Origin of the sequence: Solemya velesiana gill symbiont (assembly GCF_002020805.1) — a bacterium.
GTDB lineage: Bacteria > Pseudomonadota > Gammaproteobacteria > Chromatiales > Chromatiaceae > Sedimenticola_A.
This window is the reverse complement of the sequence record NZ_MPRJ01000005.1, coordinates 7,501-60,052: the sequence shown is the minus strand read 5'-3', so window position 1 is coordinate 60,052 and position 52,552 is coordinate 7,501. Positions and strand designations below refer to the sequence as shown.

48 protein-coding genes, 2 pseudogenes and 1 riboswitch (1 of these 51 cut by a window edge) are annotated in these 52,552 nt (G+C 55.6%); of the genes and pseudogenes, 28 read left to right on the top strand and 22 right to left on the bottom strand.

From position 1 onward, the window contains the following. The 5 genes and pseudogenes from BOW53_RS13005 to msbA form a co-directional block, all read right to left on the bottom strand. Positions 1-126 (bottom strand): annotated as a pseudogene (locus BOW53_RS13005) (IS3 family transposase); the annotation flags it as partial. A gap of 48 nt (positions 127-174) precedes the next feature. Next, positions 175-546 (bottom strand): FkbM family methyltransferase, encoded by a 372-nt coding sequence (locus BOW53_RS01475; RefSeq protein ID WP_078485749.1) that lies wholly within the window; start codon positions 544-546, stop codon positions 175-177. A 273-nt stretch (positions 547-819) separates the two neighbouring features. Next, a complete protein-coding gene (locus tag BOW53_RS01470; protein ID WP_078485748.1) occupies positions 820-1,596 on the bottom strand; it encodes a glycosyltransferase family 2 protein in 777 nt (258 codons plus the stop codon). 48 nt (positions 1,597-1,644) lie between these two features. Further along, positions 1,645-2,562: an LpxL/LpxP family Kdo(2)-lipid IV(A) lauroyl/palmitoleoyl acyltransferase gene (gene lpxL / locus BOW53_RS01465; protein WP_078485747.1), complete on the bottom strand. Its 918-nt coding sequence runs from the start codon at positions 2,560-2,562 to the stop codon at positions 1,645-1,647. An 18-nt stretch (positions 2,563-2,580) separates the two neighbouring features. Beyond that, positions 2,581-4,311, bottom strand: coding sequence for a lipid A export permease/ATP-binding protein MsbA (gene msbA / locus BOW53_RS01460; protein ID WP_078485746.1), 1,731 nt, complete (start codon positions 4,309-4,311; stop codon positions 2,581-2,583). A 324-nt stretch (positions 4,312-4,635) separates the two neighbouring features. Here msbA and BOW53_RS01455 point away from each other — a divergent pair, with 324 nt between their 5' ends. The 5 genes from BOW53_RS01455 to waaA all read left to right on the top strand — a co-directional run bounded on the left by BOW53_RS01455 (position 4,636) and on the right by waaA (position 10,442). After that, positions 4,636-6,021, top strand: a complete 1,386-nt coding sequence (locus BOW53_RS01455; protein WP_078485745.1) for a nucleotide sugar dehydrogenase — start codon at positions 4,636-4,638, stop codon at positions 6,019-6,021. A gap of 57 nt (positions 6,022-6,078) precedes the next feature. Beyond that, a complete protein-coding gene (locus BOW53_RS01450) occupies positions 6,079-6,249 on the top strand; it encodes a sugar phosphate nucleotidyltransferase (protein WP_135606947.1) in 171 nt (56 codons plus the stop codon). A 7-nt stretch (positions 6,250-6,256) separates the two neighbouring features. Continuing rightward, positions 6,257-6,817, top strand: coding sequence for a sugar transferase (locus BOW53_RS01445; protein ID WP_078485752.1), 561 nt, complete (start codon positions 6,257-6,259; stop codon positions 6,815-6,817). Between the two features lie 40 nt (positions 6,818-6,857). Beyond that, positions 6,858-8,735 (top strand): polysaccharide biosynthesis protein, encoded by a 1,878-nt coding sequence (locus tag BOW53_RS01440; RefSeq protein WP_078485744.1) that lies wholly within the window; start codon positions 6,858-6,860, stop codon positions 8,733-8,735. A gap of 432 nt (positions 8,736-9,167) precedes the next feature. Next, entirely contained in the window at positions 9,168-10,442 is a 1,275-nt protein-coding gene (gene waaA, locus BOW53_RS01435) for a lipid IV(A) 3-deoxy-D-manno-octulosonic acid transferase (protein WP_078485743.1), read from the top strand. A 190-nt stretch (positions 10,443-10,632) separates the two neighbouring features. Here waaA and BOW53_RS01430 read toward each other — a convergent pair whose 3' ends face one another. Beyond that, entirely contained in the window at positions 10,633-11,298 is a 666-nt protein-coding gene (locus tag BOW53_RS01430; protein ID WP_078485742.1) for a protein-L-isoaspartate O-methyltransferase family protein, read from the bottom strand. A gap of 179 nt (positions 11,299-11,477) precedes the next feature. Further along, positions 11,478-11,569: riboswitch (TPP riboswitch) on the top strand. Positions 11,570-11,616: 47 nt separating this feature from the next. Between BOW53_RS01430 and thiC the strand changes: the two genes are divergently transcribed. From thiC to BOW53_RS01410, 4 genes are all read left to right on the top strand, one after another. Further along, a complete protein-coding gene (gene thiC, locus BOW53_RS01425; RefSeq protein WP_078485741.1) occupies positions 11,617-13,509 on the top strand; it encodes a phosphomethylpyrimidine synthase ThiC in 1,893 nt (630 codons plus the stop codon). A 103-nt stretch (positions 13,510-13,612) separates the two neighbouring features. Further along, complete coding sequence (locus BOW53_RS13460; protein WP_078485740.1) at positions 13,613-14,059, top strand: transporter substrate-binding domain-containing protein; 447 nt, start codon at positions 13,613-13,615, stop codon at positions 14,057-14,059. After that, positions 14,056-14,514, top strand: coding sequence for a type 2 periplasmic-binding domain-containing protein (locus BOW53_RS13455; RefSeq protein WP_078485739.1), 459 nt, complete (start codon positions 14,056-14,058; stop codon positions 14,512-14,514). Before BOW53_RS13460 ends, BOW53_RS13455 begins: the two co-directional genes overlap by 4 nt. A 15-nt stretch (positions 14,515-14,529) precedes the next feature. After that, positions 14,530-15,204, top strand: a complete 675-nt coding sequence (locus tag BOW53_RS01410; protein WP_078485738.1) for a GGDEF domain-containing protein — start codon at positions 14,530-14,532, stop codon at positions 15,202-15,204. Here the strand turns inward: BOW53_RS01410 and BOW53_RS01405 are convergent. After that, positions 15,201-16,523 (bottom strand): redoxin domain-containing protein, encoded by a 1,323-nt coding sequence (locus tag BOW53_RS01405; RefSeq protein ID WP_078485737.1) that lies wholly within the window; start codon positions 16,521-16,523, stop codon positions 15,201-15,203. The genes BOW53_RS01410 and BOW53_RS01405 overlap by 4 nt on opposite strands. Before the next feature lie 178 nt (positions 16,524-16,701). Between BOW53_RS01405 and cysC the strand changes: the two genes are divergently transcribed. Next, positions 16,702-17,334 carry an adenylyl-sulfate kinase gene (gene cysC / locus BOW53_RS01400; RefSeq protein ID WP_078485736.1) on the top strand — a complete coding sequence of 211 codons (633 nt, stop codon included), beginning with the start codon at positions 16,702-16,704 and terminating at the stop codon, positions 17,332-17,334. 12 nt (positions 17,335-17,346) lie between these two features. Here the strand turns inward: cysC and BOW53_RS01395 are convergent, their stop codons facing one another. Further along, positions 17,347-18,084 carry an HAD family hydrolase gene (locus BOW53_RS01395; RefSeq protein ID WP_078485735.1) on the bottom strand — a complete coding sequence of 246 codons (738 nt, stop codon included), beginning with the start codon at positions 18,082-18,084 and terminating at the stop codon, positions 17,347-17,349. Between the two features lie 85 nt (positions 18,085-18,169). On the opposite strand from BOW53_RS01395, the gene cysK reads away from it, so the two are divergent. The 3 genes from cysK (at position 18,170) to BOW53_RS01380 (ending at position 20,281) form a co-directional block, all read left to right on the top strand. Then, the gene (cysK, locus tag BOW53_RS01390; protein WP_078485734.1) at positions 18,170-19,081 is read left to right on the top strand and encodes a cysteine synthase A; all 912 of its coding nucleotides are present in this window, start codon (positions 18,170-18,172) and stop codon (positions 19,079-19,081) included. 352 nt (positions 19,082-19,433) lie between these two features. Beyond that, positions 19,434-19,847 (top strand): alternative ribosome rescue aminoacyl-tRNA hydrolase ArfB, encoded by a 414-nt coding sequence (arfB, locus tag BOW53_RS01385; RefSeq protein WP_078485733.1) that lies wholly within the window; start codon positions 19,434-19,436, stop codon positions 19,845-19,847. Further along, positions 19,847-20,281: a DUF4124 domain-containing protein gene (locus tag BOW53_RS01380; RefSeq protein WP_078485732.1), complete on the top strand. Its 435-nt coding sequence runs from the start codon at positions 19,847-19,849 to the stop codon at positions 20,279-20,281. The genes arfB and BOW53_RS01380 overlap by 1 nt, the downstream gene beginning before the upstream one ends. A gap of 17 nt (positions 20,282-20,298) precedes the next feature. Here BOW53_RS01380 and BOW53_RS01375 read toward each other — a convergent pair whose 3' ends face one another. The 3 genes from BOW53_RS01375 to uvrA all read right to left on the bottom strand — a co-directional run bounded on the left by BOW53_RS01375 (position 20,299) and on the right by uvrA (position 28,344). Continuing rightward, positions 20,299-22,056, bottom strand: a complete 1,758-nt coding sequence (locus BOW53_RS01375; RefSeq protein WP_078485731.1) for a DEAD/DEAH box helicase — start codon at positions 22,054-22,056, stop codon at positions 20,299-20,301. A 231-nt stretch (positions 22,057-22,287) separates the two neighbouring features. Beyond that, positions 22,288-22,677 (bottom strand): hypothetical protein, encoded by a 390-nt coding sequence (locus BOW53_RS01370; RefSeq protein WP_078485730.1) that lies wholly within the window; start codon positions 22,675-22,677, stop codon positions 22,288-22,290. A gap of 135 nt (positions 22,678-22,812) precedes the next feature. Next, positions 22,813-28,344, bottom strand: coding sequence for an excinuclease ABC subunit UvrA (gene uvrA, locus BOW53_RS01365; RefSeq protein WP_078485729.1), 5,532 nt, complete (start codon positions 28,342-28,344; stop codon positions 22,813-22,815). A 158-nt stretch (positions 28,345-28,502) separates the two neighbouring features. Between uvrA and BOW53_RS01360 the strand changes: the two genes are divergently transcribed. Beyond that, on the top strand, positions 28,503-29,864 hold the full coding sequence (locus BOW53_RS01360) for a deoxyguanosinetriphosphate triphosphohydrolase (RefSeq protein WP_245831937.1): 1,362 nt from the start codon (positions 28,503-28,505) through the stop codon (positions 29,862-29,864). Positions 29,865-29,928: 64 nt separating this feature from the next. Here BOW53_RS01360 and BOW53_RS01355 read toward each other — a convergent pair whose 3' ends face one another. Both BOW53_RS01355 and rapA read right to left on the bottom strand, forming a co-directional pair. Continuing rightward, positions 29,929-30,321 (bottom strand): hypothetical protein, encoded by a 393-nt coding sequence (locus BOW53_RS01355; RefSeq protein ID WP_078485727.1) that lies wholly within the window; start codon positions 30,319-30,321, stop codon positions 29,929-29,931. Between the two features lie 16 nt (positions 30,322-30,337). Next, positions 30,338-33,211, bottom strand: a complete 2,874-nt coding sequence (rapA, locus tag BOW53_RS01350; RefSeq protein ID WP_172838724.1) for an RNA polymerase-associated protein RapA — start codon at positions 33,209-33,211, stop codon at positions 30,338-30,340. A gap of 168 nt (positions 33,212-33,379) precedes the next feature. Between rapA and BOW53_RS01345 the strand changes: the two genes are divergently transcribed. From BOW53_RS01345 to BOW53_RS01320, 6 genes are all read left to right on the top strand, one after another. Next, complete coding sequence (locus BOW53_RS01345) at positions 33,380-33,901, top strand: YqhA family protein (RefSeq protein ID WP_172838723.1); 522 nt, start codon at positions 33,380-33,382, stop codon at positions 33,899-33,901. Between the two features lie 23 nt (positions 33,902-33,924). Further along, positions 33,925-34,407 (top strand): GIY-YIG nuclease family protein, encoded by a 483-nt coding sequence (locus BOW53_RS01340; protein ID WP_078485724.1) that lies wholly within the window; start codon positions 33,925-33,927, stop codon positions 34,405-34,407. A 131-nt stretch (positions 34,408-34,538) separates the two neighbouring features. Continuing rightward, positions 34,539-34,856, top strand: a complete 318-nt coding sequence (locus tag BOW53_RS01335) for a c-type cytochrome (RefSeq protein ID WP_078485723.1) — start codon at positions 34,539-34,541, stop codon at positions 34,854-34,856. Between the two features lie 277 nt (positions 34,857-35,133). After that, positions 35,134-35,622, top strand: coding sequence for a hypothetical protein (locus tag BOW53_RS01330; protein WP_245831935.1), 489 nt, complete (start codon positions 35,134-35,136; stop codon positions 35,620-35,622). A gap of 18 nt (positions 35,623-35,640) precedes the next feature. Beyond that, positions 35,641-36,234: an SCO family protein gene (locus BOW53_RS01325; protein ID WP_078485722.1), complete on the top strand. Its 594-nt coding sequence runs from the start codon at positions 35,641-35,643 to the stop codon at positions 36,232-36,234. Between the two features lie 62 nt (positions 36,235-36,296). Further along, positions 36,297-36,773 carry a copper chaperone PCu(A)C gene (locus BOW53_RS01320; RefSeq protein WP_078485721.1) on the top strand — a complete coding sequence of 159 codons (477 nt, stop codon included), beginning with the start codon at positions 36,297-36,299 and terminating at the stop codon, positions 36,771-36,773. Positions 36,774-36,850: 77 nt separating this feature from the next. On the opposite strand, the gene hemL is transcribed toward BOW53_RS01320, so the two are convergent. From hemL to thiD, 3 genes are read right to left on the bottom strand one after another with little or no spacing between them, the layout of a single operon-like run. Further along, positions 36,851-38,134 (bottom strand): glutamate-1-semialdehyde 2,1-aminomutase, encoded by a 1,284-nt coding sequence (hemL, locus tag BOW53_RS01315; protein ID WP_078485720.1) that lies wholly within the window; start codon positions 38,132-38,134, stop codon positions 36,851-36,853. Then, the gene (gene thiE / locus BOW53_RS01310) at positions 38,131-38,772 is read right to left on the bottom strand and encodes a thiamine phosphate synthase (RefSeq protein ID WP_245831939.1); all 642 of its coding nucleotides are present in this window, start codon (positions 38,770-38,772) and stop codon (positions 38,131-38,133) included. Before thiE ends, hemL begins: the two co-directional genes overlap by 4 nt. Before the next feature lie 20 nt (positions 38,773-38,792). Next, the gene (gene thiD / locus BOW53_RS01305; protein ID WP_078485718.1) at positions 38,793-39,569 is read right to left on the bottom strand and encodes a bifunctional hydroxymethylpyrimidine kinase/phosphomethylpyrimidine kinase; all 777 of its coding nucleotides are present in this window, start codon (positions 39,567-39,569) and stop codon (positions 38,793-38,795) included. Between the two features lie 187 nt (positions 39,570-39,756). Between thiD and BOW53_RS01300 the strand changes: the two genes are divergently transcribed. The 3 genes from BOW53_RS01300 (at position 39,757) to BOW53_RS01290 (ending at position 41,199) form a co-directional block, all read left to right on the top strand. Further along, on the top strand, positions 39,757-40,227 hold the full coding sequence (locus BOW53_RS01300; protein ID WP_078485717.1) for a DUF5063 domain-containing protein: 471 nt from the start codon (positions 39,757-39,759) through the stop codon (positions 40,225-40,227). Positions 40,228-40,352: 125 nt separating this feature from the next. Continuing rightward, positions 40,353-40,721 (top strand): HesB/IscA family protein, encoded by a 369-nt coding sequence (locus BOW53_RS01295; RefSeq protein ID WP_078485716.1) that lies wholly within the window; start codon positions 40,353-40,355, stop codon positions 40,719-40,721. A gap of 100 nt (positions 40,722-40,821) precedes the next feature. After that, positions 40,822-41,199, top strand: coding sequence for a hypothetical protein (locus tag BOW53_RS01290; protein ID WP_342748385.1), 378 nt, complete (start codon positions 40,822-40,824; stop codon positions 41,197-41,199). Here the strand turns inward: BOW53_RS01290 and BOW53_RS01285 are convergent. From BOW53_RS01285 to BOW53_RS01275, 3 genes are read right to left on the bottom strand one after another with little or no spacing between them, the layout of a single operon-like run. Next, entirely contained in the window at positions 41,196-41,519 is a 324-nt protein-coding gene (locus BOW53_RS01285) for a hypothetical protein (RefSeq protein WP_078485714.1), read from the bottom strand. The two genes, BOW53_RS01290 and BOW53_RS01285, sit on opposite strands and share 4 nt — an antisense overlap. 2 nt (positions 41,520-41,521) lie before the next feature. Further along, positions 41,522-41,944 carry a CopD family protein gene (locus BOW53_RS01280; RefSeq protein ID WP_078485713.1) on the bottom strand — a complete coding sequence of 141 codons (423 nt, stop codon included), beginning with the start codon at positions 41,942-41,944 and terminating at the stop codon, positions 41,522-41,524. An 18-nt stretch (positions 41,945-41,962) separates the two neighbouring features. Continuing rightward, positions 41,963-42,664, bottom strand: a complete 702-nt coding sequence (locus tag BOW53_RS01275; RefSeq protein WP_078485712.1) for a DUF4126 domain-containing protein — start codon at positions 42,662-42,664, stop codon at positions 41,963-41,965. A gap of 439 nt (positions 42,665-43,103) precedes the next feature. On the opposite strand from BOW53_RS01275, the gene argC reads away from it, so the two are divergent. The 4 genes from argC to erpA all read left to right on the top strand — a co-directional run bounded on the left by argC (position 43,104) and on the right by erpA (position 45,833). Continuing rightward, on the top strand, positions 43,104-44,132 hold the full coding sequence (gene argC / locus BOW53_RS01270; protein ID WP_078485711.1) for an N-acetyl-gamma-glutamyl-phosphate reductase: 1,029 nt from the start codon (positions 43,104-43,106) through the stop codon (positions 44,130-44,132). Positions 44,133-44,142: 10 nt separating this feature from the next. Then, on the top strand, positions 44,143-44,862 hold the full coding sequence (locus tag BOW53_RS01265) for a DUF6776 family protein (protein ID WP_135606946.1): 720 nt from the start codon (positions 44,143-44,145) through the stop codon (positions 44,860-44,862). Positions 44,863-44,873: 11 nt separating this feature from the next. After that, positions 44,874-45,362 (top strand): bactofilin family protein, encoded by a 489-nt coding sequence (locus BOW53_RS01260; RefSeq protein WP_245831933.1) that lies wholly within the window; start codon positions 44,874-44,876, stop codon positions 45,360-45,362. A gap of 117 nt (positions 45,363-45,479) precedes the next feature. Further along, complete coding sequence (gene erpA, locus BOW53_RS01255) at positions 45,480-45,833, top strand: iron-sulfur cluster insertion protein ErpA (RefSeq protein ID WP_078485708.1); 354 nt, start codon at positions 45,480-45,482, stop codon at positions 45,831-45,833. A 122-nt stretch (positions 45,834-45,955) separates the two neighbouring features. Here the strand turns inward: erpA and BOW53_RS01250 are convergent, their stop codons facing one another. After that, a complete protein-coding gene (locus tag BOW53_RS01250) occupies positions 45,956-47,386 on the bottom strand; it encodes an EAL domain-containing protein (protein WP_078485707.1) in 1,431 nt (476 codons plus the stop codon). 391 nt (positions 47,387-47,777) lie between these two features. On the opposite strand from BOW53_RS01250, the pseudogene BOW53_RS13780 reads away from it, so the two are divergent. Then, positions 47,778-50,174 (top strand): annotated as a pseudogene (locus BOW53_RS13780) (ATP-dependent Clp protease ATP-binding subunit); the annotation flags it as partial. A 3-nt stretch (positions 50,175-50,177) separates the two neighbouring features. On the opposite strand, the gene BOW53_RS01240 reads toward BOW53_RS13780, so the two are convergent. After that, positions 50,178-51,290 (bottom strand): anhydro-N-acetylmuramic acid kinase, encoded by a 1,113-nt coding sequence (locus tag BOW53_RS01240; RefSeq protein WP_078485706.1) that lies wholly within the window; start codon positions 51,288-51,290, stop codon positions 50,178-50,180. Positions 51,291-51,303: 13 nt separating this feature from the next. Beyond that, positions 51,304-52,552, bottom strand: partial view of an OapA family protein gene (locus tag BOW53_RS01235; protein ID WP_245831931.1) — the 3' portion only. The gene runs 284 nt beyond the window's last position; 1,249 of the gene's 1,533 nt are visible here — the last part of the coding sequence; its start codon lies beyond the right edge, outside the window; its stop codon occupies positions 51,304-51,306.

Below are 52,552 nucleotides of genomic sequence, written 5' to 3'. Positions count from 1 at the left end.
ACAGCCTACCTTGGCAGAAATCGATTGAATCGCTGCCCATTGTGAACTGTGCTGATCCTGCTGTTCCTGTAACATGCGGACCGCTCTTTCCCGGTACTCTGGGGAATATCTTCTTCCTCTAGTCATAAGGCCTATCCTCTCAAGCAGTAGACCCTCCGACAAACCCGGGGCGATTCAGCCTTCAACATCGAGTTTGAAGACGATGCATGAGGTGTTGATGTCATTGTCGGTAACGAGATTGTCAATCCTGATGGACTTTGTGCCTACGCGTTCTGTATTTGATGAGTCGTCCTGCGCGATTGATTCTATTGCGGTTGAGCCGCCACTCCAATCATTATTTATAAAGAATTCAGTATGTTCTTGAGGAGTGTCGGTAGCAAGCGCATTGATAACTGACATTTGGTTTCTGGATGGGTGAGCATGAATGCTCTTGTTTAAGTAAGGTACGAGATAAGGGTTGGCCTCTATGGCAAGGATTTTGGTCTCTGGGCTATAGATGGTAGAGAGGAAGCATTCCCCGTAGTTGACGCCTATGTCCAGTGCCAAGCTCGGTTTATTATTGTCAACGAAGTCGATCCAGAAGCGGCGGTTCCTTGCGTGTCGATTTCTCAGGAAGTCGAATAAAATCTTTTTTCTGGCACGGTAATCTCTGGGGTTTATGCATATTTCAATGCCCCCCTCTGGAATTGTTACAGTTTCAGGGAAAAAGATCCGTATTTGAGTAGTAATCTTGGAGAGAGCTTTATTTCCCTGATCACTTTTTCAAGCTGTTTTCCGAATGTCTTCAGTGCGGTCATATGTTTATATCGTTACTTGTTTTCAGGCAGTATTTTCAGTCTGTTTCTCTTTGGCAAAACGCTCCCACGTTTTTGCTAATCGCAAGAATCGCTGGTATGCGTATACAACGGATAATACCAAGCCATCCATTCCGCAAAGGAAATATCGTCTGAATATATATGCTTTGAAAAAAGTCATTGGAAAAACCGTCAAGAGCTCAAGCGTAGTTGGTGGCTTTGCCCGAATGCTTGAGGTCATATCCGTGTAACTGTTTATTTTTTCGGTAGCATGGCTCAAAGATGCAAAAGGATAGTGAATGACAAAGCCGTCCAGCTTTTTCACAAGTGCCTTGTCCACTACTACGGAATCATGGGAAGGGTGGTCTCTGAATCTGACCTTGGTGCGATCGTACAGGCGTACCCTACGCTTTGCTCTCTGCTTGCTGTGGCCCATCCTCGTGAACCAGAAGTCTCTCCAGCGCATGTTGAATGCGATGTCGTCGTTATGCAATGAGAGGTTTTTGATTTCATGCTGGAGTTCTTTCGAAAGAACTTCATCACCATCAAGATTCAGAACCCATGGGTTAGAGCATTGGTCTTCGGCAAAACGCTTTTGACGGCCATAACCTTCCCATTCATGATGTATCACTTTTGCGCCACACTGCTCAGCTATTTGAACAGATCTATCGGTACTTCCGGAATCAACGATCACGATCTCATCTGCCCATGAAACACTTTTAAGTGATTCTTCGAGTTTGTAATCTGCATTCTTTACAATATAAAACACAGAGAGTGGAACATGTTTATCGTCACTATGCATTTATCTGCCAATACTTGATAGAGGATGACTGTTTACAATAGTTGAAAATCAGTAGACGGGCATTTCGCCTTCCGGCCTTGTCTTGAAGCGTCTGTGTATCCAGAGATACTGCTCGGGCGCTTTGAGTATTGCTGATTCAAGTATCTCGTTCAGGCGCCGGTTATCGGCTTCGATACTTTCTCCTGGGAAATTATACAATGGTTGCAGTATATCGACACGATACCTGCCGGATTCAAGTTGATATGGGAAATAGGGTACAACAATAGCGCCTGTTGCCTTGGCAAAGCGTGTAGTTGCGGTTATTGTTGCCGCATCTACCCCGAAGAAGGGTGTGAATATACTATGCTTGGCGCCGTAATCCTGGTCAAATCCATAAAACACTGCCTTGCCCTGCTTGAGTGCCCTGATCATTGCGCGTGTATCGTTTCTTGGGAATACTGAATCCGAATGCTTCTCTCTGGATTCTCTTATCAGCTTGTCCATAACCGGATTCTTGAGTGGTCGGTACATGATGGCCATGCCGAATTCCAGCCCTATCGCATGGGCCCCGAGTTCAAGAGATGTCATGTGGGCAGAGAGTAGAATGACGCCTCTGCCGGTATCGAGTGCCTGTCTGAGGTGTTGGCTACCTTGAAATTCAACATGTGCCAATATTTCCTTGGGTGAACTCCACCAACTCATCGCCCCTTCAACCAGGCTAATGCCGAGATACTCATAATTTTTTGAAACCATTTTTTCGCGTTCCAGCTCAGTTTTTAACGGGAAGCAGAGTTCAATGTTCCGGCGCGCAATCTTCAGTCTGCGTCTTTGAAGCAATTTTATGATGCGGCCCAGCAGGCGTCCGGACCACAGTCTCGCGGGATGGGGAAGAAGGTGGATGAATTTTAACAGTGCCAATCCCGCCCATGTGGGCCAGAATTGGGGGCCGAGGAAGGATTTTTTTCCGCCAGTATTTTGGGTAGTCATTTTTGGATATAACCAGATTTATTCCTGCTCAGCAAACTGGATTTGGTAAAGCTTGCTATAGAGTCCATCTTGTTTAAGCAGTTCCAGGTGGGTTCCGCTCTCCACAATGGCGCCCTTGTCCAGGACTATGATCTTGTCTGCATGCTCAATGGTGGACAGACGATGGGCGATAATAATCGTGGTGCGGCCTTTTCTGAGCCGGTCCATGGCTTCCTGAATGAGCTGTTCAGATTCGGTATCCAGGGCAGATGTCGCTTCGTCCAGGATGAGTACTGGTGCGTCTTTAAGTAGCGCCCTGGCGATTGCAATCCGCTGTCGCTGTCCTCCAGAAAGTCGTACACCGTTGTCACCGATGATCGTATCCATTCCCTCCGGCATCTGCTCAATGAATTCAAGTGCATTTGCTGCGCGAGCAGCATCTACAATGTTGCTCTCATTAGCGCTTGCCGCTGCGCCATATGCAATGTTCGCTCGAATACTGTCGTTGAAAAGAACGACATCCTGGGAAACAAGGGAGATATGGGAGCGCAACTCGTTCAGGGGCAGTTTCTGGATATCAGTGCCTTCCAGGAGTATCTCGCCCTGAGACGGTGTATAGAACCTGGGTAGCAGGTTCGTGAGAGATGTCTTTCCACTCCCTGATGGGCCAACCAGGGCGATATTTTCTCCTGGATGAATGGCTATGGAAATGTCGCTGAGAACAGTTTCATCATGATTCGGGTAGGAGAATCCAACACTGCGGATAGAGAGGTGCCCGGCGATTTTCTCGGCTGACAGCCTTTTCTGACCCGCATCGTGTTCTGGTGGCTGGTCAAGCAGGGCGAAAACAGTGTCTGCAGCCGCGAGTCCCCTCTGAAGGTCGGAGTTAATGGCCGTAAGGCGCTTAAGGGGTGAAAGAGTGAGCGCGATTGCCGTGAAAAATGACATGAATTCACCGACCGTGAAATCCATTTTTGCTGCCAGGTAAGCCATCAGTGCGAGGCCTGTGACTGCAAATATCTGGATGACCTGGACATTGGCGGTGCTGACCGTAAGGTTTTTAACCCTGTATTGCCTGACCTTGTTGGCGGAGTTTTGTAGACGCTTTTTTTCGTACTCCTGGCCACCAAACAGTTTTACGATTCGATTGCCCTTGATGACCTCTTCAAGGACATGGGTCATCTCCCCCATGTATTGTTGCAGGGTACGGCTGATGCGGCGAAGCCGCGTGCTGATTAACCTCACCAGCAGAACAACGATCGGAACCAGGGCTAGAGCAATGGGGGCCAGTTTCCAGTTCAGGTAGATGGCCCATCCCAGGAGACCGGCGATTGCGATGGTGTCTCTTACCAGGACGACGAGTACTTTTGTGGCGGCGCCTGTCAGTTGTTCCACGTCAAATGTGATCTTGGACAAAGTAACGCCTGCGCTGTTGTTGTCATAGTAACTCGAAGGCAGAGTCAGCAGGCGATCGATCATTTGGCGGCGCAGATCGTAGACCACGTGAGTTGCAACACGCTCCATGGCCGTGCCGCTGATAAAGCCGGCTATGCCCCTGACTACGAAAAGAGTCACCAGCAGGAGTGGCATGAGGACTATCATCGTGGGGTCCTTGTCCACGAAGCTTCCATCAAGAAGTGGTTTCATCAGTGCCGCAACTACGGGCTCCGTGGTCGCTAAAACCACGGTTGCGATGATGGATACAGCGAAGATGATCTTGTGGGGCTTCACATAGTGAAGCAGGCGTCGGTATTGGTTGTATGATTCCATATATGCTGGCTAGGGCTGTAGGGGTGCTTGTTGTCAGGGTGTTTGAAGCGATTGGCGAGCCGTTTAGACCGGTTATCGTACTAAGACCATAGTAGGTTGCCAAGTTGGTGTTTATGGGTTGGCGTGACCCGGTGATGTTGCTATAGAAATTATTAATAGATCCTGGTTGGTTTGGATGGCCGCATGATGGTTTGCAGGGGGAGATTTGTGAAAACGTAGCGCGCACAGCGCTCCTGTGGCTGGTAAAATCCCGGTGCAGGGTGCTGACGCCTCGCGCAGGCGACAACAGCTTCTATTATCCATTCAATAAAGACGAAATTGGATATGAAAAAAATTGCGGTTATCGGGTTGGGCTATGTGGGCTTGCCACTTGCGGCACTGTGCGCGAAAAAAGGCTTTTCCGTTGTCGGGCTGGAATCCCGGCGTGAAGTTGTCGATGTTCTAGCTTCCGGGGATAGCCACATCAAGGATGCTGCCGTGGAAAGGCTCCTGGCCGAAGCCAATAGCTCAGGTAACTTTTATCCGACAGCTGTTATTGAAGAAATAGCCGGTTGCGAGATATTTCTTATATGTGTATCGACCCCGGTGGATGGTGATCGGGAGCCGAACCTTCAGCCTTTGATCGGTGCTCTTGAAAGTATTTCCCCTTATGTCAAAAGGGGGGATTTGATTGTCATTGAATCGACGGTTTTCCCGGGTACCTGCGAGCAGATTGTGCTCCCGATTCTCGAGCAGGGTACAGGTATGAAGGCTGGAACAGATTTCCAGCTTGCCCATTGCCCTGAGCGTGTCAATCTGGGCGATCTGTTTTGGACGACGGAGAACATTCCGAGAGTGGTCGGCGCTATAACTGAAAGCGGCGCAAGGCAGGCAGCCGAGTTTTATGCCTCGATATTGGGTGGCCAGTTATTCGATGTCCGCGAGATAAGAAAGAACCTCAGGCCGAAATTCGCCCTTGTGCCGGATGGCTATTCAGTTAAGCAGATTCCACTTGGGAGCGTGACCATGATGCGCTCGATCCGGGATGCCGAAGCAGTTAAGGCAATGGAGAATACCGTCCGGGATGTGAATATTGCATTCGTGAATGAATTGGCGAAAATCAGTGATGTTCTGGACCTGGATGTGGTGGATATCATTGATGGCATGGCAACCAAACCTTTCGGTAAAGGTCCTTTCTTCCCCGGTGTTGGTGTTGGGGGTCACTGCATCGCTGTGGACCCGGAATGGCTAAAAACGGCCTCTAAGAAAGCTGGTTATATGCCCGAGATAATACAACTGTCGAGGATGACCAATAATGGCATGCCGGGTTACACGGTCTCTCTTCTTCAGGATGCACTGAATGACCGAGGATATCCTGTCAAAGGCACCAGGGTCGCCTTGCTGGGAGTGGCTTATAAACGAAACGTGGACGACCTGCGCGAGTCTCCATTTTATGGAGTACGCGAGTTGCTGGAGAAGAAAGGCGCAGTCCTTGCTGTCTATGACAGTTGGGTTGAGAGTGAAAACACGGTCTCCTCGCTAGTATCAGCCCTTTCGGGTGCAAAGGCGATTTTAATTGTTACTGATCACGATGATGTGGTTTCCGAACTGCATGAGCAAGATTTACGGAAGCACGGAATCGAGGTGGTAATAGATGGTCGTAACTGTCTTGATGCTGAGAGGGTAATCAATCAGGGTGTCTTATATCGGGGTATTGGTAGAAGATCATGATTCCCGCATTAGGGATATGCCATAGTTTATCCGGCAGCCTGGGTGAGGGAAGAGAAAATGACGGGCACAGATATAGGACGAGTGACCAATCCGGGGAAAGCGGTGATTCTTGCCGGTGGTAGCGGGATGCGCCTTTGGTCTATCACCCGTTTGCATTTGCCAAGGCAGTTTCTCAGGCTGGAGGGAAACAAGACATTACCGGGGCATTTCATGTCCAAGGCGGAATGAGTTGATTTTGAAGCGGCTGTTCGACCTGTTATTGGCGATAAGTGTGGGGGCTCTCTTCATCGTTCCCATGATCATTCTGGCGCTGCTTGTGCGGCTGACATCCAAAGGCCCCGCCCTTTACTGGTCGGATAGGGTTGGTCGACACAATAATATCTTCAGTATGCCTAAGTTCAGAACCATGCATGTTGATACGCCTGCTTTCGCAACTCATCTATTGGAGGATGCGGATGCTTATGTAACGCCAGTCGGCTCTTTTCTGCGACGAACAAGCCTCGATGAATTGCCGCAGATATGGAGTATCATGCATGGAGATATGAGTTTTGTTGGTCCAAGGCCTGCACTGTACAATCAGGACGATCTAATCGCTTTGCGAACTGAATATGGTGTACATGAACTCGTGCCTGGGCTTACCGGGTGGGCCCAGGTGAACGGACGAGATGAATTGCCCATTCCTGAGAAGGTGAAACTGGATGTAGAGTATCTACGCCGTAGGTCTTTTCGGTTCGATCTGTATATACTTTGGCTGACAGCATTAAAGGTGCTTCATCGAGAGGGAGTATCACACTGATATCACTTCCTGCCATTTATTCGAAATGAACGCTTAAGATATGGTGAAAATCCGCTCAAGGGAGGCCGCACTTATCCATGACCTGCTCATGGTCCCGGTCGCATGGGCCTTGGCGTACTGGTTCAGGTTTAATCTCGAGTCGCCGACCCTCGAAGGGTATCGTGATGGTGCCGAGGCCCTGCTGGTGGTTTTGCCTGTTCAGCTGACTGCTTTTGTCCTTTTTGGCTTATACCGGGGGATTTGGCGCTTTGCCTCGCTGCCAGATATTTTCCGCATAATAAAGGCAGTGATTTTTGGGGTTCTCGTTAGTACAACGCTGCTGTTCCTTTTGAGCAGAGGAGACGGTCTGCCCAGGGCTGTGCCGGTCTTATATGCTCTTTTTCTTCTAGTGCTCCTGGGGGGGGCGCGTCTTTTGTACCGATGGCTGAAAGACCGCCATATCTACCTTCGTGCAGGCAAGCGGGTCCTTATAGTAGGTGCAGGTGTGGCCGGGGAGATGCTGGTCCGGGATCTGCTCAAAAACACCAAAGGAGAGTCCTATCTTCCGATTGCCTTTGTCGACGACAAGCCGAGGATCCTGGGAAGAGATATTCATGGTGTGCCGGTTGTGGGCAAGAGCTCAGAAATTCCAGTGATTGTCGACAGGTTTGAAATTGACTTGATTATGCTCGCGGTCCCATCTGCAGATTCCAGGCAGATGCAGCAAATTGTGGAGCAGTGTGAGAATTCAGGGGTGCCTTTCAGATCAGTGCCCGAGTTGAGGGACCTGGTGTCCGGAAGTGTCAGAATCAATGAGCTACGGGAGGTCTGTATCGATGATCTACTCGGACGGAAGCAGGTCGCGTTAGACTGGCCTGTCATTCACGCAAACCTCTCGGGCAAGAGTGTTCTGGTAACTGGAAGTGGTGGATCAATCGGCTCCGAGCTGTGCAGGCAAATCTCAAAACTTGAGCCAAGCAGGCTGATCCTGGTGGACGCCAGTGAATTCAATCTTTATTTGATCGAAATGGATCTGAAGCGGCAGTATCCACATCTCGATGTTTGTTATCAACTGGGAGATGTGACAGATAGGTCGTTCATAAATAAGGTTTTTGAGACATATAAGCCCCAGGTTGTTTTTCATGCGGCTGCCTACAAGCATGTACCGATGCTTGAGTCACAAATTCGTCAAGCTTTAAAAAACAATGTATTGGGAACCCAGTATGTTGCAGAGGCCTCAGATAGGTTTGGAGTGGACCAATTTGTCCTGATGTCGACGGACAAGGCGGTCAACCCGGCCAATATTATGGGTGCGAGTAAGCGTGCAGCGGAAATTTTTTGCCAAAACCTGAATGTCAGATCTGAAACGAATTACATTACAGTTCGCTTTGGTAATGTTCTTGGTTCCGCCGGAAGCGTGATCCCGCTTTTTCACAAGCAGATAGCTGCAGGCGGTCCCGTTACCGTGACTGATCCGCGAATGGAAAGGTTTTTTATGACAATTTCCGAAGCGTGTCAGTTGATTCTGCAGACTGTTGTAATAGGTAAGGGTGGTGAGATATTCGTTCTGGATATGGGGGAGCCAGTTAAAATCAACTATCTTGCTGAGCAGATGATACGACTTTCCGGAAAGGAGCCTGGGCGGGACATAGATATTGTTTACACGGGTTTAAGGGCTGGAGAGAAGTTGTTTGAAGAGCTTTTTCATGAAAAGGAGGAATTGGAGAGGACGATTCATGAAAAGGTTTTTCTTGCCAAGTTCAGGCATGTGGACTGGGATTGGCTGGGCCAGAAAATTGATGACTTAAACACGGCGTGCGACTCGATGGACAATGAAAAACTGGCTGATCTGTTGGGTCAGCTTGTCCCGGAATATGAAGTAGAGACCGAAACCAAGGCTGAGGTAAAAGGCGCGGATATCGTCTACCTGAAAACATAGATATTGATTTCTCACATCTTCTCAACCATCTGCTCCGCTTGTTGCATGTACCTTGATATGAACCGGGCATCTTTCTTCCGCATTGAGGCGTAATAGCGGTTCTGTAATTTGGCGCGGGCCTCGTGGCGCCAGTTCCTGCATTCCATGCTGATGCTGCCGGTGTGATCTGTATTCAACGCGTTGTTGGTAGAATCGCTTTCAGTTCATGAAGGCATCCTGTCCGTATCGGATACCGTATAATCCATCTTCCCGCCGGAAGGGTATTTCTTCATGCCTGCGTCAGCAGGTTCGGAAACTGTTTTTTTTGCTCGAATGCATTAAAACCACGGCGAGCGGTTGATGTGACCTGGTTAATCTAAATATTCAGATGCTTGCTGGAAGCTGGTAATCTACCGTGACTAGTGAGCTTTCCCTTTTGCATTGTTGAGCAATATGCATTTTATCTACTCCTTCATTCTTCTGATAAGTCTGCCGTTTTTTCTTTTACGCCTGTTGTTGCGTGGCGTGCGCTCGCCAGCTTATCTGAAGAGGTGGAAAGAGCGCCTGGGATATTACGATGCAATTGACGTGAAGAATAGTATTTGGATTCACTCGGTTTCGGTGGGCGAGGCCCAGGCAGCCGAACCAATGGTGCGCCAACTGCAGGAGCGATATCCGGATGTGCCGATTGTAATCACTACAACCACACCAACGGGCTCTGACAGGGTCAAAAAGCTGTTTGGCGAATCGGTTTACCACGCCTATTTTCCCTACGATCTCCCATTTTCCATTAATGTTTTTCTAAGAAGAACCAATCCTTGTCTGCTGGTCATGATGGAGACGGAGATTTGGCCAAATCTTTTGGCTATCTGTGAAAAAAAACAGATCCCAACGATACTTGCCAATGCAAGGCTTTCCGAAAAATCAGCCAGGGGTTATTCGCGGTTTGGGACTTTCGCGAGAAAGACATTCGGGCGTATCGGTACTGTTGCTGCACAGGCGCCCGCCGATGCGGAGCGTTTCCTTGGGCTGGGCGTACCGACAGATGCCGTTCGGGTGACAGGAAGCGTCAAGTTCGATATTCGAATGCCTGCCAGTCTATATGAACAGGCTGATGTGCTGCGCAGGTGGTGGGGAGAGCGGCCCATATGGGTGGCAGCCAGTACACATAATGGAGAAGATGAACTGGTACTCGAGGCCCATAGACAGGTTTGTGAGGTATGCCAGGATGCCCTGCTGGTTCTTGTGCCTCGTCATCCAGAGCGTTTTGACCGTGTGGCGGATCTCAGCAGAAAGAGTGGATTCAACGTCAGCAGGCGCTCTTTGAATGAACCGTGTGAGAGCAGCGTGGATGTTTTCCTCGGGGATACCATGGGGGAACTGCCGCTCTTTCTTGCGGCTTCCGATGCGGCTTTTGTGGGGGGCAGCCTGGTGCCGACAGGGGGGCATAACGTACTGGAACCGGCTGCACTGGGGGTGCCGGTGGCTTTTGGTCCCTCTATGTACAACTTCTCTATAATCAGCCAGCAGCTGTTATTGGAAAAGGCCGCGGTTCAAGTTGCCGATGAAATCGAATTGGCAGAGATTATGACTGAATGGCTGAGTGATGCCAGTGAGCGGGCGCGCATTGGTGAAAAAGGCCGGGCTGTTGTTGAGGCTAACAGGGGCGCGCTTGACAGGCTGATGGTTGTTATAGAGGAGCAGCTGACAGAGGGCGCATGTGGCTAAGGCTAAGGCTGCCGGAGCATGCGGGCTTCAGGCAACACTCAGAGAGCACTGGCTGCCACCGGTGCTTTAATGTCCTTGCGTATCTGAAACCCTGGGGTAGAGGTTTCCCCAGCCGGGGATGCTGCTAGCCGATTATTGGTGCATCAGCGGTAAGCAAGCCTCTGGGCGGGCAAGCCTGGGTGCATCTGTATCAGAAGGTGAACTTCTCACGCTGGGGAGCATTTTTCAGAGGCGCAAGTTCAGTTTCGAACAGGGCCTCGGTGCGCCAGGCATCTTTACTGATGCGGGTGACCAGGTTGGCCTCCATGGGGTCGGCATCGCCGGTTACGACGAACATGCGGCCACCGACTTTCTGAAGCTGTTTCAGGTAGTCGTCCAGCACCGGTAGTGAGCCGGTTATGGCGATCACATCAAAGGGAGCACCTTGGATACTTGGTTGTTGCAAGCCATCATCGTTGCGTAAATCCACGTTTTTTATATTTTGCTCGGATAGGCGTTTGGAGGCTTGTTCATACAGTGTTTCATCGATTTCAAAACTGATGACACTGGCGGCCAGTTTGCTGAGACAGGCGGTGAGAAAACCGCTGCCGGTTCCAATTTCCAGGACCTTGTCACTCTCCTTGATGTTCAGTGCCTGGAGTAGTCGTGCCTCGATTTTCGGGGCCATCATCTGCTGGTCCGAACTGATGGGAATTTCCGTATCGGTGTAAGCCAGGTTCTTGTACTCCTCGGGCACGAAAGCGTCTCTCGGCAGTACTTCAAGCGTATCGATAACCCGCTGATCGACGACTTCCCAGGGGCGGATCTGTTGCTGGACCATGTTGAATCGGGCTTTTTCGAGGTTTGCTGCAACCATTGTTCTTACCTGAATCGCTTCAATCTGACTTAAAAGAGCGGATTAGCGTACGCAGTTTGGGTCTTTCAGGCAAGTATTCTGTATTTATTGTGGAATTAATTCTGGCGTATTTTGATCTTTATGGTTGATTTACCTGACTAATTTGGTTAGTTTTAGTCCATTCCCAAGATGCGTGAGCATCTGCGAGCTAGGGGTGACCATTTTGGGCTGAGATACACCCTTTGCACCTGATCCGGTTAATGCTGGCGGAGGAAAGCTGCGGGAGCCGTAACTCTTTGATCGGACTGTCTTTTCCTTCCTGAATAGAGGGCCCAAGGCATGAGTGCCATCCCAGAAGATTTTATCAACAAGACCTCCCGTCTCTCGGAAGAGGTCACCCAGCCCTTTCCCAACTCCCGTAAAATCTACGTGGAGGGATCGCGTCCGGACATTCGTGTGCCGATGCGGGAGATTCAACAATCACCAACCTTGATCAATGATGGCCAGGAGGAGAACCCGCCGGTTGTGGTCTACGACACCTCGGGGCTATTCTCCGACCCGGCAGTTGAGGTTGATCTGCTCAAGGGTATGCCCGATGTGCGCAGCGCATGGATCATGGAGCGGGATGACACTGCCCAGCTGGAAGGCCCCAGTTCCGAATACGGTGCTCAGCGCCAGGGGGACCCTGATCTGGCTCATCTGCGTTTTGAGCATATCCATCGCCCACGCAAGGCGAAACCCGGAAAAAATGTCACCCAGATGCACTACGCACGCCAGGGCATCATTACCCCCGAAATGGAGTACGTTGCAATTCGCGAGAACTGCCGTCTCCAGGAGTTGCGCCAGGATCCCCGCTACTGCAAGCTGCTGCGTCAGCACCCCGGAGAGAGCTTCGGTGCCAACATTCCTGATGAGATAACCCCTGAATTCGTACGTTCAGAGATAGCGGCCGGACGCGCGATCATCCCTGCAAACATCAATCACCCTGAAGTGGAGCCAATGATTATCGGCCGCAACTTCCGGGTGAAGATCAACACCAATATCGGCAACTCCGCGGTCACTTCCTCCATTGCCGAAGAGGTGGAGAAGATGGCCTGGTCCGCCCGCTGGGGCGGAGACACCCTGATGGACCTGTCCACGGGCAAGAACATCCACGAGACACGTGAGTGGATTCTGCGTAACGCTCCCATGCCCATCGGCACCGTACCTATCTACCAGGCGCTGGAGAAGGTCAACGGCAAGGCGGAAGACCTTACCTGGGAAATCATGCGCGACACCCTGATCGAACAGGCCGAGCAGGGCGTGGACTACTTCACGATCCATGCCGGTGTATTGCTGCGCTATGTGCCCCTGACTGCGGAGCGGGTCACCGGTATCGTTTCACGCGGCGGTTCCATACTGGCCAAGTGGTGCCTGGCACACCACCAGGAGAATTTCCTTTACACCCATTTCGAGGAGATCTGCGAGATCATGAAGGCCTATGACGTGGCCTTCTCCCTTGGTGACGGTCTGCGCCCGGGCTCTCTTGCCGACGCCAACGATGCTGCCCAGTTCGGGGAACTGGAGACCCTTGGTGAATTGACCAAAATCGCCTGGGAGCACGATGTCCAGGTGATGATCGAGGGGCCGGGACACGTGCCCATGCAGATGATCAAGGAGAACATGGAGAAAGAGCTGACCGACTGTTTCGAGGCGCCTTTCTACACCCTGGGCCCCATCGTCACAGACTTCGCTCCGGGCTATGACCATATCACCTCCGCCATTGGTGCTGCCCAGATCGGCTGGTACGGCACCTCGATGCTCTGCTACGTAACGCCCAAGGAGCACCTCGGCCTGCCCAACAAGGAGGATGTGCGCGAGGGCATCATCGCCTACAAGATTGCGGCCCAGGCATCGGACCTGGCAAAGGGTTTTCCGGGGGCGCAGCTGCGTGACAACGCCATGTCCAAGGCGCGCTTCGAGTTTCGCTGGGAGGACCAGTTCAACCTGGCGTTCGATCCCCAGCGTGCCCGTGAATATCACGATGAGACCATGCCGGCCCAGGCCCACAAGGTGGCCCACTTCTGTTCCATGTGCGGCCCCAACTTCTGCTCCATGAAGATCACCCAGGAAGTGCGGGATTATGCCGAGCAGAAAGGTATCGGCAACGTGGATGTCGCCGTTGAGGAAGGACTGAAAGAGAAAGCCGAACAGTTCAAGCGTACAGGTGCTGAAATCAACAAGGAGATCTGAGCACCTTTGAGCGCAGGTTCGACACACGAGGCCCGCTGGATTTCCCGGCGGGCTTTTTTGTTTCGGTAGAAAGAATTTGTATGTATTACGCTTAAGATAAAAGATGGGCTATTGGCAATGTTCGTCTGTATGGTCTTTTGGTTTCATGAGAACTACAATAAAAACAATGGATTGCGTTTATATTTCTAAAAGGGAATTCCGGCTCCGGCTCCGGCTCTGGCTGTTGTTTGCGGGGTTGTGCCTGTTCCTGCAATCCCCTCCGGTTTTTGCCGATATCCTCTCCCCTGCTGAGCGCCAGTGGCTTGAAAATGCGCCTGAAATCCGTTTCGCCCCTGCCCCCAATTACCCGCCTGTGGAGTTTTTTGATGAGAACGATATCTATCGCGGCACCACGGCGGATTTTGTGCGCTACATGCGCGAGCAGGTCGGTATCAATCTGAAAATTGTCCAGCTTAAAGACTGGAACCAGGTGATAGAGAAGAGCAAGGCGCGGGAAGTGGATGTTTGGGGGGGGGCGCTGCCTGGACGGAGGAGCGCGCAACCTACATGAATTTTACCGAGCCCTATATCCGGCTCCCGGCGGTCATCATCGTGCGCAAGGAGATCGGTGGTGAGCTGGCGATACCGGACCTTGCAGGGCAGCGCCTGGTAACCATAAAGAACTATGCATCAGAGAAGTACGTGGCAGAGAGCTACCCTGACCTGGAACGAGTCTCTGTACCTGATATCGAGACTGGACTGCGCATGGTTTCGTTTGGGCTTGCTGATGCCATCGTCGCCGCCAATGCCTCGGCTATCTACTACATCGAAAAGGAGGGATTGACCAACCTGCGTGTGGCAGGCGAGTCTGGGTTCGAGTGGCGTCTGCGGTTTGCAGCGCGAAACGACTGGCCGGAGTTGACAGGTATCCTGCCGAAGGGGCTGAACAGTATCAGCGAGGACAAGAAAAGAGAAATCTATCGCCGGTGGATCAGCCTGGGCGGTACCGGTTGGGTCCTGACCTAGGAGTTCATAGCCAAGTTGGCGGTAGTCGTTGCGATCATATTGCTGGTTGGGGTGCTGCTGTGGAACCGGATGTTGCGTCAGCGGGTGGACAGACGCACCCGGGCGCTCAACCAGGAGCTCCAGGAACGTGAGGTTCTGGAGGGTGAATTGCGTCGTCTTGCAACCACAGATGAATTGACCGGTGCATTGAATCGCCGACGGATACTTGAGTTGGCGGCGGAGGAGATGAAGCGGGTCAAGCGGTATGACACCGATTTCTCGATTGCCCTGCTGGATCTCGATCACTTCAAGAAGATCAATGACACCTACGGTCATGCCGTGGGTGACATGGTGTTGAAATCGGTTGTGCGCACCAGTATGGACCAGCTCAGGGATTGTGACCTGCTGGGACGTGTGGGTGGAGAAGAGTTCGTAATTCTGTTGCCTGAATCTGATGAAGGTGCCGCAAGGCAGGCCATGGAGAGAGTGCGGGTAGGAACAGAATCGTTATCGCTGAAGGCGCCCGATCAAAGACATATCTCACTTACAGTAAGCGCAGGTATCTCCAGTTTCGGTGGAGAGGGGGATGGTGTCGAGCGTATGCTGGTGCGGTGCGACAAGGCGCTCTACATGGCCAAGGAGCGTGGGCGTAATCAACTGGTCGTTTGTACCACGGATTGTGAAAATTGGGATGAGTGCGGAAAGCGTTAGCGCTCATCAAGCATGTTTTTCACCAACCGGATAACTTCCGGGGCATCCCACTCCAATCCTCCAAAGTAGGCGTAACGGATCAAACCGCGCTGATCGATGAGAAAAGTGGTGGGAAAAGCCCTGATGTTCCACTGCTGTACCGTGGAGCCCTCAGGGTCCAATAGCACTGGAAACGCCGCCGGGATCTTCTTCAGAAAAGCCTCGACTCTCTCGATACTCTCCCCGACATCAACACTCAGCACAACAGCATTCTTCCCATGCAGCTTCTGCTTCAAGCGGCCCAGGGACGGGGTCTCCTCGACACAGGGCGGACACCAGGTGGCCCAGAAGTTGATCAGTACAATTTTGCCATTGTAATCAGCCAAATCGTATTGTTTGTTTTCGAGGTCTTTCAATGACAGCCTGGGAGGGGTTGGGTCTCCTTCGTAAGGCTGGAGCAAGCCGCTGAATGCGCTTGCATCCCACTCTTTTGAATCCCCGGGTGATTTCTGTTCAACGGGCGTCTTGACTGTTTTATTGAACGCCTTGAGCAGCGGAGTCACTGAGGCCAGGATAGTGGGCAGTTTACCGCTCTGCTCCAGTTCTTTATCGGATGCATTGGTGCGAAGATGAAACCCATCGGAAACATCGCGTATGACCCGGGTGAAGACCGTCGATCCGCCGCTACGCAGCTGATTCAGCATCTCATCGAGATACCATCGCTTGGCGGAGTCCGCAGGCTGTATGAGCAGGATCGGTTGATTGGTCAGGCTGGCAACCTGGAGATACTCAGGGGAGGCTCCCGGCTTGGGTGCCTTGGTCAGCAGGTTTGGGTGAAACAGGATCACGCCGCCCAGGGGTTGTCGTTCAGAAAAAACCTGTTGCCATCGACGTATCGCCATCAGAGAGAGCGCTGCGCCACGGCCAGTGCTCATAACATACAGCCGGCCATTGTCAGGTTGGCTGCGCTGGATAAGCTCTGCCACATCGTCGACTGATATTTCTCGCAGGCTATTACGGCCCGGTGGCAGAAAGTAACCCTCGTGCAGGTCGGCAAGCCAGACATCAAAACCGGTTTCAGCCAGGTCACTGGCCAAAGTCAGTTCCCGGTTGCCACGAAAACCGAACTCAGAGGGTAACCAGAGGATATGGTCCCCCTCGCCCTGATAACGGTCAACCGGTATTTCATTGTCGGATGCGAGGGGGATCGTCAGCTCTTCGCTGTCCGTAGCGTAAGCCGGTAACGCAAGGAGAGAGAAAAGCAGGGCAAAAGGCGCCAGGAGGCGATGGAACTGCGGGTATGGCCCCAGTGACTTTTGGAAAACCCTGTTTTTTTTCATAGGCGTTCGGCTGATTGGTAATTCACCAAAAGTCTATCCGACCCCACTGAAAGGGAATATTATTGAAAACCGCTACTCGGGAAGTATTTTCGGCTGGACAGTGTGCAGGCAACTCCCCTTGAAGGGACTGAACGGATATAATGCCTACTTTCCCGAACACATTTACTGAGAGCAACTAATGGATTCAACTGCGACTAATGTCGTCTGGCATGAGCCTACCGTAACCAGGCAGCGCAGAGCTGAAAAAAATGGGCACAGGAGTGCAATTCTCTGGTTCACCGGCCTCTCTGGTGCCGGAAAGTCAACCATTGCACATGCAGTTGAAGAGAGTCTTTACCAACTCGGTTGCGATACCTATGTATTGGATGGCGACAATGTGCGTCACGGTCTGTGTGGCGACCTGGGGTTTTCGGATGAAGACAGGAACGAAAACATCCGGCGCATCGGGGAAATGGCAAAACTGTTCCTGGATGCAGGTGTGATCACCATATCGGCGTTTATCTCCCCTTTCCGTGCAGACCGGAATCGTGCCCGTGAACTCGTTGCAGAGGGGGATTTTCTCGAGGTTCACTGCCATTGTCCTCTCGAGGTGTGCGAGACCAGGGATCCAAAGGGGCTTTACAAGAAGGCGCGTGCGGGGCTGATCAAGGGGTATACTGGTATCTCTTCCTCCTACGAAGAGCCGGAAAATCCGGAATTGAAACTGGATACCAGCATCATGTCCATTGACCAGTGCGTGGAGTCAGTCATCTCTCTGCTGGCGCAGAGGGGTGTCATCGAGAATGCTGCAGGAGTCCAGTCCACTGGTTGATAGGCGTGGGTTTTATCGCCCAGGGGATTTTATGCCCGGAGGATGCTGGGCACCTGCCAAATCAAGCAGTTCTGACATATTTCGCACCTCTGCATCGGGTGGCGAGTCCATTTGCCACTCTATACCACCCCTGTTCATCCAAATGGCCGTGATCCCGGCGCTTTGTGCGCCTTCAATATCCGTTGTTGGTTCATCTCCCACGTGGACCATTTCACGGGTGCTGACTCCCGAGCGCTGGCATGCGAGTTCGAACATTCGGGGATCGGGTTTTGCCGCGCCAGCCTCCTCTGCGGTCACTGAGAAGTCGAACAGGTGGTCGATGCCCAGTCGCTGGATGCTGGCGTTGCCATTGGTCAAGGCGCCGAGCAGATAGCCCCTTTTTCTCAGGTTCTCGAGTGTTGGTAGCACATCATCAAATAGCGTTATACGGTGCCGGGCCTCGATAAATACCTCAAAGGCCGGCTCTACAAGCGAGTCGTCATAGCCGGTCGTATCCGCAATCTGTCGAAGCAACTCCTTTCTCAGGCGTGTCATGTCGTGGCGAAGATCAGGGCGGGCCTTGGCCAGTGCATGACGCATGGTATGGACGGATTCGTAGTCGTAGGTTTCACCTATCCGCGAGTAGTTGGATGTGAGCCAGTCGAAAACAATCTGTTCTGCCGCCATCAGCACCGGTCGGTTGTCCCACAGGGTATCATCGAGGTCGAAGCTTATGGCGCGTATGTTTTGCTGAATAAATGGATTGCTCATCGTGGCTACAATTTACACGATAGCCTCAAAAAGATCTCCCAAGTGCGTTAAGATCTCGTCCTTACACTCTTTATCTCCCATAGCGATGAAATACGACAACATACTCCAGACAGTCGGTAACACACCGATCATCCGCCTTAATAAAGTGACCGATAGCCTGGCAAGAGAGCTGTGGGTCAAGGTAGAGAGCTTCAATCCAGCCGGCTCGGTCAAGGACCGGCCTGCGCTCAACATGATCGAAGAGGCTGAAAGGCGGGGTCTGATCAAGCCGGGTGATGTGATCATCGAACCCACTTCCGGAAACACCGGCATCGGTATCGCCATGGTGGCAGCAGTCAAAGGCTACCCTGCAGTGATGGTGATGGCCGAGGATATGAGCGACGAGCGTAAAAAGATTCTTCGGGCCTATGGTGCAGAACTGGTGCTGACCCCTGCAGAGAAAGGTACCAAGGGTGCGATCGAAGAGGCAAAGCGACTGGCTGATGAGAAGGGTTGGTTTTTTATCGGACAACACTTCAATCCGGATAATCCAGGTGCACACAAACAGACTGCCCGCGAAATTATCGCTGACTTCGGCGATGATCTGGACGCCATTGTGTGCACTACAGGAACCGGTGGCACCATCAGCGGCCTGGGGCGCAACCTGCGGGAATACAACCCGGATCTCAAGGTGATTGCCACTGAGCCGGCAGACTCGCCGATCCTGACCCAGGGTATTGCGCGCAAGCACAAGATCATGGGCACGGCGCCGGGTTTCATACCCGAAATCCTGGATACCGAAGTGTGGGATGAGGTGGTGCAGATCACCACTGAAGAAGCTTATGAGTCCACGCGTTATCTTGCCCGGGAGGAGGGTATATTCGCCGGAATATCCTCAGGTGCTGCAGTTGCCGGGATGATCAAAGTGGCAAGCCCGGAGTCTTTCCGGGATAAAGTCCTGTTGGCCATTCTGCCAGATACCGGGGAGCGCTATCTCAGTACCGATGTTTGGGATTAAGTTTGCGGATGTCCCAAATACCCCTGCATGCAGCTTAGCTGTCATGCACGCCCATCAAGGTGAAAAATCTTCTTGCCGTGCTAAAGTAAGCTGATAGCCATCGATTCGGGGGGGCGATAACAATGAGCAATACAACAAACAGGTGTCTTGTCTGCGATTAAAGTTCAGACCAGGCACCGTTAGTGGCCATTGAATGCCAGGGTGCCCGGTACTGGATATGCTCCCAGCATCTGCCGATTCTTATACATAAACCAGAACAGTTGGTCGGGAAGCTCCAGGGGATGGAAGACCTCATTCCAATGAAACCGGCCGGTGCCTGAACTTTCGGTCGTCTCTTTCCCTGGCCATTGATGTGCTTCAGATTTCCCAAAAGGTTTCCATTCCAGGTACCGAGATCGAGATTTCTGCTATCCGAGCCCAGGGAGCCGGAGGGCAGAACGTCAACAAGGTCTCATCAGCGGTTCATTTGCGTTTTGATATCACGGCTTCTTCACTGCCCGACTTTTACAAGCATCGGCTCCTTCGCTTGAAAGACAATCGCATTACCAAGGACGGTGTCATCGTGCTCAAGGCTCAGCGGTTTCGTACCCAGGAGAAAAACCGGGAAGATGCGCTGGAGCGATTACGTGATCTTGTCAGAAAGGTGGCGGTGAGTCAGAAGAAGCGGATCCCGACCAAGCCCAGCAAGGCATCGAAAAAGAGGCGCCTGGACAGCAAGACCCGTCACGGACAGCAAAAGGCACTGAGGCGGAAGGTGGATTACTGATGAAGGGTGCCTTGGGGTTCGGCTTCCTGCTTTTACTTGCTTCCAGTTCCGCTACCGCAGAAATCTACAAGTGGGTGGATGAGCATGGCAAAATCCACTTTGGAGACCGTCCGTCTCGGCAACTTGATGTCGAAGAGGTGGAACTGCGACTCAATACCTTCAGTGGCTACCAGGTCACGGACCGGGATGACGATATAGCCACCGGCGGTAAGGTGGTCATCTACAGTACAACCTGGTGCGGTGTCTGCGACAGGGCCAAGGATTACTTCAAGGCCAACAACATCCCTTTTACAGAGTGCGATGTCGAGAAGAGCGAAACGGGGACACGCGACTTCAAGCGTATGAATGGTCGCAGTGTTCCAATCATCCTGGCCGGAAGCAAGCGCATGGATGGTTTCTCCTCTGAAGCGCGTTTCAAATCCATCTACAGGTAACCCGTCTTATGGCAGGTTCACCTGTCAGCTGATTTGCTTTTCTTCCGCTTCGGTTTGTTCTTGGTTTTACCTTTTGTCTTCTTCTTTTTCGTGTTCTTCTTCTGTGACTCGGCTACACGGGATATGTTGAGTTTCTGCCCGCAGACCCAGGTCTTTTTCAGGTCGCTGAAGATATCGTTGGGCATGCCCTCGGGCAGATCCACGAGACTGTAGTCGTCGAAGATCTTGATATGACCGATGTACTGACTCTCAAGGCCAGCCTCGTTGGCGATAGCACCGACGATATTTCCGGGTTTGACTTCGTGGTTGTGCCCCACCTCGATGCGAAACCGTTCCATACCCTCTTCTACAGGATGCTCCTGTACTTTCGGGGATCTTTCCCGCCTCTTCTCTTGTCTCTCATCCTGCGAGCGGTTTTCTTTCTCTCTGCGCCTGGGTTTCTCCGATTTATTGGAAAGCAGCATCGGCTGATCGCCTTGTACGAGCTTGGCCAGTGCAGCGGCGATCTCCAGGGCTGAGATGTTGTGCTCCTGCTGGTACTGCTCCATCAGCTGGTAGAAGAAGCCGAGCTCTTCGGTGGCCAGGGTGTCGGTGATCTGGTCCTTGAAACGGGCGATTCGCTTGTCGTTGATGATCTCGGCCGAGGGGAGTTCCATCAACTCGATCTGCTTGCGGGTCGCTTTCTCGATAGCCCGCAGTAGACGTCGTTCCCGGGGGGCTACGAACAGGATGGCGTCGCCACTGCGTCCAGCGCGGCCGGTACGCCCGATGCGGTGGACGTAGGCCTCGGTGTCGTAGGGGATGTCGTAGTTGATGACATGGCTGATACGCTCCACGTCCAGGCCGCGGGCGGCAACGTCGGTTGCCACCAGGATGTCCAGCTTGCCCGCCTTCAGTTTTTCCACCGTGCGTTCGCGGTCCTTCTGGGCAATGTCACCGTTCAGTGGAGCCGTGGCATAGCCTCTCGCCTGGAGTTTCTCCGCCAGTTCGATGGTGGCGGTCTTGGTGCGCACGAAAGTGATGATGCCGTCGAAGGGCTCAGCTTCCAGGATGCGCGTCAGAGCGTCCAGCTTGTGGAGGCCGCTCACCAGCCAATAGCGTTGGCGGATGGTCTCTGCCGTGGTGGTCTTCACCTTGATGGTGATCTCTTCGGGGTCGTTCAGGTGCTTCTGAGCGATACGCCGGATCACGCTGGGCATGGTGGCGGAGAAGAGGGCGATCTGTCGCTGCTTCGGGGTCTGCTCCAGGATCCACTCCACGTCGTCGATAAATCCCATGCGCAGCATCTCGTCGGCCTCGTCCAGCACCAGGGTGCTGAGACCGTCGAGCTTTAGTGAGCCTTTTCGCATGTGGTCCATGACGCGACCGGGGGTGCCCACCACCACGTGCACGCCCCGCTTGAGTGGACGCAGCTGAACGCGGTAGTCCTGGCCGCCGTAGATCGGCAGTACATGAAATCCTTTCATGTGGGCCGCGTAGCGTTGGAATGCCTCCGCAACCTGGATGGCCAGTTCGCGGGTGGGTGCCAGTACCAGTACCTGGGGTTCTGCCCGGCTGAGATCGATACGGGACAGCAGGGGCAGGGCGAAAGCAGCGGTTTTACCGGTGCCGGTTTGTGCCTGTCCAAGCAGATCACTGCCGCTCAGGATATGCGGAATGGTCTGGGCCTGGATGGGTGAGGGGGTTTCGTAACCCACGTCATCGAGGGCTTTGAGCACAGGCTCAGTTAGCGCCAGGTCGCGAAAACCGGGGGCGGGTGTGTCAGCGGAGGACATTGAACGGGTTCCTTGCGGATAAGCAGGGCCGGGCCCTGATGTAACAGTTCAACCGGGATCTTCAGCGAGATATCGGTTGGAAAATCGGTCTGATCAGTGAGTGAGTATAGGCACCCAGTAGCGCAGGGGAGGGGATACTACAGGTTTTGGTTTGAAAAAGATAGCTAAAACAGGAAATTAGAATACAGGCTCCGGAACCTCCCTGTGCCGGAGCCTGGATTTTGGAGCCGCTTATCGTCTCGGGGGCTGCTGGCGCTTTATACCCGCTGCTTCCATGCAGCTGCTCATCTGCGCATTGTTGCTGCTGGATTCAAGACAGCCTTTCGCAGCCGTGGTGTTTTTGATCGACTGGCTGAGGTCGGCGAGGATCCGCTCTTTCAGCTCGGCGCTCCACTTCATCCTGGGAGACTGGGTATTGTGCTCGGGTACATTGGCAGGGCCTGCTGCACCACCCATCATCTTCTTCTGGAATGCCATCATGATGTCTACGCAGCCGTTGAGATCCTCGGAGTTCTTGCTGGCGTTGACGCAGGATTTTATCTTCTCCAGGTTTGGCAATGATGCGGTTATCGCCGGCAGTATCTTCGCTTTCATTTGGGCAAAGGTGTGAGGGTCCTGCATCGGATTCTGGTTCTGTTGGGGGGCATGGCGATAACGGGGGCCAGAAGGAGTGCGGCGGTAATCAACTTCATCAATCTATCTCTCCGGGTGGTGGTATTTGTGTTCAGTCTACAGACAGGCCGGCCAATGACAAGTTCATTGGCCGGATAGGAATTCTGCCAACGCCTTGCCGGTCTGGGAGCGCTTGGTGGCGCGGGCGATCTTCTCCGGCCTGCCTTCGGCGACGACTTCGCCACCGGCAGCACCTCCCTCGGGGCCCATATCGATAATCCAGTCCGCCTCGGCAATCACGTCCAGGTTGTGCTCGATCACCACCACCGAGTGGCCGCTCTCAACAAGACGGTGGAGTACGCGTATCAGTTTCACCACGTCAGCCATGTGCAATCCAACGGTGGGTTCATCCAATACATAGAGCGTGGGGGCGGGTTTGCGTCGCAGGCTGGGTTTGGCCTTGGCCAGTTCAGTAACCAGCTTGATGCGCTGAGCCTCTCCGCCGGAGAGGGTGGGGCTCTGCTGGCCAAAGGTGATGTAGCCCAGGCCCACATCCTGCAGCAGGGTCAGGGCATGGTGAATGGCGGGATGTGCCTCGAAATGCTCGACCGCTTCGTCCGCGCTCATGTTGAGCACATCGCCGATGCTCTTGCCCTTGTAGTGGATGGAGAGGGTCTCAGGATTGAAGCGCTTGCCGCCACAGGCGTCGCAGACCATTTTCACATTGGGCAGGAAGCTCATCTCCACTTTTTTGACACCCTGTCCATCGCAGGCGTCGCAACGTCCATGCTTGGTGTTGAAGGAGAAGCGCCCGGCATCCCAGCCGTGAATGCGCGCCTCACCAGTTGCGGCGAACAGCTTGCGGATCTGGTCCCAGAAGCCGATGTAGGTGGCAGGGCAGGAGCGCGGCGTCTTGCCTATGGGGGTCTGGTCAACCTCAAATATTCGCTCCAGCTGTTCACCGCCTTTAAGGGCGCTGCACCCCTGTAGTCTTGCCTTGCCTTTTTTTCCCTTGGTCCGTTTCTGCTCGAGAAGGTGTTTGAGATTGGATGCGAGCACTTCGCGGATCAGGGTACTTTTACCTGAGCCGGAGACGCCGGTGACACAGACCAGGCGGTTCAACGGAATTCGGATATCGAGATTGTCCAGGTTGTTCAGCTGGGCCTTTTTGACCTCAAGGTAGTGCTCAGCCTTGACCGGGCGCCTGGGCATCAGCGGATGTTGCAGTGGCTCGGCGAGGAATTTGCCGGTAAGGGATTCAGGGTTCTCCATCAAGTTGTCTATGCTGCCCTCTGCGACTACGCGACCTCCTTGCACCCCGGCGCTGGGACCGATGTCCACCAGGTGCTCGGCCCGGCGTATGGTCTCCTCGTCGTGCTCAACCACCACCACGGTATTGCCCTTGCCCTCCAGCTTGCCCAGGGTGTCCAGCAGCATCCTGTTGTCTCTCGGGTGCAGGCCGATGGTGGGTTCGTCCAGGATGTAGCAGACGCCCTGCAGATTGGAGCCCAGCTGTGCAGCCAGGCGTATGCGCTGGGCTTCGCCACCTGAGAGGGTGGGAGCGGCGCGCTCCAGGGTGAGATAGCCCAAGCCCACCTCCCGAAGAAAATCGAGGCGGTTACGTATCTCGCTCAGCAGGTCGCGCCCGATAGCCAGTTCCCTGCCGGAGAGCTGGAGTTGGTTGAACACCTCTGCAGCCTCGTCAACGCTGCAGGCGGCATAGTCGGTAATCGACCAGTCCTGGAAGAAGATGGCCAGGGCCTCGGGGCGCAGGCGGGTCCCTTCACAGGTGGGGCAGACCTCTGTCTCCTCCTCGACGGTGAGCCATTGATCCTCTTCGCCGCTCTGTTCCGGATCGAAATCCACCAGTACCGCACCTGTGCCGTAACAGTCCGGACACCAGCCGTGCTTGGAGTTGTAGGAGAAGAGGCGGGGGTCCGGCTCCTCGAAGCCGGTGCCGCAGTCTGGGCAGGTGCGTTGCGTGGAGTAGCTGCGCTCCTCGCCGCTCCAGCCCTCTCCACTCCCCGAGGGGGTCTCTGTGTCGAGACTGATGATACGCACCACCCCCTTGCCGTGGTTGAGGGCACTGTCCAGCAGTGCCTGCAGTTCATCCTCCGTCCTGGGGCTGACATCGATCTCCCCTATGGGCAGGTCGATGTTGTGTTCGCGATAGCGATCCAGTGCGGGCCAGTCGTGGGTGGGGGCAGGTTCGCCATCCACCCGCAGGAAGGCGTAACCCTTGCGGTCCGCCCACTTTGCCTGGTCGTTGTAGATGCCCTTTCGGTGGACGATCAATGGTGCCATCACTGCAATGCGCTGGTTGCGGTAGCTGCGCAGGACGTGGGCGAAGATCTCTTCCCTGCTCTGGGGCTGGATGGGTACCTGGCAGTCGGGGCAGTACTGGATGCCGAGCTTTACGAACAGCAGGCGCAGGAAGTGGTAGATCTCGGTCATGGTGGCCACGGTGCTCTTGTGGCCGCCCCGGCTGATGCGCTGTTCAATGGCCACGGTGGGGGGTATGCCGAAGATGGCGTCCACGTCCGGTCGCGAGGCGGGCTGCACGAACTGGCGTGCATAGGCGTTGAGGGATTCCAGGTAGCGCCGCTGGCCCTCGTTGAACAGGATGTCGAATGCAATGGTGCTCTTGCCGCTGCCTGAGACGCCGGTGATCACGGTGAACTTGTTACGGGGTATCTCGATGTTGATGTTGCGCAGATTGTGTTCCCGGGCGTGGCGGATTTCGATGGTGTTGCTTGCCTTTGCAATTGAGCGCCCAGAGGGTAAGGTGTCGACCGACTGTTTTATCGCCGCCATGCTCTCTGCGTATTCGCGCAACGCTTTGCCGGTGTGGCTCAGGGAGTGGATGGTCACCTCCATCGGAGTGCCTTCACAGATGATCTCGCCACCGCCATCGCCCCCTTCAGGACCCAGGTCGATAATCCAGTCGGCTGCACGGATCACGTCCAGGTTGTGCTCGATCACCAACAGGCTGTGTCCCCGCACCAGCAGACGATGGAACGCCTGCAGCAGGGTGGCGATGTCGTCGAAGTGCAGCCCGGTGGTGGGTTCGTCCAGCAGGAACAGGATGGGACCCTTGCGCTGCTTGCCGCCCTTGGCCTTGGCCAGGTAGCCGGCCAGCTTCAAACGCTGGGCTTCACCACCGGAGAGGGTAGGTACGGGCTGACCGAGTCTGAGATAGCTCAGTCCGACCGCCTCCAGGGGTTCGAGGGCGCGGCGCACCTCGGTATTGCCGCTGAAGAATGTAAGGGCCTCGGTTACGGTCATGCCCAGCACATCGGCAACGGACTTGTCCTCGATCCGGGCCTCCAGTACCTCCCCGCGATAGCGGCTGCCGTTGCAGTCGGGACAGCGCAGGTAGACATCACTGAGAAACTGCATCTCCACGTGCTCGAAACCGGAACCGGAGCAGGTGGGGCAGCGGCCGTTGCCCGAGTTGAAACTGAAGGTGCCCGCAGTGTAGCCGCGCTCTTTGGCCAGCGGGGTCTTGGCAAACAGTTTACGGATGGCGTCCAGGCCGCCCACGTAGCTGGCCGGGTTGGAGCGGGAGGTTTTGCCGATGGGGGACTGGTCCAGTATCACCACCTCCTGGACATGTTCATGCCCCAGGATAGTGTCGTGGGCTCCGGCAGGCTCCTTCGGGCTGCCTTTGAGCTTGGCAAGTGCGTTGTACAGGGTGTCGTTGATCAGTGTGCTCTTGCCCGATCCCGATACGCCGGTGATGCAGACCAGCCGGTTGAGAGGAATGCGCACATCGATGCCCTTGAGATTGTGCTCGGTGGCGTTGATCACCTCGATGTAGTCGTTCTCATCGTCGGGAATATCCGCTTCCTGTTGGGGCGATACCTGTTTGCGACCACCCAGGTAGTCGGCGGTAAGGGAGTGCTCACTCTTTACCAACTCCGGTGGTGTGCCGAAAAAAGTGATCTGGCCACCCTTCTCCCCGGGGCCGGGTCCTATATCCAGGATGCGGTCAGCCGCCAGCATGATCTGCGGATCGTGCTCCACCACCAGCAGGGAGTTGCCCGAATCCCGCAGTCGCCGGAGCACGCCGTTGATGCGGTCGATATCCCGGGGGTGGAGGCCGATGCTCGGTTCGTCCAACACGAACAGGGTGTTGACCAGGGAAGTGCCAAGGGCCGTGGTGAGATTGATGCGCTGGACCTCGCCGCCGGAGAGAGTACGTGACTGGCGGTCCAGGGTGAGGTAGCCCAGACCAACCTCGCAGAGGTAGCTGAGCCGGGCCGTGATCTCCTCCATCAACAGGTCACTAGCCTCGCCCAGGTCCGGGGGCAGTGCAATCTCTTGGCAGAAGGCCATGAGTTTCGACAGGGGGAGGCACATGAGGTCGTGGATATTGAGGCCGGGCAGGCGCTCCCAGGTCTCCCGGAGCATGCCGATGCTGTTCTGGCGAAAACGCCTGCCGGGATCGAGCGCCCTGTCGGCGTCCTCGAGACTGCCCACACGGTAGTCGAGGGAGGGATCCTTCAGACGCGCACCGCCGCAGGTGGCGCAGCTGTCGTAGGCACGGTACTTGGAGAGCAGCACCCGGATGTGCATCTTGTAGCTCTTGGTCTCCAGGAAGTCGAAGAAACGCTGCACGCCGTACCAGCGCCCGCTGCCGTCCCATTCACCTTCGCCCTCGATGACCCAGCGGCGCTGCTCTTCGCTCAATTCATTCCAGGGTAGATCGACCGGCACGCCGTGCCGTGCCGCGGCTGCCATCAGGTCCTCCTGGCACTTCTGGGCACGCCCTGTCTGAAAAGGCTTGATGGCGCCCTCCACCAGGCTTTTATGTTCATCGGGAATCACTAGGTCGTAGTCGACGCCCATGGTGCGCCCGAACCCGCGGCAGCTGTCGCAGGCGCCCAGGGGTGAGTTGAAAGAGAAGTGGTTGGGCAGCGGGTCCTGGTAGTGGATGTCGCAGTCGGGGCAGTGCAGGTCTTCGGAGAAGTTCAGCGCAGGGCCCGGATTGCGTTCCTCGTCCAGGGGGTAGATGGCGATGAACCCCTGGCCTTTCTCCAGGGCGCTCTCCAGGGATTCTGTGAGACGGTCCCGACGCTCCTCGCCTATCCGCACGCGGTCCTGCACCACCTCCAGGCGTTCAGGACTCTCGCTGTGGATGCGGGTGTAGCCCTGCTGGGCCAGCAGCGCCTTGATCTCTTCCGTCGTGAAGTTATGGGGTACCTTGATGGGGAAGGTGATGATGCCGCGGGTTCCTTCATGAGATTCGATCAATTGGTCGGCGATGCTCTGGGGGGTGTCCCTGGTCACTTCGCGGCCGCAGCCGCGGCAGAAGAGACGGGAGGCCCGGGCGAACAGCAGCTTGATGTGATCGTTGAGCTCCGTCATGGTGCCCACGGTGGAGCGGGAGGTGCGCACCGGGTTGGTCTGGTCGATGGCGATTGCCGGTGGGATGCCTTCGATGCGGTCCACCCGTGGCCGGTCCATGCGGTCCAGGAACTGGCGGGCGTAGGGGGAGAAGGTCTCGACGTAGCGGCGCTGTCCCTCGGCGTAGACCGTATCGAAGGCGAGGGAGGATTTGCCGGAACCGCTCACCCCGGTGACCACGATCAACTCTCCGAGGGGCAGTTCCATGTCCAGGTTTTTCAGATTGTTCTGATGGGCGTTCTTTATGCGGATTACGTCGTTGGACATCGGGATCTTTGTATAGATTTCAAAACTGGACCAAACGATCCATTCTCCGTGTCTCTGCCGGCATGATCAAGGGGTGGTTTCAGAGGTTATGTTCCGTGGACATGGTTCCTGCGTCAGTGGAGAATGGCAGCTGAATTCAAAGCCGGATACACACAACGATGTCGATGCAGTGGTCAAAGCTTCTCTCACGCAAGCGGATCGGTTCGAGCCAGGAGCCGAGTACCTCCACGGTGCGTACCGACTTTCAGCGCGACTTCGATCGCATCGTCTTCTCCTCCGCCTTCCGGAGAATGCAGGACAAGACCCAGGTCTTCCCTCTCTCCCGGGTAGACTATATCCGCACCCGTCTCACCCATAGCCTGGAAGCCTCCAGTATCGGCCGCTCCCTGGGCACCCTGGTGGGGGAGCAGATCATCAAGCATCACGGCCTGGAGCAGAACGAGGCGTCTGATTTCGGTGACATCTGTGCAGCGGCCTGCCTGGCCCATGATATCGGCAATCCCCCCTTCGGCCATTCCGGTGAGGACGCCATCCGGCACTGGGCCCAGACTGCCAAGTACGGTGAACCCCGGGTGGCCGTGCTCAGTGACAGTGAGAAGGAAGATTTCCTGAATTTCGAAGGTAACGCCCAGGGTTTTCGTATCCTTACCCGGCTGCAGAACCCCGACAACCCCGGCGGGCTGCAGCTCACCTGCGCCACGCTGGCCGCTTTTACCAAGTACCCCCGGGAGTCCTTCCTCGGCGGCAGTAATTTTGGCGGTGTCAGTGCCAAGAAACAGGGCTTCGTGGCAGAGGACCGGGAGCGTTTCACCGAGGTGGCCAACGAGGTGGGATTGATCCGCCGCGATCCGAGCCGCGCCATCTGGTTCCGTCATCCGCTGGCCTTCCTGGTGGAAGCGGCGGATGACATCAGCTACCGGGTGATTGATATCGAGGACGGTTTCCGACTCGGCTACTTTACCCTGGACGAGGTAATGGACCTTTTCTGGCCCATCCTGCCGGACCGGGCCAAGCAGGAGCAGCGGCTCAACAGAATCTCTGATGACAAGGGCAGGGTGGAGTTTCTGCGGGCCAAGGTGATCAACGAGGCGATCGGCCAGGCGATGAGCTGTTTCCTGGATCACGAAGAAGAGATCATGACGGGTAAGTTCGATGCGCCGTTGCTTTCCCAGGTGCCGGCAACGGAATCCATGGGTCGTCTCATCTCGGTGGCCAAGGACCGAATCTATAATGCCCAGGAGGTGGTGGGTATCCAGACCGCCGGCTTCCAGGTGATAGGGGAACTGTTGGAGCGTTTCAGTGAGACCCTCGACGACATCGCCATGCACGGTGACAAGGCGTTAGCCAGGAGCCGCATGACATCCCACCTCATCTCCAAGCAGTTTGTGGGGCCGGACAATGTCCCGTCACAGAATCTCTATACCCGCCTGCTGCGGCTGACCGACTACGTGGCCGGGATGACCGATACCTACGCGGTGTCACTCTACAAGAAGATGACCGGTATCTCCCTGCCGAGTTAGTAATCAGAGACTTGTGGGAGCGGCGACTCGCCGCGAAAAGGAGTTTGCTACAGAGGTGGTTCAATTAACTGCAGCAATCGGGCCGGGGCGGCCCTCCCACAATGTTGAGGCCAATATCTAGGCTAGTCCCAGCTTCCTCATAATCTTCATTCTGGCCTCTTCCAGTCGCTCTGTGGCTGTCGGGTCTAGCTGCTTCATTTCGGCAGATGATCTGCAGGCACTCGGCATGGTAGTCATTGACGGCGATGCTGGCCCGCTCCCGGCTCAGTTCAACGGTGGCCGACTGAATAGGTGCTTCCGCTTCGGTGTCGCCTTCAAGGGGTTTCACCGCGGCGGCGCGCATCATCATTTTTGATTTGGCTGTTTCGCTCTCAACGACGGTCATCGGGCCGCTCTTGCTATAGCGTTTTCCCTGGAATTCGAATGTGGCGCCTATGGGCAGTTGGTGAAATTTCATTTTCCTGTCGTCCTGCCTAGAGGCTGACGATAAGCCTGAGTGCGTCGAGGCGCATGCGCGATGCCTTGAGGTGAGCGTCCAGCAGCTCTTGCTGATATACCAGCATGGTCACCTCTTCGTCGCGGATATTGGGGTTCACTTTCTGCAGTGACTCCAGGCGCTCCCGTTCGTGGTCGAAATGGTGACTGGTCTGTGCCAGGGCCTCTTCCACGGCCCGTTGCTGGAGCGGTTCTGCCTGCTCTTCACCCCGCTTGACCATCGCAGTGATATGGTCCCGCAGTGCGGTGATGATCTTGAGTATCGTTCCTTTCTCCAGGGGTACCAGCGCCCCGTTTATCTCGGTGTGGTTGAGTCGGTCGCTGATTGGGTTGAGCTGCTGGTCGATCAGCAGTCTCGTTACCGTGTTTTCCAGGAAGCGGCCGGCCTGGAGTTTTTTCGGCGCCGGGCACTCCAGGGTGTAGAGCATCTCCAGGAGCAGGGTGCCTGCCTTGAGGTGCGGGTGCTTGATGGCGACGACGCAGCTGTTGCCCAATTCCATGTCTGTCACCATCTCCATGGTGCCACGCATCAGGGGGTGCTCCCAGGTGAGGAAGTGGCGGTCTTCGTGGCTTAGGGCAATGCGGCGCTGGAAAGTGCATGTCATGCCGTCCTGCGGTAGCGCCGGCAGGCTATCGGTGACCATGTGTGTGCCGGGTTTCAGGATTAGGCTGCCGGCGGAGTGCTCTTCGCTCTCTACGCCGATGAGGGCGAATAGATGATGCGCATAAGCCTGCAGTGCAAGGGGGTTTTCAGCTTCCTCTATGTGTTGCTTGATTTCCTCGGCCTCCTGCTCGCGGCAGGAGTTGATCTCCAGCAGGTGGTCCCGTCCCTTTTTCAGATGCTCGTCGGCTTCTTCTCTCAGGATCCGGGTGGTGTTGATGAGGGGTTCGATCTGTTCCGGGTCGGTCTCCGACTCTTCCAGTGCCTGGATCAGCGCCGGCTTTAATTGGCTGAAGACGGCGTGCCCGCTGGGGCTTGTATGTTCAAAGGCGTTCAGGCCTTCGTGATACCAGCGCAGCAGTACTGCCTGGGAGGTCTCTTCGAAATAGGGGACGTGGATCTGTATGGTCTCCCGCTGCCCGATGCGGTCGAGACGCCCGATGCGTTGCTCCAGCAGGTCCGGGTTCAGGGGCAGGTCGAACATGATCAGATGGTGGGCAAACTGGAAGTTGCGCCCCTCGCTTCCGATCTCGGAGCAGATCAGCAACTGGCACCCCTCTTCGGGGTCGGCGAACCAGGCCGCGGTGCGGTCACGCTCCATGATGCTCATCCCCTCGTGGAACAGTCCGGCGTTGATCCCCTCGAGGGTCTTGAGCGCTTCACCTATCTCCATGGCGGTCTCTGCGCTGGAGCAGATCATCAGCACCTTGGCACCATCAAGGCGGCCGAGCAGGGTGATGAGCCAGGCTATGCGGGGATCAAAACGCCACCAGGGGGTTCCCGCATGCGCCCGGTAGAGCAGCTCCGGTGTAAGGGCTGCCGCCGCATCGGGCTGATCGCTCTCCAGGGCTGCGGCGTATTGGTCGGGCAGTGGCAGGGGGTGTCTGTGGAGTTCCCTGCCAGGGAAGCCCTTGATGCGTGAACGGGTGTTCCTGAACAGAATGCGGCTGGTGCCGTGGCGGTCCAGCAGCATGTCGATCAGTTCGTTTCGCTCCAGCTCGTGCGCAGAAGTGTCATTCCAGCGGGAGATGAGTTCGTGACTCTCTGTCTCGTGGAGCTTTTCGAGCAGTACGGACGCGGCATCCTTATCCAGCGTCTTGCCTTCCAGCAGCAGGTCCACCACCTCTGCAATGGGTTCGTACTGTGCCTCCTCCTGTTGGAATATCTCGAGGGAATGGAAACGGTCGGGGTCCAGCAGACGCAGGCGTGCGAAATGACCGGCACTGCCCAGCTGTTCCGGGGTGGCCGTGAGCAGCAGCAGGCCGGGTGACACGGTGGATAGCGCCTCCACCAGCAGATACTCCTCGCTGGCATCCTTTTCGCTCCACTCCAGGTGGTGGGCCTCGTCGACGATGACCAGGTCCCACTCCCCGGTGACCAGTTGCTTCTGCCGCTCATAGTTGCCCTTGAACAGGGTGGGGCTGCAGAGCACCAGTTGCTCTGCAGAGAAGGGTTTGTCTCCCTCTCCCGAGGCCTCGATGGCCTGGCAGCGTTCTTCGTCGAAGATGCTGAAATGCAGGTTGAACTTGCGCAGCAGTTCCACCAGCCACTGGTGCAGAAGGGGCTCCGGTACCATGATCAACACCCGGGATGCCTGCCCCGTCAGCAGTTGTTGATGCAGAATCAGGCAGGCTTCGATGGTTTTTCCCAGGCCCACCTCGTCTGCCAACAGCACCCGGGGAGCCGCTCTGCGGCTCACTTCGTGGGCGATATAGAGCTGGTGCAGCAGCAGTTCCGTGCGCGCACCGCCCAGGCCCAGCAGGTGGGAGCGATCCAGGCGCTGCAGCTGCTGGTGGGTCTGCAGCCGCAGCTCGAACCAGCGGCTGTCGTCCAGCTGTCCAGAGAGCAGTCGTTCCTGGGGTCGGCTCAGTTGCAGGGTGTTGCTCAGTTCACCCTCGGGGCAGTGGTGCTCCAGCCCTTCACTGCTGGTGCCCAGGTAGTGGATCAGTCCCCCGCGCTCCTCTACCTGTTCTACCCTCAGGCGATGGCCGTCCCGGGTTTCGATCCAGTCTCCTGGTGAAAAGCGCACCCGGGTCAACGGGGCGTTGTCCACGGCGTAGATGCGCTGCTCCCCGCTGGCGGGGAAAGCAAGGGCCACCCGGCGTCCCTCGGAGCGGAGTACGCTTCCCAGGCCGAGATCGGACTCGGTATTGCTGATCCAGCGCTGGCCGGGGATGAACTGTTCGGGCATAACGGGCTCTCGTGTGGAAGGGGTGTGCATGATACACAAACCGGCGCTAAGTCGCATGTGCCGGGGGTGCACATTGTTATGATTACAGTGTATTTTAGCCCCTCAATCTGCACCGGGCTTGCCGGTTGTGTGGGCAGATCCCAGAGATCATATTGAAGAGGAAGCCTGATGGAGCGTTTTTTCGAAAGTTTTTTGTGGAATAGCCGGTTGATTGTGCTCAGCGGCGTGATCGCCAGCCTGATCGGCGCCGTTGCACTGTTCTACATGGCGTCGGTGGATGCCTTCTACATGGTGAGCCACCTCACCCACTACGCCTCTCCCGACCTGGATATGCAGGCGCGGGCTGCATTGCGCGGGGAGACAGTGACCCACGTGGTGGAGATAGTGGACGGCTACCTGCTGGCTACCTTCTTGCTGATTTTTGCACTGGGCTTGTATGAACTCTTCATCAGCAAGATCGACCTCGCCGAAGGGGCTGAGAATGCCTCACAGGTCTTGATGATCCACAGCCTGGATGGTCTCAAGGAGCGCCTGGCCAAGGTGGTGTTGATGATACTGGTGGTACGCTACTTCGAATACGCCCTCAGTATGGATTTCCAGTCCCCCCTGGAACTGCTGATGTTCGCTGGGGGTATCGCCCTGCTGGGTGCAGCGCTCTACCTGTCGCACCTGGGCGACAAATCTCACTAGTGCTCTTCCGCAGGCCCTGAGGCGTGACTTCCAGGTTCGTCCCGGATTCCCGTTCCGGTACCTATGTGCTGGTGCTTTACCTTGATGACACCAGAACCATCGAGGCGGGGAGCATGGGGCCGCTCGTACTGGAGGCGGGGTGGTACACCTATGTAGGCAGTGCTTTCGGGCCAGGTGGGGTGGCAGCCCGCTGTCGCCATCACAGGAAGGAGTCCCTGCGCCCCCATTGGCACGTGGATTACCTGAGGGCGGTGACCGAGCTTAGGGAGATCTGGTTCAGTCATGATCCCGGGCGCCGGGAGCACCAGTGGGCAGGATTGCTATCGGGCTCCAGGGGCGCGCGCCAACCCTATGCGGGATTCGGCTCCAGCGACTGCAGTTGTGTCAGCCACCTGTTCCGTTTTACCCGTCGACCCTCCTTCAATGGGTTTCGCCGGCGGCTGCGAAGCGCGTTGCCGGGGCATGGCATTATTCGGCAGGAACTTATTCACAGTAACGCTACATGATATGGGGTTATTGACAGAAATCATTGGGGAATTCATGAATTCTGGTGGTATTATCAAATTCTTATACTTTTGATCGCAGGGCTTTAAGGCCTTGCCTGGTTTTTATATCAACCTTAATTAGAGGTCCTATTATGAAACTGAAAGCAACTGCTCTGGTTGCAGGCGCCGCCCTGCTCTCCATGGGTCTGGTTGGTACCGTCGCTGCTGACGGCGCTGCCCTTTACAAGGCCAAGGCCTGCTTTACCTGCCACGGTGCGGACGCCAAGACCCCCATTATGCCCGTATATCCCAAGCTGGCCGGCCAGAACGCTGACTACGCTTACAACCAGATGATGGACATCAAAAGCGGCAAGCGCGCCAACGGCCAGTCTGCTGCTATGAAGGGCATCATGGCCACTGTCACCGAAGCTGACGCTCGCGCGATCGCTGATTGGCTCGCCACTCAATAAGTCGACGTGACCGGCCATGGCCGGTACGCAATTTGAAAAGAGCACAGTCCTTTGGTCTGTGCTCTTTTTCGTTTTGGCGGTGGATGACGCATGAAATTGTGTGAAATCCCCTACTTTTTCCTAAACTCTCCCGGTTAGTGATACGATCATCTGCAAACTGATTGATATTCGGTTATTGATAAAAGCTAATGCACACTGTCAGAAGAGCTGAGACTATTCGTTTCGATAGAAAGGTACGGCAGGGTCTGTAGGCAGGCCCTGATGGTAGAGGAAGTCTGTGAAAGGTTCGAATACAACACTACGGCTGATCGTCGGTGTGCTGTTTCTCGCACTCGGTGGTGTTGCAGTATTCAAGGCGTGGCCACTGCTTTTTCCCAAGGCGGCAGTGACGGCCCCGGTGGACCCGGCGTGTGATCTGCGTGCCGGGCCGTGTACAACCAAAATGCCGGGTGGTGGAAAGGTCAGTTTCGGTATCGAACCAAGGACTATCCCCCTGGTAAAGCCTTTGGATCTCAAGGTGACCCTGGAGGGCATCGATGCATCTGCCGTTGAGATCGACTTCAGCGGCGTGGATATGAATATGGGTTTCAACAGGCCAAAGCTCAGTAAAGCGTCAAAAGGCGAATTCGCAGGTGGTGGCACCCTGCCGGTCTGCGTTCGGGAGGCGATGGAGTGGGAGGCGAAGGTGATGCTGCACACCGATAGAGGTCTTGTAACCGCACCCTACCGTTTTGTTACGGTCAAACCCGGTGTCTCTCTGCAGTAGAAGTGTGAAGTCAGCGTGATGAAGAAACCCCTGTTACTTTTGTTGATCGCTCTGTTGGCAGCCGCCCTGGTGTGGGTCGTATTTTTTTGGAGCCCCGAAACACCTGAACCCGCTGTCGGTTCGGAGCAGCCAAAAGGCGGGGACTTCGTGTTTCAGTCTAATGCTGGTCCGGTTGCTCTGAAAGATCTTCGGGGCAAGGCGGTAGTCCTCTACTTTGGCTATACCTGGTGCCCGGATATTTGTCCCACCAGTCTCGGTTTTTTGGCGGCGGCCCTGAACGAATTGAATGAAGAGCAGCTTGCTGATGTTGAGGCCGTATTTGTCAGTGTGGATCCTGATCGGGATACCCTGGACAAACTAAAGACCTATGCCGGTTATTTTCATCACAAGATTACCGGCGCTACCGGCGCCCGGACACAGATCGACCAGGCCGTGAAGCAGTATGGCGCTGCCTATCGCCTGGTGGAACAGGACTCGGCAACCCAGTACCTGGTGGATCACAGTGCTGATCTGTACCTGATCGATAAGCAGGGACAACTCGCTAATACCCTGAGGCACGGCACTCAACCCCAAGAGATCCTTGATGCAATCCTGCAACTGCTGGGCGAGTGAATTTAGAGGCTCCATATTCCAGCACCAATGACTACATATAGAGGTATGAAGGAGAAACAGAGATGAAACTTCGCAACGTACTGCCCGTTCTGGGCATGGTTATGTTCAGCGCTACCCTGATGGCCGGAACCGCTGCAGACAGTGTGACCGTTTCCGACCCCTATGCCCGCGCGGTTCCCCCGGGCCAGCCCAACAGTGCTTCTTTCATGACCATCGTGAACAATTCAGAAAAAGATCACGCACTGGTGAATGCTGAAAGCCCTGTATCAAAGGTTGTTGAACTCCACACCCACCGCATGGAAGAGGGGATGATGAAGATGCGTCGCGTGGAGAAGATCGATCTGCCTGCGGGCCAGACTGTCGCCCTGAAGCCCGGTGGTCTCCATGTCATGTTCATCGGTCTGAAGCAGGACCTGAAGCCTGGTGAGAATGTCGACGTGACCCTGATCTTCGAAGACGGCAGCAAGACCCAGATCCAGGCGCCGGTGAAAAAGCTGCAGATGAAGATGATGAAAAAGGGCATGAAGCACATGCACTGATTGCCATCTTTTGATGACATAAAAAAAAGCCGTTGGGGTCATGCCCCAACGGCTTTTTTATTGGCACAAGTTTTGTGTCAGGCGATCTCTTTGAAGGCCTCGCCTGCGGCTTCTATGGTCGCCTCGATATCCTCGTCGCTGTGAGCGGAGGAGACGAATCCGGCCTCGAAAGCGGAAGGCGCGAGGTAGGCACCGTGCCTGAGCATGGCGTGGAAGAAGGCCTTGAACTGCTCCTGGTTGCAGGCGGTGGACTGGGCGAAGTCGCTCACCTGCTCCGCATCGGTAAAGAAGATGCCGAACATGCCGCCCACCTGGTTGCTGGTGACCGCTACGCCTGCAGCTTTTGCCTGGTCGGTCAGGCCACTGACCAGCTTGGTGGTCTTTTCGGTCAGTGTCTCGAAGAAACCGGGCTCGGAAATCAGCTCCAGGGTGGTAAGGCCAGCGGTCATGGCAACGGGGTTGCCCGACAGGGTGCCTGCCTGGTAGACGGGGCCGAGGGGCGCGATCTTTTCCATAATCTCCCGTTTGCCGCCGAAGGCGCCTACTGGCATGCCGCCGCCGATCACCTTACCCAGGGTGGTCAGGTCGGGACGCACATTGTAGAGGCCCTGTACGCAGCCCAGTGCGACACGGAAGCCGGTCATCACTTCGTCGAAAATCAGTACCGTGTTGTACTGATCACAGACTTCCCGCAGTCCTTCCAGGAAACCGGGAACCGGCGGGATGCAGTTCATGTTGCCGGCCACCGGCTCGACGATGATGCAGGCGATCTGTTCGCCGACCTCGCTAAAGGTCTGCTTGACCTGCTCCAGGTTGTTGTAGTCGAGGGTGATGGTGTGCTCGGCCAGGGAGGCGGGTACGCCGGGGGAGCTGGGCTCGCCCAGGGTCAGTGCGCCGGACCCCGCTTTTACCAGTAGGGAGTCGGAGTGGCCGTGGTAGCAGCCCTCGAACTTCACGATCTTGTCGCGGCCGGTATAGCCGCGCGCCAGGCGAATGGCGCTCATGGTGGCCTCGGTGCCTGAGCTGACCATGCGTACCATGTCCAGGGAGGGCAGCAGTTCACACGTCTTGTCCGCCATGCGGGTTTCGATTTCCGTGGGTGCGCCGAAGGAGAGGCCCTTTGAGATAACCTGGCTGACGGCATCGATGACTGCAGGGTGGGCGTGACCGAGGATCATGGGGCCCCAGGAACCGACATAGTCGATATAGCGGTTGCCTTCAGGATCGAAGATGTACGGACCGGCAGCGGATTCGATGAATACAGGATCGCCGCCCACACCCTTGAAGGCACGTACAGGAGAGTTGACCCCGCCGGGAATGTGCTGTTGGGCCTTTTCGAAAAGTGCATGGGAGCCGGTCATGTCGGTGATACCTCTTTTTGTTTGAATAGTTCAGTAAATCTTTCGCAGGCAGCCTTGACATCGGCTTGGCCGAAAACACCGTGAATTACGGCCAGCATGTCAGCGCCAGCTTTGATCAGCGCGCCGCCATTCTCCGGTGTTATTCCGCCGATGGCAACTGTTGGCAGTTCAAGTTCATCCCGGGCACGATGCAACAGGTCGATGTCGGCCTGGACTGCCTCGGGTTTGACGCTGGATGGGAAGAAGCGGCCGAAGGCGATGTAATCAGCCTCCGCCTGTTGGGCAGACAGTGCCCGCTCGAACTGGTTGTAGCATGACACGCCGATGATGGCCTCTCTGCCCAGGCGCGAGCGGGCGGCATCCAGATCCGGGTCGCCCCTGCCGAGGTGGACACCGTCAGCGCCAATTTGAGCGGCCAGTTCCACGTCATCATTGATGATCAGGGGAACGGCGTGTTCCCTGCAGAGCCGCAGCAGTGCTTGTGCCTCTTCAAGTCTTTTGGCCGGGTCGCCGCTCTTATCCCGGTACTGAATGATGTTGGCGCCACCGGCCAGGGCCTGTGCAACCTGATCAATGAGATTGCTGTTGGCCGCCAGTTGACTGTCGGTAATGGCGTAAAGTCCCTTGAGTCGAAACAGTGTGTTCAATGCTTTTCCTGTTACAAACGGCGATGGGGTATGGCCTGGCCCCTGCCGGGATGGGTAGCGTGATTCAGGGCGTCCCAGGTGAGCTGCTGGCCCTGTTCCACCGCCTCTTCGAGGGGCGTTCCCAAGGCGAGAATCGTGGCGATTGCCGAAGCGAGGGTACAGCCTGATCCATGGTAACTCCCATGGAGTCTTGGCCAACTCAATGCCAATGTTCCCAGTCCGGGTCGATAGAGCTGATTGATGACCTCTTCGCTCTCTTCATGGGTGCCAGTGATCAGGACGGCGTCGATGCCCCGGTGCAGCAGTTGTTCTGCGCAGGCTGCCAGGTCCTGCTCCCCGGTGAGTCGGCGGGCCTCTTCGGAGTTTGGCGTTATCAAGCTGACCAGGGGAAACAGGTCGTACTGCATGGCATCGATCAGCCCCTTTCGTGTCATCTCTTTACCGCCGCCTGCCGCAAGGACGGGGTCCAGAACCAAGGGCACCCGTGGGTGCCGGCGGAGGACGGCGCCGATGATGCTGGCTATTCGGGCGTCACCCAGCAGGCCGATTTTTATTGCACCAACCTGGTAGTCCTGCAGGATGCACTCCAGTTGCTCTTCAACCAGGGTCGGCTCCACCGGTGCGATCCTTTCCACGTTGACGGTGTCCTGCACCGTGAGGCAGGTGATAACCGAGGCAGGGAGGCCGCCAAGGGCGCCAATAGTTTCGATATCGGCCTGGATTCCAGCCCCACCCCCGGGGTCGTGGCCGGCAATGGAGAGGACGACTGGAAGGTCTCTGTTCTGCATAAGCGACTGTTATCTGGATCGAAAATGCAGATTCTATCCCAGATCGGGGAAAACTACTGTTTCTGGAATTAAACGACCATAGGGAAAATCCCGAAAAAAGTCATTAAATTCCCATGTTTGTCAAATATTAGTCTACAATTTGTCTTGTACGTGGTTTTTATTGGTTTCAATCCAGGGCGGGTTAAACATGAGTCCTCATTTCAATGAAATGGCGGAAATTGCCCAAAAATATTGCACGCTCATCGAGAATGCTGACGAGAAGGACCCTCAGTGGCTGAGCAAGGTGGCATCGTTGCTGCCCCGGTTGCATATGGCAATTTCCGTATTGGCTGCTTCGGCAGGTGAAAGTGGTAACGGTGTGCATCCCGATCTGGATGCCCGGTTCGAGATCTTTGCTCGTTTGCGAGAGGTGCTGGGCAACAAGGACGCCTACTGGATGGAATTCGATGTGGCGCAGGATGGACAGCACATGAGCGGCAGCCTTGCCGACGATCTGACCGACATCTATTGCGAGTTGAAGTACGGGCTGGAAATGCTGGAGCAGGAACCCTCCCAGGCCCTTGCCGGCTGGTGCAGTGGCTACAGTGCCTATTGGGGGCAGCACCTGTTGGATGCTGAGCGCCACATTTATGCGCTCAAAACACGAAACCAGTTCTGATCTCAGGAAGTTAAGGCCTGAATTCCAGGTTCGTCGCCAGATACCACTCAAAATTTATGGTTGAGCGGTTTTCCTCTTGGTGTAATATCCGACTAATTTTGTAAATAATTATGGAGTATCGTCCCATGAGCGAAATTACAGCTCTGTCAAAAGATGACATCAGCCTGACCGCCCCGGCTCAGACCAAGATGGCCGAACTGATCGGCCAGGTTGAAGAGGCGATCGAAGGGGTTCGTGTTTACGCAACGCCCGGTGGTTGCAGCGGCATCAACTTCGGCATGACCTTCACTGACCAGATCAACGACAATGACGGCGTTCTGGATTGCGACGGTTTCAAGGTCATTATCGATGACGGCACCATGCAGCACCTCAAGGGTGTGGAGATCGATTTCGTCGACCGCGGCGATGGCGGTGCGAGCTTCGTCTTCAACAACCTCCAGCCCATGGGTGGTGGTTGCGGCACCTGTGGCTCTTCCCAGGGCGGCTGCGCCTGATAAATTCCGAAAATCCCAGGGTGTGCCTACCTGCTCCCTGGTTTGAAGGATCAAAAGGCCCTGGGTTACAACCCGGGGCCTTTTCTTTTTCGGATTCAGAATGATGTCAGGAAAAGTTTTTTTTTCCATTGTCGAGTCACCTTTTCATCCCGATTTCTCTGGGCTCTATGCAAGGCAGGGTATCCGTGAAGTAAGGGTCACGTCGATCCGCAAGGCCATCAGCGAACTCAGAAAAGCGAAACCCGATTACGTGGTGGCGGAGTTTTTCTACGGTTATGGCAACAACTATGCCGGGGTGAATGTCAGTAACCTGGATGTCTTCCTGGCCTCCCTCCAGAAATATGCCCCTGAAGCCAGGATTCTGGTGATGGTGGATAAATTTGAGCGGGAGTATGTGGGCAAACTCGCTGCACTGTTTCCCGTGCACAAAGTCCTGGTGCATCCGGTTTCTGAAGCCCAGTTGGAAGAGGCGCTCTAGTGTCGGTGATCTTCCAACGGCTCTGAGTTGCGCTCCAGCCAGGCGTCCAGGGCGCCAACCGCTTCGTACATCAGGCGTTCGAAATCAGGCTCAGCGGGTTCGGTGTCCAGCCAGCTTATGTTGAAGATGTGTGTAGCATCCTCTTCATCATCATCGATGAAAGCAATGGAGATATTCTCCGGCTCAGTTGGCCGGCCGAAGGTCCAGCAGGCTACGAACCGCGGTTGTTGGTTGTGCACCAGGTAGCCCGTCTCATCGTCATCTGCGTAGGGGTCTTCGCCGATAATCCAGCGGGGGTGTTCCGTGCTGATAGCGCTCATTTTCAGAAGGGCTTGAGCACTACGAGCAGCACCACGACCACCAATATCAACAGGGGGAACTCGTTGAACCATCTGAACCAGACATGGCTGTGTGGATTGTCGCTGCCGCGAAACTGGATCATCAGTTTTCCGCACCAGATGTGGAAGATGACAAGGGGAATCACCAAGGCGACTTTTAACTGCAGCCAGCCCATGGAGAGGATGGCCTCCCACTCGTAGAAAGCGGCAAGCCACAGGCCGAAAACCAGGGTCAGGATGGCCCAGGGTGTGATGAACCAGAAGAGCTTGCGTTCCATGATCTCCAGGCGCTCCCGGGTGGCCTGGTCTTTCGACATCGCGTGATGGACGTAGAGCCGAGGCAGGTAGAAGAGCCCTGCGTACCATGAGACCAGAAAAATGATATGGAAAGCCTTCACCCAGAGCATTTTCTATTCCTGCGTTGTCTAACTACCTATTTTTGGTTTTTCGTTGGCATCATGATAGAGCGCATGGAGTATATCACTGCGCTTGCCGGTCGAAGATGGTGGTAGGTCATCTTCCCGCTTGGATCCGCTGAAGAACTCGCCAATGGCCCGTGCGATGCGTTTTAGAGCGCGCCAGATCTTGGGCAGCAGCCAGATCACCAGGGCGAAAAAGAGTATAAGTGCCGCTACGAAGGCGATGGGGTAGTTGAGGGATGCCCAGAGGCCGCCGATCACTGCAATATCCTCGAGAATCGACGCTGTCCAGTTGGTGGTCGGTTCCGGAGAGGTATTGATCAAGGCGCGGGTTCCCGTCTTGGTGGCGTGAGTAGCGGCTGCGACGCCACCGCCAATCAGCAAGGCGGCAAATTCAGCGGCTTCGCTGACACCGATACCTTCGGCCATACCGGCGGCGAGAACGGCGCCGGCCGGAATCCTGATAAAGGTGTGCAGAATATCCCAGCCGGTATCGACTCCCGGGGTCTTGTCGGCGAAAAACTCAACCATGTACATAAATCCGGCAGCACCCATGAGCAACGGATTGGAGAGCACTTCGAGACCCGGTGGCAGGTCCACGTGACCGGTCAGGCCAAGGTAGCCGAGTACCAGTACTGCAGCATAGAGATTGATGCCGGAGGCCCAGGCAACACCCAGTGTCAGGGAGATGAGTTCAATGGTTTCCATATATTCAGATTCCGTCTGTCGAGGCATGTCGCATGCCGTTTACAGGCCCTAGTCCCACTGTTTGAGTTTTTATATGGGTATAGGTTCACTCTGCATACAACTAGTATATCATGGCCCTAATAGATGATTTTTTACTAACCATGAGTAACACTTTTATTGACGCCATGGGGTAGTCTGGATATAGTCGGTTGTGATTTAGGAAAGTGACGCCTGTTATGCGTAACAGGTAAAAGGTATCAAAAACAATAGTCACTATTTCCATTGGCGGTCTTATGGCCGCTTTTTTATTGCCTGGAATCAGGCAGCTCCGGGATTTCTCTGCATTCTCCGGGCGCTTTTATCTTCAGATTTTCTCGCCCGCGTCATATCATTGCAGGCTTGGTCGATTGTCGAGCAGTCGAACTATTTTTTATCCATCAGGGCGATGTAGGTTAGTCGTATGAAAAAGATCGGAATTGTTGGTGGTACCGGATACACCGGAGTTGAATTGCTTCGCCTGTTGGCGACACATCCGGATGTCGAGGTCACTGTGATTACCTCTCGCTCCGAGGCGGGTACGCCGGTGGCCGATATGTATCCCAACCTTCGCGGGCATATCGATATCGCTTTCATCGAGCCAAACGCAGAGCTGCTGGGTGCCTGTGACCTGGTGTTTTTCGCGACACCCAATGGTACGGCCATGAAACTGGTACCGGAACTGCTGGAGGCTGGAGTCAAGGTGATTGACCTGGCCGCGGATTTCCGGATCAAGGAGATCAGTGTATGGGAACAGTGGTACGGCATGGAACACGCCTGTCCCAACCTGGTCGCTGAAGCTGTCTACGGTCTTCCGGAGATCAATTGCGATGCAATCAAGGGCGCACGACTGGTGGCCAACCCGGGTTGCTATCCTACTGCCGCTACTCTGGGCTTCCTGCCCCTTCTGGAGGCCAATGCCATTGAAACGGATGGTCTGGTTGCGGACTGCAAGTCCGGTGTCAGCGGTGCAGGGCGTGGCGCCAACGCTGCGATGCTGATGGGCGAGGTGGGTGAGAGCTTCAAGGCTTATGGTGTGCTTGGCCATCGGCATCTGCCCGAGATTCGCCAGAACCTCTCTGAAATCGCCTCGGAACCTGTGGGCCTGACCTTTGTGCCTCACCTGTTGCCGATGATCAGGGGTATCCATGCAACGCTCTACGCTGAGGCTGTAGGGGAAACTGATCTGCAGCAGCTCTTCGAGCAACGCTATGCTGACGAGCCGTTTGTGGATGTACTGCCGGCTGGCGCGCACCCCGAAACACGCAGTGTCAGGGGCGTAAACCACTGCCGGATTGCCGTGCATCAACCCCAGGACGGGGATATGATCGTTGTTCTGTCGGTTATCGATAACCTGGTGAAAGGCGCGGCAGGCCAGGCAGTTCAGAACATGAACCTGATGTTGGGATTGGATGAGGCTGCAGGTTTGAATTCGGTTGCCCTGCTTCCCTAGGGTGTCTGGCATGAGACTGTCATCACCCAGAATTGTTCAGGACAATGGCTATCGCATCTATCTCATATGGCTGCTGGCGCTGGTCCTTTCTGTCCTCGTTGTCGGTTGGGCGGGCTTTGAGTATGGTCGCGGCCAAGCAGGTGGTGACGAACTCGCATTGCTGCATGAAAGCAGCAGTAAGCAGGCATACATGGAAAAACTTGAAGCGGAGAAGACCCGTCTCAGGGAGCAGGTTGCAGCCCTTGAGCGTTCCAGTCAGATCGACAGAGAGGCGACCAAGCTGGTGCGTGAAGAGCTGAAAACGTACCAGGATGAACGGATGAAGCTGGAGCAGGAGCTGGCGTTTCTGCGCGGTATCGTCTCCAACAGCGTCGAGAAAGAAGGGTTGTTCATACAAGGCTTTGCACTGGAGCCGGCGGGTGGGGACCGGAAGTACAAGTACCGCTTTACGGTGAGCCAGGCATTGAAAAGTGCTGGAACGGCCAAAGGCTGGATTTATGTTGGATTGGACGGTACTGAAAGCGGGGAGACGAAACAGCTCTCTTTGAAAGAGATCACGGATGACAAGACTGAAAAGCTGAAAATGCGGTTTAAGCACTTCCAGGATGTTGCCGGGGAGATTACACTCCCTGACGGTTTTCAACCACGCAATGTCATCGTGGAGATTAAACCGACCACCAAAAAATTGTCGCCGGTGAAAAAGCACTTTGTATGGCTGGTGACCGGTTAAGAGGTATGCAGATGCCCAAGTTCAAAAAGTTCAAGGCCCCCAAGATCGCTACCGTAATTGGTACTGGCACCAATCTTACCGGTGATGTGACCTTTTCAGGTGGGCTTCATGTCGATGGCACCATAACGGGTAACGTGATTGGTGAGCCTGACGGACGTTCGGCACTCACCCTGAGTGACAAGGGTGTGGTCGAAGGTGATGTGCGTGTCCCCAATATCATTCTTAACGGCAAGGTAGTCGGCGATGTCTATGCCAGCGAGCGGGTCGAGTTGGCGCCGAACGCAAAAGTCACCGGTATCGTTTACTACAAGCTGCTGGAAATGGCGATGGGGGCTGAAGTCAATGGCCAGCTGGTGCATACCGAGGATGTTGAGCCCAAAAGGCTCTCCTACGAAAATACCGAGAGCGCCGAGAACGCAGAAAATGCTGAAGCGGGACCGTTGTCCCAGGCTGAGGTGTTGGAGAGGGTGATCGCCTCATCCGACAAGACTGCCGAGTGAGTTTAATTCCTCGTCGGGTTGTCGAATAGTTGACTAAACTGCTCAGAAAAGCATAATGGGCTCATTATCACGCCCATGATGGCGGTTATTTTTTCGGAATGTTTAGGGTATTGAGCGATGAGTGTTGTAGAAGCTGAAACCGACAGTCCACTGGTATTTACCTCGGCCGCAGCTGCAAAAGTAGCGGCATTGATCGAGGAGAAGGGCAACCCCGGCCTGATGCTGCGCGTCTATATTCAGGGCGGCGGCTGCTCCGGCTTCCAGTATGGCTTCACCTTTGACGAGAGCGAAAAAGAGGGTGATGAGCGCATCGAAACCGATGGCGTGACCCTGTTGATCGACCCCATGAGCCTGCCGTACCTGGTTGGTGCCGAGGTGGACTATGTCGAAGGGCTGCAGGGTGCGCAGTTCGTTATTCGCAACCCGAATGCGACTACCACCTGTGGTTGTGGGTCTTCATTCTCTGTTTGATAGGTTTTCCTGACCGATTTAAAAAGGCGCCTATACGGCGCCTTTTTTGTATGGCAGCCCTACAGATATCAAATGGATTCAGTGCTGAAATTGTTCAATGTATTTTTGGCATCTCAGGCTGACTAACCGAATAAATACCCTTGAGCGTAGTCGAATCCGATGTCGATTACACCGTTCAACAGACTCTCTGTCTCTACACCTTCAGCCACTATTTGATAGCCGGCAGCCTTCACCAGGCGTGCCATTTCCTCGGTGATCAGGCGCTGCTGTGAGTCAGCATGATTCAGCTGCTGAATCATACTGATATCGAATTTTACGATATCTACAGGCATGGAGGCGAGGTAGCGCAGGGAGGAATAGCCGCTGCCAAAATCATCAAGCGCCACCAGAAAGCCGGACTGGCGCAACTGGTCGATGTTACTGGTTGCCATCTCCATCTGGGTGATCAACGCGGTTTCGGTGATTTCGACTACGATCTTGCGCTCCGGTTCTCTCTCCCTGAGCACCATCAGTGCGGATATAACCTTGGCATGTACAATGCTAGGCGCCGAGATATTGATGGACACCCCGTTGCCTGTGCCCAGGCTGCCGTTGCGCATGTCACGACCGATGGCCTCGATAACGGCCAGGTCCAGCTCTGCATCGAGCCTTCGGGCTTGGACAATAGGGAAAATCTCGGAGGGAAGAAAGACGTCATCCCCGATCCTGATTCGTGCCAATGCCTCAACGTATTCCACTCCCTGAAGAGGCAGGCCCACGATGCCCTGGTACCGCATATCCAACAGTGAAACATCCTGGATCGCGCTGAATACCGCAGCAATGGAGTCGCTGGAAACCACAGGTGCAACCTCACCCAGTCCATCCCGGTATGACACGATCTTGCTGGCTCCGGGTTGTTTGGCAGAGTACATGGCCAGGTCAGCCCGTTTATGCAGCTCACTCAGGGCCAGTACGGGCTGGGCAGGTGTTGATACCGCCACGCCAATGCTTATGCTGGCCGGCCCGGGTAGTCCGTATTGAACAAAATCATGGGCCTGAACCTTCTCTACGCAGCGCTGGGCAATGGCGATTGCCTGCTCCACATCCGCTCCCCATTGTATGGTGGCAAATTCATCTCCTCCAAGGCGATACAAGCGATCTCCGGAACGCAGTGCCTGTTGTAATTCTGTTGCAATGTTTTCCAGCACGGCATCACCCACATCATGACCATAGGTGTCATTGATGGCCTTGAAGTGGTCGCAATCGTACAGCAAGAGGGAGAATTGTGGTGTCGTATCAATAGCCAGAGCCTGCCAGTCTTCCTCCAGTGCGCGTCGATTGAACGCGCCGGTCAACGCAATTTTTCGGGCCTGCTGGTAGAAGTCCTGGCTGCTCCGTTCCAGGTTGCTGTGAAGTTCACCCAATTGGCTCAGGTAGTCACCGAAGGAGCGACGAACATGTTCCAGCTCAGCCAGGGGCATCGCGGTGTTCCTGGACAACTGATCGGAGAGGTCGTGCGAGGCCCCCTGCAATGCATCGATTTCCTTGGAAATGGCCACCAGCGGTCGCACCATGATCCGATGCAGTAAGAAGAAGGAATGGATAGAATGGCGATGACAAACAGCAGCAGTCGAATCAATTCTGACCTGAATACCTCGTAAATAAATTCCAAGGAGGGATTGGGTCTCAGGCGGTAGCGCACCAGGTCCATTGCCTTTGTCAGATCTGTTATCTCTACCGCATCTGTCGGCTGTTGGATTCCGACGAGTTCGGCATAGCGAAACTGACGACCTATGGTCAGTTCCGCCATGAAATCGAATTTCACTCCCAGGTAGCCCAACAGCGACGGTTCCGTAGGATGCGCGTGAACCAGCAAAAACAGGTGCAGGTGCACATGCCCTTCGTCACCAGGCCCAATCTGCCCAACAATGAACTGCGGCTGGTCGATTCCCTTACGTCGAGCAGAGTACCAAAAAAGTCCTCCATATGCTGGAGTTGGCCGTTTCTGAGCTGGTCAGTCGGCAGCAGAACATGCTCACCCCGGATTTCATCCTGTTGGCGTTGTTGTCCCAGCAGGATGCCGAGCCGCGCCAGATGCTCGAGCGAATGAGCGCCGATCCCAAAACTGCCGTTGCAAACATCACCAACCAGATTTTGCTCCATTACCAGAATGCAGCCCCGGTAAAGGCGAGCCAGATCGTGGCCTCCCAGGAGGTGGGTGAGCTGTTCCAGGTGGCGATGAACGAGGCCAAGACCCTGGGGGATGATTACATATCTACCGGCACCCTGTTCCCGGCCATGTTCGACTCACGGTCCGGGCACTGCGCCAGGGTGCTTGCGGATGCCGGGTTGACCCAGGAAAAGGCGCGCAAGACTTTGAAGGAGATGCGGGGCGGCAGAACCATCAACAGCGATGATGCCGAGAGTGAGCAGGATGCACTGGAAAGGTACACAAAGGATCTCACGGATATGGCGCGCAACGGTGAGCTCGATCCGGTGATCGGCCGGGAGGAGGAGATAGGACAGGTTATCCAGACCCTCTCGCGTAGAAAAAAGAACAACCCTGTACTGATCGGCGAGGCGGGTGTTGGCAAGACGGTAATTGTAGAGGGGCTGGCCCAGCGCATGGTCAAGGCGGATGTGCCGGATACCCTGCTTAACAAGCGGCTGCTCTCCCTGGATATGTCGGAGATCGTGGCCGGCGCCAAGATGCGCGGCGAATTCGAGGAGCGGTTGAAGACGGTCCGTGATGCGGTGATACAGGCGAAGGGGAAGGTGATCCTGTTTATTGATGAGCTGCATTCGGTTGTGGGTGCCGGTGGGCTCGATGCGCCGAGCATGCTGAAGACTGCGCTTGCCCAGGGCTCGCTGCAGGTCATCGGGGCGGATACCCTTGATGAGTACCATCGCTTTGTTGAAGCGGACAAGGCGCTGGAGCGGCGCTTTCATCCGATACTTGTGCGCGAACCCAGTGTTGAGGAGACGGTGGCTATTCTCGAAAGCATAGCCCAGCGCTATGGCCATCATCACCAGGTCCGCTATGAGTAGGGTGCGATCGAAGGGGCGGCCAGCCTGTCTGAGCGTTATATCAATGACCGTAATCTGCCCGGACAAGGCGGTGGACCTGATCGATGAGGCGGGATCCCGCAAGCATATCCGCATGGTTTCCATTCCCCATGATGTGCAGGATCTGGAACAACAGCACCAGAATCTTCAGCATGAGAAGAGCGATGCCTTCAATGCCCGGGGTTTCGAAAAGGCGGCGCAGCTTCAGATGGAGATCCTCAAGGTAGAGGAGCAGTTGCAGAAAGCACGTAGCGAGTGGGAAGGGGAGCGCAGCTGATCACCGTTGAAGATATCGCGGAAGTGGTCTCCCGCTGGACCGACATTCCGGTGGCGCGCATGGTGGAGTCAGAGGCCGCCAAGCTTGCCCGCATGGAGGAGAATCTGCACAAGCGTATCGTCGGCCAGGAGGATGCGGTAAAAGCGGTGGCCGATGCCATCCGCCGTAACCGGGCTGGCATTACATCGCCCCGAAGACCCATTGGTTCGTTTCTGTTCCTGGGGCCTACGGGGGTGGGTAAAACTGAGTTGGCCAAGACACTGGCCCAGTTCCTGCTCGATGATGAGTCCCGGATCGTGAGGCTCGACATGTCCGAGTACATGGAGCGTCACGAGGTATCAAAGATGATCGGTGCACCGCCAGGTTATATCGGCTATGGCGAAGGCGGGCAGTTGACGGAGAAGGTGAGACGCAATCCTTATACCGTGGTGTTGCTGGACGAGGTTGAGAAGGCCCATCCTGATGTTTTCAACATGCTGCTGCAGATTCTCGAAGAGGGGCGCCTGACCGACGCCCAGGGACGCAATGTCTCCTTTCGCAATACCATTCTAATCGGCACTTCCAACCTGGGTACTGAGTCCCTCTCTCCGGAGAAACGCCCCATCGGCTTCGTGCAGTCGGCAACACCGGACTACAGCGAGGCCAAGGCATTGGTACTGCACGAGGTGAAGAAGTTCTTTAAGCCGGAATTCCTCAATCGGCTCGACGATACCATTGTCTTCCACTATCTCGAACGGGAGCACGTGTCGGAGATTGCCAGGATGTTCGTCGATGAACTGGCGCAACGCATGCAGCAGCGCCAAATCACCCTCGATGTCGACGATGGCGTCATCGCCAAGCTGTCGGAAGACGGTTTCGATTCGGTCTACGGGGCCAGGCCGTTACGTCGCGAAGTGGAGCGGCAGGTGGAAAACCCCTTGGCCATGAAGATAGTCAGGGATGAGTGTCCGGACGGCAGCCGGATCCGAATGGAAGTTGAGGCCGGTGAGATTGTGTTCAAAATCGAAAAAGGTGCCTGATCTTCAGGCGGGGTAGATACCGCCAAGAATCACGGGGTGACTGGCGCCGGTTGCACTGGGCAGATTTCCCGGATGCCGGTGCAGGGTCTGGCGTGCCAGCCAGGCAAAGGCCAGTGATTCAACATGTGCGGGGTCAATTCCGTGGATTGCCGATGACTCTACCGGAATCGGTGCCATCTGTTCAGCGAGCTGACGCATCAATTCTCCATTGTTCACGCCCCCGCCGCAGGTGATGACGCGCTGGCAGTTCGGGGCCTGGGCGCTGATCGCCTGTTCAATGCTGACAGCAGTCAGTGCGGTCAGGGTAGCCTGGACATCCCGGGGGGCAAGGTCGGGGTAGTCTGCCAGGTGCTGCTTAATCCAGTCGGGGCTGAAATATTCGGGCCCTGTGCTTTTTGGGGGCTCGAGTTGGAAATGGGCATCTGTCAGCAGCCTGTTTAGCAATTCCCCGTTCATGGATCCGCCGGCGGCCCATTGCCCGTCCTCGTCGTGGTTTGTCCCCAGGTTCTTGCGCACCCAGTAGTCGAGCAGGGTGTTGGCCGGGCCGGTATCGAACCCGCTTGTGCTGTTGGCCTCGTCGGCTGGCAGGTGGGTGATGTTGGCAATGCCGCCAAGGTTGAGTATCACGCGCTCCTCGTCCATCTTGCCGAACACCGCTGCATGGAAGGCGGGAACCAGGGGTGCGCCTTCACCGCCGGCAGCCATGTCACGGCGCCGGAAATCGGCGACAACCGTGATGCCGGTCCGCTCGGTGATCAGGCTGGGGTTGGCTATCTGCATTGTGAAAGGTGTTGCAGCGGTGGGCCTGTGGCGGATGGTCTGGCCGTGGGAGCCGATGGCGCTGATATCGGCAGCCTGTTTTCCGGTCTTTTCCAACAGTTGGATTGCAGCCTTGGCGAACTGCTCCGCTGCCAGGCTGTCCAGGCTGCCCAGCTGATCAATATCTACCTGGCCGGTTGTGGCCAGGTTGCGGAGTCCCTTCTGGAGATCGGCAGGCCAGGGTGTGTTCTGGTGGTCCAGGAATTCGGCGCCGTGGTCATCGATACGTGCAAGCACAGCATCGATGCCGTCCATGCTGGTACCGGACATCAGGCCGATGTAGAGCTCGTCCGACATGGTGAGTGAAAAGCTACTGGGCCTCTGCCGTGGCTACCATGGTCTGGGAGGCCAGGTCGAGGCGGGCCAGCAGGGGAGCGCTCTTCTGTTTGAAGTCTGTCCTGTATTTCTTCGCGATAGGCTCGGCAGCCGGTAGTTTCACGGTCAATGGATTGCGGTGTGCACCGTTGACCCGGAACTCGTAGTGCAGGTGGGGGCCGGTGGCGAGGCCGCTCTTGCCAACGTAGCCGATGACCTGTCCCTGGCGGACCCGGCTGCCGTTCTTCACCTTGCCCCGGTACTTGGAAAGGTGGCCATAGAGGGTGGTGTATTTCTGGCCGTGCTGAATGATCACCGTGCGGCCATATCCACCCTTGGTTCCGCGGAATATCACCTTTCCATCACCCGCTGCCTTGATGGGCGTGCCGGTGGCGGCGGCATAGTCCACGCCACGGTGAGGCCGTTTCTTGCCCAGCACCGGGTGATAGCGCTCACGGGTAAAGCGCGAGGAGATGCGGCGGAAATCCACGGGGGCCCGCAGGAACGCCTTGCGCATGCTCTTGCCGTCAGGGGAGAAGTAGCTGCCCTGGCCGTTGTCGTCCTCGTAGCGCACGGCGCGTACCACTCTGCCGTGGTTGATGAACTCCGCGGCAAGAATGTTGCCGTTACTGTACTTGTCGCCGTCCAGGTACTTCTCTTCATAGATCAGGCCGAAGCGGTCGCCTGAGCGGATCTCCAGGGCGAAATCGATGTCCCAACCGAAAATGTTGGCCAGCTCCATGATCAGCGAATCATCGAGTCCGGCGCGTTGGGCGCTCTGGTAGAGGGAGTCTGAGATGGTGCCGGATACCGTGGCGGTGCGCTTCTCCAGTTCACGCTCGATGGTCCGGGTCTTGAAGCTCTCCTCGTGGGGCAGAATCTGCAGGCTCAGAACCGGGCTGCGACGGTGTATCAACTTCAGCAGGTTGTCTTCATCGTCCAGTCGAACCCTGAGGGTTTCGCCGGGGTGGATATTGGCCAGCTGTTTAGCCTCTTTGTCGCTGTGCACGATGCGGTGCAGCAGGTTTGCCGACAAGCCAAGACGGGAGAAGATGCGGGCCAGTGAGTCACCGGATTTGACCTTTTCTTCCACCCAGCGGCCTGGTTCTGCTTCAATCAATTCAGGTGCTGGAGCGGTCCCTGCTTCTTCCGCCTGAAGGGGGGCGTCAGCCTGAAGCGTTTCTGCGGAAGGTGATGGCTCCTGGGGCAGGGCCAGGGCAATGGTTTGCTCTGCCGGTTCAGCG

Excerpts from the sequence above, each read along its gene's own strand:
- BOW53_RS01375 (WP_078485731.1), bottom strand. The coding sequence starts at position 22,056 with ATGTCCTCCGCTGACACACCCGCCCCCGGTTTTCGCGACCTGGCGCTA.
- BOW53_RS01260 (WP_245831933.1), top strand. The coding sequence starts at position 44,874 with ATGCCCAAGTTCAAAAAGTTCAAGGCCCCCAAGATCGCTACCGTAATT.
- BOW53_RS01430 (WP_078485742.1), bottom strand. The coding sequence starts at position 11,298 with ATGGTTGCAGCAAACCTCGAAAAAGCCCGATTCAACATGGTCCAGCAA.
- BOW53_RS01295 (WP_078485716.1), top strand. The coding sequence starts at position 40,353 with ATGAGCGAAATTACAGCTCTGTCAAAAGATGACATCAGCCTGACCGCC.
- BOW53_RS01285 (WP_078485714.1), bottom strand. The coding sequence starts at position 41,519 with ATGAGCGCTATCAGCACGGAACACCCCCGCTGGATTATCGGCGAAGAC.
- argC (WP_078485711.1), top strand. The coding sequence starts at position 43,104 with ATGAAAAAGATCGGAATTGTTGGTGGTACCGGATACACCGGAGTTGAA.
- BOW53_RS13460 (WP_078485740.1), top strand. The coding sequence starts at position 13,613 with ATGGGCTATTGGCAATGTTCGTCTGTATGGTCTTTTGGTTTCATGAGA.
- thiD (WP_078485718.1), bottom strand. The coding sequence starts at position 39,569 with ATGCAGAACAGAGACCTTCCAGTCGTCCTCTCCATTGCCGGCCACGAC.
- BOW53_RS01345 (WP_172838723.1), top strand. The coding sequence starts at position 33,380 with ATGGAGCGTTTTTTCGAAAGTTTTTTGTGGAATAGCCGGTTGATTGTG.
- BOW53_RS01275 (WP_078485712.1), bottom strand. The coding sequence starts at position 42,664 with ATGGAAACCATTGAACTCATCTCCCTGACACTGGGTGTTGCCTGGGCC.
- BOW53_RS01440 (WP_078485744.1), top strand. The coding sequence starts at position 6,858 with ATGGTGAAAATCCGCTCAAGGGAGGCCGCACTTATCCATGACCTGCTC.
- BOW53_RS01290 (WP_342748385.1), top strand. The coding sequence starts at position 40,822 with ATGATGTCAGGAAAAGTTTTTTTTTCCATTGTCGAGTCACCTTTTCAT.
- hemL (WP_078485720.1), bottom strand. The coding sequence starts at position 38,134 with ATGACCGGCTCCCATGCACTTTTCGAAAAGGCCCAACAGCACATTCCC.
- BOW53_RS01335 (WP_078485723.1), top strand. The coding sequence starts at position 34,539 with ATGAAACTGAAAGCAACTGCTCTGGTTGCAGGCGCCGCCCTGCTCTCC.
- BOW53_RS01265 (WP_135606946.1), top strand. The coding sequence starts at position 44,143 with ATGAGACTGTCATCACCCAGAATTGTTCAGGACAATGGCTATCGCATC.
- waaA (WP_078485743.1), top strand. The coding sequence starts at position 9,168 with ATGCATTTTATCTACTCCTTCATTCTTCTGATAAGTCTGCCGTTTTTT.
- BOW53_RS01250 (WP_078485707.1), bottom strand. The coding sequence starts at position 47,386 with ATGGTGCGACCGCTGGTGGCCATTTCCAAGGAAATCGATGCATTGCAG.
- BOW53_RS01380 (WP_078485732.1), top strand. The coding sequence starts at position 19,847 with ATGAAGGGTGCCTTGGGGTTCGGCTTCCTGCTTTTACTTGCTTCCAGT.
- rapA (WP_172838724.1), bottom strand. The coding sequence starts at position 33,211 with ATGCCCGAACAGTTCATCCCCGGCCAGCGCTGGATCAGCAATACCGAG.
- BOW53_RS01320 (WP_078485721.1), top strand. The coding sequence starts at position 36,297 with ATGAAACTTCGCAACGTACTGCCCGTTCTGGGCATGGTTATGTTCAGC.
- cysK (WP_078485734.1), top strand. The coding sequence starts at position 18,170 with ATGAAATACGACAACATACTCCAGACAGTCGGTAACACACCGATCATC.
- BOW53_RS01370 (WP_078485730.1), bottom strand. The coding sequence starts at position 22,677 with ATGCAGGACCCTCACACCTTTGCCCAAATGAAAGCGAAGATACTGCCG.
- BOW53_RS01325 (WP_078485722.1), top strand. The coding sequence starts at position 35,641 with ATGAAGAAACCCCTGTTACTTTTGTTGATCGCTCTGTTGGCAGCCGCC.
- uvrA (WP_078485729.1), bottom strand. The coding sequence starts at position 28,344 with ATGTCCAACGACGTAATCCGCATAAAGAACGCCCATCAGAACAATCTG.
- BOW53_RS01395 (WP_078485735.1), bottom strand. The coding sequence starts at position 18,084 with ATGAGCAATCCATTTATTCAGCAAAACATACGCGCCATAAGCTTCGAC.
- thiC (WP_078485741.1), top strand. The coding sequence starts at position 11,617 with ATGAGTGCCATCCCAGAAGATTTTATCAACAAGACCTCCCGTCTCTCG.
- erpA (WP_078485708.1), top strand. The coding sequence starts at position 45,480 with ATGAGTGTTGTAGAAGCTGAAACCGACAGTCCACTGGTATTTACCTCG.
- BOW53_RS01355 (WP_078485727.1), bottom strand. The coding sequence starts at position 30,321 with ATGAAATTTCACCAACTGCCCATAGGCGCCACATTCGAATTCCAGGGA.
- BOW53_RS01360 (WP_245831937.1), top strand. The coding sequence starts at position 28,503 with ATGTCGATGCAGTGGTCAAAGCTTCTCTCACGCAAGCGGATCGGTTCG.
- BOW53_RS01455 (WP_078485745.1), top strand. The coding sequence starts at position 4,636 with ATGAAAAAAATTGCGGTTATCGGGTTGGGCTATGTGGGCTTGCCACTT.
- BOW53_RS01240 (WP_078485706.1), bottom strand. The coding sequence starts at position 51,290 with ATGTCGGACGAGCTCTACATCGGCCTGATGTCCGGTACCAGCATGGAC.
- BOW53_RS01470 (WP_078485748.1), bottom strand. The coding sequence starts at position 1,596 with ATGCATAGTGACGATAAACATGTTCCACTCTCTGTGTTTTATATTGTA.
- BOW53_RS13455 (WP_078485739.1), top strand. The coding sequence starts at position 14,056 with ATGAATTTTACCGAGCCCTATATCCGGCTCCCGGCGGTCATCATCGTG.
- cysC (WP_078485736.1), top strand. The coding sequence starts at position 16,702 with ATGGATTCAACTGCGACTAATGTCGTCTGGCATGAGCCTACCGTAACC.
- BOW53_RS01280 (WP_078485713.1), bottom strand. The coding sequence starts at position 41,944 with ATGCTCTGGGTGAAGGCTTTCCATATCATTTTTCTGGTCTCATGGTAC.
- BOW53_RS01300 (WP_078485717.1), top strand. The coding sequence starts at position 39,757 with ATGAGTCCTCATTTCAATGAAATGGCGGAAATTGCCCAAAAATATTGC.
- lpxL (WP_078485747.1), bottom strand. The coding sequence starts at position 2,562 with ATGACTACCCAAAATACTGGCGGAAAAAAATCCTTCCTCGGCCCCCAA.
- msbA (WP_078485746.1), bottom strand. The coding sequence starts at position 4,311 with ATGGAATCATACAACCAATACCGACGCCTGCTTCACTATGTGAAGCCC.
- BOW53_RS01450 (WP_135606947.1), top strand. The coding sequence starts at position 6,079 with ATGACGGGCACAGATATAGGACGAGTGACCAATCCGGGGAAAGCGGTG.
- BOW53_RS01405 (WP_078485737.1), bottom strand. The coding sequence starts at position 16,523 with ATGAAAAAAAACAGGGTTTTCCAAAAGTCACTGGGGCCATACCCGCAG.